This window comes from Nisaea sp. (genome assembly GCF_034670185.1).
GTDB lineage: Bacteria > Pseudomonadota > Alphaproteobacteria > Thalassobaculales > Thalassobaculaceae > Nisaea.
Genome location: NZ_JAXMNY010000001.1, coordinates 1,252,667 through 1,310,337 on the forward strand (window position 1 = coordinate 1,252,667; position 57,671 = coordinate 1,310,337).

The window sequence follows — 57,671 nt, forward strand, 5'->3', positions numbered from 1 at the left end:
AACCGTCTACCGGGCGCTCGATTTCCTGATGGAACAAGGGCTTGTGCACAAGGTTGAATCCCAGAACGCCTATATCGGCTGCAGCCATCCCGAGGGGAGCCATGATTGCGGGTTCCTGATCTGCCGGGAGTGCGGCTCGGCTCTTGAGATCGAGGACGACGGCCTCAGCAATCTGCTCTCCGAGCTTGCACGCCGGCATGGTTTCGAGGCCCGGCGGAGCACCGTCGAAATCGAAGGACTGTGCCCGTCCTGCAAATCCCGCGCGGCCTGAGACATGTTGAAAGCATCCCCGACCCTGCTTGAGGTTTCCGACCTCACCGTTCTCAGAAACGGTCGCCCTGTGCTCGACAAGATCAGTTTCAGCCTCGGCAGCGGCGAGATCATGAGCGTGATTGGCCCGAACGGCGGCGGCAAGACGACCCTGCTCCGGGTGATCCTTGGACTGCTTACCCCCGACAGCGGAACGGCGCAGCTCGCCCTTGGCACCAGCGTTGGCTACGTGCCGCAGAAGCTCGCTCTCGACAATTCCATGCCGCTGACGCCCCGGCGCTTCCTCTCACTCGGCATGAAATCGGCGCGCGGCCGGGTCGCGGAGACAGCGGAACGAACCGGCATCACCCATCTTCTGGATCAGCAACTGACCAGTCTCTCCGGTGGCGAAACACAGCGCGTGCTGCTCGCCCGGGCAATCATGAAACAACCGGACTTCCTGGTGCTGGACGAACCGACCCAGGGCATGGATGTCGCCGCACAGTCCGAACTGTTCCGGCTGATCGGGGCGATCCGGGAGGAAACCGGTGCCGCGATTATCATGGTCTCGCACGACCTGCACCTGGTGATGCGCGGAACGGACCGGGTGCTCTGCCTGAACGGTCATGTCTGCTGCACCGGTCATCCCGCCGAGGTCGAGCGCAATCCGAGTTTCCGCGCCCTGTTCGGACGCTTGGACGAAGCCGCCGTCGTGCCCTATCGTCATGACCACGATCATACCCATGATCATGAACACGGCCCCGATTGCGGGCATCATCACTGACCCGACCACACTGACACCGACCCACGAGTATTAAAATGACAAGCACGACAAGCGAGCCGGACCGGCTTCCGGTCTCCATCCTCACCGGGTTCCTGGGCAGCGGTAAAACCACCCTGCTGGCGAAGCTGATGCATCACCCGGAGATGGACCGGATCGCCGTCATCGTGAACGAGTTCGGCGAGGTCGGGCTCGATGATGCGCTGGTCATGGAGTCGAACGAGGATGTGGTGCTGCTGAACAGCGGCTGCCTCTGCTGCACAGTCCGCGGCGATCTGGTTGATACGCTGAAGCGCCTGTTCAAGGACCGAGCCAAGGGCAATATCCCCGATTTCGACCGCATCGTGGTCGAGACAACCGGGCTCGCCGACCCGGCGCCGATCCTGCACACCATGATGGCAGACCCGTTCCTGGTCACCCGCTTCCGGCTTGACGGCGTCATCACCGTGGTCGACGCCCATCACGCAATGCAGCAGTTCGACACACAGTTCGAAAGCGTCAAGCAGGCCGCCGTCGCCGACCGGATCGTTCTGACCAAGATAGACGTCACGGACGCTGAGACCGTTGCCGCCGTTGAAAAGCGGCTCTACGAGCTCAATCCTGCGGCTCCGGTCATCAAGGCCATCCAGGGCGATGTCGCTCCGTCAGTCCTGTTCGATGCCGGACTCTATAACCCCAAAACCAAAAGCGCGGATGTCGGCCAATGGCTGCGCGAGGAAGCCTACCGGGCGACCGAGGGCCACGTGCATCATCACGATCACGGCAATGGCCATGGGCATAGCCACGATGGAGATCACGGCCACGGTCACCACCACGATGTCAGCCGGCACGACGATCACATTCATTCCTTCGTGCTCTATTTCGACGAGCCGCTGGAATGGAACCGGATCGCCGGCGCGCTGGATATGATGGCCCAGACCCACGGCGCCAATATCCTGCGCATCAAGGGTCTGCTGAACCTGAAGGAACTCGATGACGACCAGCCGGTCGTCGTGCATGCCGTCCAGCACATGTTCCATCCACCGGCAAAGATCGAGAAATGGCCGAGCGACGATCGCCGTTCCCGCCTCGTCTTCATTGTCCGGGATCTGGAGAAGAAAACGATGGAGAGCGTGATGAACTCCTATCTCGCGCTCGAATTCGCCTGACCGCAATCAACGGGAAATTCCATGTCGATCAGCTTCAAAGCGGCCCTGTTGCGTGCGCCGGCCCCCGCACGTCCCTATTCCGAGCACAAACCGCTTAAGCTCGAGACTGTAAGCGTCCCCGAACCGGGCGCAGGCGAGGTGCTGGTGAAGATCGCAGCCGCCAGCCTGTGCCGATCGGATCTCTCCGTGATCAATGGTGTCCGCGCCTGGCCGATGCCGATAGTTCCCGGGCATGAGGCAAGCGGCACGGTGGAAGCTGTCGGCCCGGGCGTCGCATCAGTTTCAGCAGGCGATCCGGTCGTGCTCGTCTACCAGCCGCAATGCGGCGCCTGCCCGGCCTGTATCGACGGCGAAGCCCATCTCTGCGGTCCTGGTCTTGCCGCCAATCGCAAGGGCGAGCTGCTCTCCGGCGGCACACGACTTTCAGTCAACGGTGAGCCCATACACCATCACATGGGCCTGTCCGCCTTTGCCGAATACGCCCTGGTTTCCGAAAAATCGGTGGTGCCGGTCCCACGCGACCTGCCGCTGGATATAGCCGCACTGTTCGGATGTGCTGTGATGTGCGGAGCGGGAACGGTCCTCAACACCGGCGCGATCAGGGCCGGAGATACTGTCGTCATCGCTGGTGCCGGCGGCGTCGGCCTCAGCGCCCTGCTCGGTGCCCGTGCAGCAGGCGCGTCACGGATTATCGCCGTTGATCCCGATCCGGCAAAGCTCACCCATGCGACCCGGCTTGGTGCCAGCGAAACGATCTGTTCCGCCAACCGCAGCGCCGCCGAAGACGTAATATCCCTCACCAATGGAGGCGTTGATATCGCTTTCGAGACCGCAGGCAAGCTCGGCGCGTTTGAAATCGCCTATGACAGTGCGCGTCGGGGCGGCAGCGTTGTTTCGGTCGGACTGGTCGACCCCAAGACACCGTTCCAGCTCGACGTCGCGGCACTCGTCACCGGAGCCAAGACAGTCAAAGGCTCCTATGTCGGTAGCTGCAATCCGCGCACCGATATTCCGCGCTTCATCGCCATGCACCAGCGCGGGTTGCTCCCGGTCGAGGAGTTGATCACCCATCGTCTGCCGCTCTCGGAGGTCAATCAGGCTCTCGATAATATGGAAGACGGTATCGCAATCCGTCAGATCCTCACGCCGCAAGGTTGAAAAATCGGAAATATCCGATTACCGTCCTATTGAACCTCATCCTTTTGATAAGTCTGAGGCTCCTGAAAGTATCCGCTATCAGCCGGCAGTCCCGGAAAGCTGGAAAACCAGATAAAGCAGGCCCGGCATGGTCAAGAAACCGATAATCGTGGAGACGATGACGCAGCCTGCAATGGTCTCCGGCTCCCGGTTGTAGCGAACGGCGAAGAGATAGGGGAAGACCGCGACGGGCATGCTCGACATCAGGATCAGCACCCCCGTTTCCATCGCCGTGGTTCCCAACATCCAGACACCGAGAACGCCCGAGCCGAACCCGACAACCAGCCGTAACGCCGCGATCCCGAAACTTTCCATCAGGTTTGAAACCCGGAGCTTCGCAAGCGATACGCCCAGCGCGATCAAGAGCAGCGGAATGCACATGCCCCCGGCAAGGTCCGCCGTGCTGATGATCCATTTTGGCACATCAATATCCGCAAGGATGCAAACGAGCGCGGCGGTGACCGAGTAGATGATCGGATTACGGGTTAGCGAGGAGAGACCGAACTGGCCGGACGCGACCCCGACGCCGATGGTGAACATCAACACGGCCTGTACGGCGAAATAGGAAATTGCCAGCGCAAGCCCCTCCTGCCCGAAAGCAAACAGGCAAAGCGGCAGGCCGATATTGCCAACATTCGGGAACATCAGTGCCGGCAGGAAGGCGCGCACGGATTTCTTTGCCAGGAACAGGACCGGTACCACGACAGCAACTGTGACAACTGTCACCAGTGCGCTCCCGGCCCCGAGACGGAACAGGGACTCCATCGACAGATCAAGGCCGACCAGCGTGCCGAACACCAGGCAGGGCGTGCCGACCAGTGTCACAAGCGACGTGATGGTCTCGTTATCGAACTGCAGCTTCAGGCGCGCCCAGACATAACCGATGCCGGCGCAAATGAAGACAGGCACGATGATCGTGAATAACTGATAGAGCATGCGGGCGGTTCCATGGGTGGCGGGGCGCGACGGTGATAGACCAGCACTCAGGAACGGTCCAGAAATCCTTTGCGCTGCAAAACGGAAGGCACAGGCCGGCCGAAATCGTGCGCATAAGCATAGAAGTCCAGATTGTCCGTCTGCATGGCCGGGTCTGCGAGCAACATCTGCTCGTAGTTCTGGCCGAGGGTCCGGAACAACGTCAGAAGATCGACGTCCCCAGCGGACTTCGCTCCCGACCGGTCCCGCTCGATCATAATTTCAGCGAGATCAGCAAGCTCCTCGGCGCTGTTCTCGCGGATCACGACTCCTTTCGCCTCGAAATCCTCTCCCTTGCCAACCGCGGGAAGCCCGAGTTCCAGGATTTCGGCATAGGACAACGGCTCGCCAGTACGGGCCGAGAGATAATGCTTGAACAGCAGCAGGTCGTCCTTCATCGGCAGTCGCAAAAGCTCATAGACCAGGTTCACGGTCGCGGCCGGCCGGCCGAAGGCCCGGACAAGCGCTTCCGGCCCGGACGCCTGGTTGAAGGCAAAGGCGCAGCGGGCAGACAGGAACACATCCATCGCCTGGCTGTAGCCAGGATGACGCGGCAAATCGACAACCTGCTCCGGATACCCTTCCAGCGGGACACCGCCACGATCCCCCAACCGGAAAACCCAATAACCCGCCTCGACAAACCGCTGGATCGCTTCCCTATAGGTATGAATGTCGGCACAACGGAAAACGTGGTGCGCCTTTTCCGGCAGGTAGCTCATGTCGCGGGCATGCAGGGTAACGAAACGCGAGCCAGCCGGCATGCCGACATTCTCCAGAAACGCCTCCCCGGTCATGCGAATGCTATCCGGCAACTCGAAGTAACGGATATCGCCGCCAGTTGTCACATGACGCCCGAAATCGCGGATGACTCGCTGTGGCGAGGCAAGGCAAAGATGAAACAGCTTCAGATCGTGCACCCCGCCATCGAGGAAGCCGAGCATCGGTAGGATCGGATCGGGTGTCGGCACATGCACGAATTCCGGCCCCGGGCATTGCAGGATGAAGGGATTATAGCCCGCCCCCTCGCCTTGCCCCGTGATCAGGATGATGCGGTCGTAGTGCGGCCCGAAAAGGCTCTTCAGGAAGAACGGCTCCATTGCCGTGTGACCTATCCGGTCGATCTGCGCCAGGATGTAGACCAGCGTTCGCTGGCCCTCTTCCAGATGCGGAATAACCGTGTGAAACAGCCTCTCCATGGTCTCCCTCTTGCCGAACTCGGCACGGAGGTTCTCCAGCAAGGCTTCATCCTCTTCCGGCGATGCGGTCATTGATCTTCCTCTCCACGCCTTGCGGTAGCACGATCCGCGACCCTAGGGAATGGCACCCGTGCGGTCCCCCAGCGTTGCACGGCTCCGGGCTTTGTGGCATTTCGCTGAGACGAAAAGTTAAGAACAGGGAAGAGGCGCATGTTTTTCGAGCCCGGCGACCACAAGAACCACGGCTTCACCTTCGATCCGTTCAAGGCGACCATATCGCCCCGGCCCATCGGCTGGATCTCGACCATCGACGAGAACGGCGTCACCAACCTCGCACCCTACAGCTTCTTCAATGCTGTTTCCTGGGCGCCGCCCTGCGTGATCTTCTCCAGCGGCTCCCGGCCCGACGGATCGCCGAAGGACAGCGCGCTGAACGCAGCAAAAACTGGCGAGTTCGTCTGCAATATCGTCGGCAAGGCGCAGGCGCAGCAGATGAACCAGACCGCCATCCATTTCCCGCACGGCACCGACGAGATGCAGCATGCGGGCCTCGAAGGAATACCGTCGCAGTTCATCAAGCCGCTCCGGGTCAAGGACGCGCCGGTGCATCTCGAGTGCAAATACCTCAAAACAATCGAGCTGCCGTCCGTCAGCGACACCGTGGTGAATCGCATGATTCTCGGCGAAGTGGTCGGCATTCATATCGACGAGAAATATGTAGCCGATGGCCGCATCGACGTGACCAAGTACCAGCCGATCGGCCGCCTCGGTTACATGGATTATTGTGCCGTCGGTGAAGTCTTCGAGATGAACCGCCCTGACTGAGACAGCCGGGACTTATTCAGACAGGTACTTCCTCAGCACTTCCGCCATCCGCTCAGGGGTCGTTCCGCGCGGAAACATGCTGAGGAAGCGCCCGTCGGTGCCCATGAGATAGGTCAGCGTGGAATGGTCGACGAGATAATCGTCGCCGGACATGCCTTCTATCTGGAACCGGCGGCGATGCACCCGGTAGACCTTCGCCGCCGCCGCTACTTCCGCCTCCGTCCCGGTCAGCCCGATCAAGCTGGGGTGAAATGCATCGGTGAACTCCCGGAGCGCCTCCGGCGTGTCCCGGCTTGGATCGACCGAGATCAGCAGCGGCTGTATCCGGTCCGCGCTCTCCCCCAAAGAGTCCAGCACCGCCGCCATGATGGTGAGATCCGTCGGACAAATGTCTGGGCAATAGCTGTAGCCGAAATAGACCAACATGAACTTGCCTGCATAGGCGTCCGGGCCGACCTGCCGTCCCTGCTCATCGGTGAGATGAAACGGTCCGCCGAACAGGTTTGGCAGCCGCGAGAGTTTCTCCCCGGCCCCGGCCCCGGCCATAGCGGAAACAGCCAGGCTCGCGAGCAACAGGAGCGTCGCGAAGACGGCGTGACATCGAGGCATCCGGTTATTCAGACGGCGGCGGCACGATATCGGGCCGGCCGACCTTGCCGAAGGTCCGGATCACATCGTTTGCCATACCGTCCCGCCGAAACCAGCGTTTCGCGTCTTCAGCATTATTGCGCTGCTTCCAGTCCTCGGCGAAAGCCGTGGCCCGCACCCATTCCGTGGCGCCGGGTTTGCGCAGACGCTGCAGCATGTAGATCACCATGGCCGGGTGGGAAATGATCAGCCCATCAACCTCAACACGCTCACCGCAATAAGGCAGAAGATCCAGTGTCGCGCCGGCGAACAGGGTGTTGCTTTTCACCGCCAGTAACAGCGTGCCGTCGTCCCGCACCAATCCGAGCTGCCGCTTGCCGCCGCCGCAGGCTTTGGGGCAATCGCCACGCAGCTCACAGAGCAGGTCGACCACCTTTGCCTCGAACTGCGCGACCATCTCGCCATCAATGCCCCATTTCTGGGCTGCGAAGGATGGAGAAGCGGCCGACAGGCAAAGCACCACGGCAACAGCAAGAGAGCGAAACCGCCCCATTCTCACATTCCCCATGGCTGGATACCGAACTTCTCGTGTGTCAGGTCGACGATACCCTTGTCGTCGGCCACCTGGGTCACAAGCAGATATTTCACCCCGTCCCGCTCGATCATATCGCCATCGACGGTGACCCGATGACTCTGGATCCGGATCATCGCCGGGTTGGAGACATTCTGGCTGTCATCCTCGACCCGCAATACGACATAGAGCGTGCCGTCATCAGCCCGGACACTGACAGGGATGCCACCGACCGCACACCAGACCGCGCATTGGAAATGCGCAGAGCCACGGGCATACATGATTTCGGTGACATAGCACCAGGTATCAATCAGCTCGCCCTCGACCCGAATCCGCTTCACGGCATCGGCGCGCGCTTCCGGCAAGAGTGTGCAGACCAGAAGCAAGACCACAAGGAAGGGGCGGACGAACCGCGGCATGATAACTCCGGAGCTTGTTTCTCCCCCGCAACGGCGGGCGGACTTTCCATCTATAGCGTTCTCACTATAGCGCCAAATCCGCCTCACCTGCGCTGACGAGGTCGTGAGACCTATTCGGCAGCCTCGGAAAGCTCCGGCGGCAGCTCCACGCCTGTCTGCGCGGTGATGTTGCCGTAGTGCTCGATACGCCGGTGTTTGGCGTAATTGAACACCGTTTCCTTGCCCATCTTGGCCAGGTCCAGATCCGCCGAATAGGTGATCAGCTCATCGTCCACGGAGGACACCTGGCTGACGATCTCACCGGACGGCTGAATGATGCAGGAGCCGCCGATCAGCATGCAGCCGTCTTCCATCCCCGCTTTCGCCACCCCGACCACGAAGGCGGAGTTCATATAGGCATTCGCCTGCATGGTCAGATGGTTGTGGAACATGCGCAGATGGTTCGGCTCGAAGGCCGATGTGTTCACGTCCGGCGTGTTGTAGCCGAGCACGATGAGCTCGGCACCCTTCAGGCTCATCACCCGATAGGTCTCCGGCCAGCGCCGGTCGTTGCAGATCGCCATGCCGATGATGCCACCATGCTGGCGCCAGACCCCGAAACCAAGATCACCCGGCTCGAAATACCGCTTCTCCAGATGCTGCCACGGCCGGTTAGGATCGTATTCCGAATGGCCCGGCAGATGCACCTTGCGGTATTTGCCGGTGATCTTGCCGGTCTCATCCACCAGGATCGCCGTGTTGTAGCGATGCCCGTCGGGCGTCAGCTCCGCATAGCCGAGATAAAACCCGATCCCTCGTTCCGCCGCCGCCTCGAACAACGGCCGCGTCTCCGGCCCCGGCATCTCGCGCTCGAAATGATGATCCATTTTCGAGATATCTTCCTCGTAATAGCGCGGGAAGAACGTGGTCAGCGCCAATTCCGGAAAGACGACAAAATTACAGCCGCGATCTCCCGCCTGCTTCAGCAGCTCGATCATACGGTTTACGGCGCTGGCGCGGGACTCATCCGGCGCAATTGGGCCGAGCTGAGCGGCGCCGATGGTAACGATGCGGGACACGGGAATTCTCCTGTTCAAATATCGTTTTTTTGAGGCTAGCAGGCACAAGCGAGAGCGTTAAGAGAGGAATGCAGAAAACTCTCGTGCCGCCGGATGAAACATGCATTTGACTCAAATTATGCAGCTTAAAGGAAATAAAAATTGTCAATTTTACACCCTTGAGGGACATACCAAAATACGTCATCGTGAGTACATATTTTGTAAATATGGCTTTTTATCTGGGGGCAACGCATGGCGACGATCACAGGGACAAGCGGCAACGACAACATATCCGGCACCGCAGATAACGACATCCTGAATGGCGGGGCCGGCAACGATGGCCTCAATGCGGGCACCGGAAACGACACTGTCTACGGAGAAGATGGCAATGACACGATTTATGATCTGAGTGGTAACGACTATATCGATGGCGGGGCCGGCAACGATTACATCACGGCCTATAATGGCGGCGACACGATCCTCGGCGGCGACGGGGATGACAACATCAACAGCGCCCACGGCAATACCCTGATCTACGGCGGAGCCGGTAATGACAACATCATCCACGGACAGGGGGGTGATCTCATCTATGGCGGCACCGGTGACGACACATTCCGGGTCTATGACATCACAACCTCGATCTTCGAATTTTCAGGAGAAGGCACCGATCAGATCAACATAGCAACCGGCGGCTCATACACGATGCCGGGCAATGTCGAGAACCTAGATGCAGAATACACGACCGGAACCGTCAATTTTTATATCACGGGCAACAATCAGGACAACGTCATCAATGGCCAGCGCTTTGCCGATACCCTTAGTGGTGCAGAAGGCAATGACACGATCAATTCCGGCGGCGGTCACGATCTGGTTTATGGCAACGAGGGAGACGACTCGATCTATGGCGGCGCCTCCAACGATACGATCTACGGCAATATTGGCGACGACACGATCAATGGCGGCCCCGGTTTAAATATCCTCTATGGCGGAGACGGCAACGACGTCATTTACGATTACGGCAACGACACGATCTATGGCGGTGACGGAGATGACACCCTCTATACAGACGATCCGAACGACACCGCACGCTTCTTCGGTTTCGAGACGATCATCGACACCACCTTTGGCCCGGACGATGACAGCATCGTTGGCGACGCCACAAACAATGTCCTGAGCGGTGGCGTAGGCAACGACACCCTCGTCGGCCTCGACGGCAACGACACTCTTTATGGCGGTGCTGACAACGACTCTCTCGTCGGTGGAGATGGTGGAGATGTGTTGCTCGGTGAATACGGTAACGACGTCCTGGATGGCGGAGATGGCGCAGACGGGATCGACGGCGCTGCCGGCGACGACACGATTTACGGCGGCGCTTCAGGTGATGGCGTCGAAGGTGGAACCGGCAACGACCTGATCTATGGCGGAACCGGTAACGATGGCCTCAACGGGGAATCCGGAGACGACACTGTTTACGGCGAGGAAGGCAACGACACGATCCGCGATCTGAGCGGTAACGATTACATCGATGGTGGAGATGGCATCGATTACATCACGGCATATTATGGCGGCGACACCATTCTAGGCGGCGCCGGCGACGATTATATCCAAAGCGCTCATGGACACTCTCTAGTTTACGGAGGCGACGGTAACGACTCTCTAAGCGCCGGATATCAGTACGATACGACCTACGGCGGTGCCGGGGACGATACATATTATGTCTACGACACCACCCCTGAACTCTATGAATTCTTCGGTGAAGGCATTGACCAGATCAATATTTACTCGGGCGGTACGTTCTACGTGCCCGACAACATCGAAAATATTTATGGCCAGTTTACAACGGGCACCGTTCAGTACGACATCGTTGGAAATGCCAGCGACAACATTATCAATGGACAACGCTTCGCAGACACGCTCCGCGGCGGCGATGGCAACGACACGATCAATTCCGGTGATCACCACGATCTGATTTACGGCGACGGTGGAGACGACTCCATCTATGGCGGCGCCCACAACGACACAATTGATGGCGGCGACGGCAACGACACCATCATTGGCGGCCCAGGGCTGAATATCCTATATGGCGGCGCTGGGAATGACGTCATCTACGATTATGGCAACGATACCATCTATGGCGGTGAAGGCGACGACACCCTCTATACAGACGATCCAAACGACACCACTCGCTTCTTCGGTTTCGAGACCATCATCGACACCACCTTTGGCCCGGACGATGACAGCATCATTGGTGACGCGACAAACAACGTCCTGAGCGGCGGTGTTGGTAACGATACCCTCGTCGGTCTCGACGGCAATGATGCTCTTTTCGGCGGTGCAGACAACGACTCTCTCGTCGGTGGAAATGGCGCTGACGTTCTGAGCGGTGAATACGGTAACGACGTCTTGGATGGAGGGGCAGGTTACGACTCTCTCGTTGGCGGAGACGGTAACGACACTATTTACGCTGGAGATACATATGATCGCGCCTCTGGTGGTGCCGGGAACGATCTGATCTACGGCGGAGCCGGAGATGATGGCATCAACGGGGATGCTGGAAACGACACCATTTATGGGGAAGATGGCAACGACACCATCGGTGACAACAGTGGTAATGATTATATCAATGGCGGTGCGGGCAATGATCAGATCGTTGCCTACACTGGCGGCGACACCATCATTGGCGGTGACGGCGATGACAGTATTAGCAGCATCAATGGAAACACTCTCATTTATGGTGGGACTGGTAACGACTTGCTCGCCTACGGTTATTCAGGAGACACGATCTATGGCGGAACAGGTGACGATACCTTTCTCGTCTACAGTACAACTCCCGAGATCTATGAGTCCGTGGGCGAGGGCACTGACCATATCAGTATCTACACCTCCGGTGCGTTCTACATGCCGGAGAATGTCGAGAGCATAACCGCACAAGCCGGTGTGAATCTAAACGTCACCGGCAATGCCGAAGACAATTTTATCAACGGTTATCAGTACGATACAATCTTCGGAGGCGATGGAGACGACACTATCAATGGATGGGGATGGAACGACATCCTCTATGGCGGTAACGGGAACGACTCCCTGAATGGCGGTACCTCCAACGACACCCTCTATGGTGGCTCTGGAGACGATACGCTCGAAGGAGGCGCTGCCCTGGATGTTCTCTACGGCGGCGATGGAGCGGATGTCTTTTTTGATTACGGTAACGACACGATCTATGGCGGCGCCGGGATTGATATAGTCTATACAGACGGAGATACAGCGTCCGGACGTTTCCACGATATCGAGATCTTCATCGACACCACCTTCGGGCCGGACGATGACGTTATTATCGGTGATTCGACAAACAATGTCCTCAGCGGCGGTGTTGGTAACGACACCCTCGTCGGCCTTGGCGGCAACGATACTCTACTAGGTGGCAACGCCAACGACTCCCTCATCGGCGGAGACGGCGCCGATGTCCTGAGCGGTGAGTACGGTAACGACGTCCTGGACGGTGGAGAGGGCAGCGACGGGATCAACGGCGCCGACGGCGACGATACTATTTACGGTGGCGGTGCCTCTGATGGCGTCGAAGGCGGAGCCGGCGATGATCTGATCTATGGCGGGACCGGCGACGATGGCCTCAACGGTGGCTCCGGCAACGATACCGTCTATGGCGAGGACGGGAACGACACCGTCTACGATCTGAGCGGTAACGACTATATCGACGGTGGCGACGGCGACGATTACATCACCGCCTATTATGGCGGCGACACCATCATAGGAGGCGCCGGGAACGACGGCCTCAACAGTGCCCACGGCAACAGCCTGGTCTACGGCGGCTCCGGCAACGACACCATACTTCAGGGCTATTCCGGGGATACCATCTATGGCGGCTCCGGGGACGATGACTTCCATGTCTACGACACCTCAGGCCCGCTCTACGAATCTGCCGGAGAAGGCACTGATCAGATCTTGATCTATGTCGGCGGCACCTATGTCATGCCGGAGAATGTCGAGAACCTTTTCGGCCAAAACACGACCGGAACCACACATTACGACATCATCGGCAACGGCCTCAACAACATCATCGACGGAAATGTCTCGGCCGATACCCTCAGTGGCGGCGACGGCAATGACACGATCAATTCCGGCGGTGGTAACGATCTGGTTTACGGCAACGGCGGCAACGACTCGATTTATGGCGGCGCCTCCGACGATACGATCCACGGCGGTAACGGCGACGACACCATCAATGGCGGCATCGGCCTGAATGTCCTCTATGGCGGGGATGGCAATGACATCATCTACGACTACGGTAACGATACCATCTACGGCGGTGCCGGCGATGATACCCTCTATACAGACGATCCGAACGACACCGCCCGCTTCTTCGGCTTCGAGACCATCATCGACACCACCTTCGGGCCAGACGATGACAGCATCGTCGGTAGCGCGGCGAGCGAAGTCCTGACTGGCGGACTCGGCAATGACACCCTCGTCGGCCTTGGCGGCAACGATACTCTACTAGGTGGCAACGCCAACGACTCCCTCGTCGGCGGAGATGGCGCCGATGTCCTGAGCGGTGAGTACGGTAACGACGTCCTGGACGGTGGAGAGGGCAGCGACGGGATCAACGGCGCCGACGGCGACGATACTATTTACGGTGGCGGTGCCTCTGATGGCGTCGAAGGCGGAGCCGGCGATGATCTGATCTATGGCGGGACCGGCGACGATGGCCTCAACGGTGGCTCCGGCAACGATACCGTCTATGGCGAGGACGGGAACGACACCGTCTACGATCTGAGCGGTAACGACTATATCGACGGTGGCGACGGCGACGATTACATCACCGCCTATTATGGCGGCGACACCATCATAGGAGGCGCCGGGAACGACGGCCTCAACAGTGCCCACGGCAACAGCCTGGTCTACGGCGGCTCCGGCAACGACACCATACTTCAGGGCTATTCCGGGGATACCATCTATGGCGGCTCCGGGGACGATGACTTCCATGTCTACGACACCTCAGGCCCGCTCTACGAATCTGCCGGAGAAGGCACTGATCAGATCTTGATCTATGTCGGCGGCACCTATGTCATGCCGGAGAATGTCGAGAACCTTTTCGGCCAAAACACGACCGGAACCACACATTACGACATCATCGGCAACGGCCTCAACAACATCATCGACGGAAATGTCTCGGCCGATACCCTCAGTGGCGGCGACGGCAATGACACGATCAATTCCGGCGGTGGTAACGATCTGGTTTACGGCAACGGCGGCAACGACTCGATTTATGGCGGCGCCTCCGACGATACGATCCACGGCGGTAACGGCGACGACACCATCAATGGCGGCATCGGCCTGAATGTCCTCTATGGCGGGGATGGCAATGACATCATCTACGACTACGGTAACGATACCATCTACGGCGGTGCCGGCGATGATACCCTCTATACAGACGATCCGAACGACACCGCCCGCTTCTTCGGCTTCGAGACCATCATCGACACCACCTTCGGGCCAGACGATGACAGCATCGTCGGTAGCGCGGCGAGCGAAGTCCTGACTGGCGGACTCGGCAATGACACCCTCGTCGGCCTTGGCGGCAACGATACTCTACTAGGTGGCAACGCCCACGACTCTCTCGTCGGCGGAGATGGCGCCGATGTCCTGAGCGGCGAGTACGGCAACGACGTCCTGGATGGCGGTGATGGCGCAGACGGGATCAACGGCGCCGACGGCAACGATACTATTTACGGTGGTGGTGCCTCTGATGGCGTCGAAGGCGGAGCCGGCGAGGATCTGATCTATGGCGGGACCGGCAACGATGGCCTTAACGGAGGAGTCGGCAACGATACCATCTACGGAGACGAAGGGAACGACACCGTCTACGATCTGAGCGGTAACGACTATATCGATGGTGGCGACGGCGACGATTACATCACGGCCTATTATGGCGGCGACACTATCATAGGAGGCGCCGGGAACGACGGTCTCAACAGTGCCCACGGCAACAGCCTGATCTACGGCGGCTCCGGCAACGACACCATACTTCAAGGCTATTCCGGGGATACCATCTATGGCGGCTCCGGGGACGATGACTTCCATGTCTACGACACCTCGGGCCCGATCTATGAATCAGTCGGAGAAGGCACCGATCAGATCTTGATCTATGTCGGCGGCACCTACGTCATGCCGGAGAATGTCGAGAACCTTTTCTGCCAGTATACGACCGGAACCACACATCACGACATCATCGGCAACGGCCTCGATAACGTCATCCATGGTCGCGATAGCGCCGACACCCTCAGCGGCGGTGACGGCAGCGACAGTATGCATGGTGGTCGCCACGACGATCTGCTTTACGGCAACACCGGCAATGATTCTCTCATCGGTGGCGAACACAATGACACCATCTATGGAGGATCAGGCGACGACACACTTGATGGAGAGAGCGGTATCACCTTGACCAATGGGTGGTCTGCCGATGATCTCTTCTATGCAGGAATAGGTGATGACCTGCTGCTTGGCGGCAATGGCGTTGACACTCTCATTGGAGAGGCCGGAAATGACACACTTGACGGTGGCAGCGCTGCCGACAGCATGGATGGCGGCAGCGGCTCGGACTGGGTGATCTACACCTCTTCGACCGAACGTGTTCACGTCGACCTTGAACTCGGCACCGGCATCAGCGGCTATGCACAAGGCGATACATTGAGCGGCATTGAAAACGCCCTCGGCTCCGCCTTCAACGATTCCCTCACCGGCTCATCCATAGCCAATATCCTTGACGGTGCAGAAGGCAATGACACCATCACGGGTGGCGATGGAGCCGACACGCTCCTCGGTGGAGCTGGCTTCGACATCCTTGACGGTGGCACTGGTGCCGACCACCTCGATGGTGGCGCGGACGCGGATATCATGGATGGCGGTATCGGTGACGATACCCTCCTCGGCGGTGCCGGCACGGACAGCCTGACCGGTGGCGAAGGCAATGACAGTCTGGATGGCGGGACCGGAGCCGACACGCTGGTCGGCGGGCTCGGCGACGATATCTATGTCATCGACAATGTCGGCGACGTGATCACCGAAAGCTCGGGCGAAGGCACGGACACGGTGGAGGCCAGTATCGACGTGACCGTCAGCGGCAACATCGAAGTCTGGCAGCTCATCGGCAGCGGAAATATCAATGCAACCGGTAACGCGGACGCTAACACTCTGCTCGGCAACAGCGGGGACAACCTCCTGGATGGCGGCGCCGGTGCAGACAGCATGGCCGGCGGCGCGGGTGACGACCGCTATATCGTAGACGATGCGTCCGATGTGGTGAACGAGCTCTCCGGACAGGGTAACGACACCATAGAGGCCAGCGTCAGTGTGACCGCGTCCGCCAATATCGAGGCCATCACCCTCACCGGGATAGCGGATATCGACGCAACCGGTAATACCGACGCCAACATTCTGACCGGCAACACCGGAGCCAATGTTCTCTCCGGCGACGCCGGAGACGACACGCTTCTCGGCGGAGATGGAGCGGACACTCTGGCCGGCGGCGCTGGCAGTGACAGTCTCGATGGCGGGACCGGGGCCGATGTTCTGGATGGCGGTGCTAGTGCTGACACCCTCTTCGGCGGCGCCGGCGCGGACAGCCTGACCGGCGGCGAAGGCAATGACAGTCTGGACGGCGGAACCGGAGCCGATACGCTGGTCGGCGGGCTCGGCAACGATATCTATATTGTCGACGATCTCGGCGACACGGTTATCGAGGCATCGGCTGAAGGCGCTGATACGATCGAGGCTAGCGTCAGTGTGACCGCGTCCGCCAATGTCGAGGCCATCACTCTCACCGGCACGGCGGATATCGACGCAACCGGTAATGCCGATGCCAACATTCTGACCGGCAACACCGGAGCAAATACCCTCTCCGGCGGCGCCGGAGACGATACCCTCCTGAGTGGCGACGGCTCGGACAGCTTGGACGGTGGTGACGGCAGCGATCTCCTGTCTGGCGGAAGTGGTGCGGACACGCTTGCCGGAGGGTCGAACGCGGATACGCTCACCGGCGGAGCCGGTGCCGACCTGTTCGTCTTCACCGACGGTGACGGTGCCGACGTGATTTCGGATTTCGACGGTGCCTTCGACCAGATCGATCTCGACGCGTCCTTCGGCATCACCGACCAGACGACGCTCGACGCGATCAAGAGCGACGACGGCAGTGGCAACACCTTGCTCAATTTCGGGGATGGCGACACGCTGACGCTGATCGGTGTGGACGAGAGCACGGTCGTGATCGGCTACATCATCTGATCCGAAACGGTACGGACAAAACGCGGAAAGGGCGGCCTACAGGCCACCCTTTCTTATTGGGTCATCAGAAGGTGAAGCGCCCTACCCCGCCACAGGATTGAACGGTGTCGGGAAGACGCCGCGCGGCTTGATGTAGTCGTAGGGTTCACGTGCGAGGAACTTGCCGAAGCCCGGCTCGCAGAAATCCTCGCCGTCTTTCCAGACCACGGACCCGCGGGCGACCGTGGCCGCCGGCCAACCGGTGACTTCCATGCCCTCGTACGGCGTGTAGTCCGTGGCGTGGTGCAGGATGTCCTGGCTGATGGTGGTTTTCTTCTCCGCGTCCCAGACCACGATATCCGCGTCGGCACCAATCGAGACCGTGCCTTTCTGCGGGTGCAGGCCGAACAGTTTGGCGGCGTTGGTCGAGGTGATGGCGACGAATTCCTGCAGGTCGATCCGGCCTTTCACCACACCCTCGTGGAACAGGATCGGCATCCGCGTTTCCAGCCCCGGCACGCCGTTGGCGATAGAGCTGAAAGGCGCGTTGTCGCCAGCCCAGAACTTGCCGTCCGGATCGCCGATATTGTATGGCGCGTGGTCCGAGGTGACGTTGCCGATTGTGCCGGACCTCACATAGTCCCAGAGCGCCTCCTGCTCCGCCTTTGTGCGCGGTGCCGGGGAGCAGAGATATTTCGCCCCTTCCCGCGCATCGCGGTCGAGATCGTCCTCGGTCAGGACGAAATATTGCGGGCAGGTCTCGGCGAAGATCTTCAGGCCGCGCTGCTGGGCCCGGCGGATTTCCTCCGCCGCCTCGCCGCAGGTGACGTGGAAGATCTGGATCGGCTGGTCCATCAATTCGGCCAGAGCGATCATCCGGTAAGTCGCCTCGCGCTCGACCAGCGCCGGCTTGCACCAGGCGTGGTATTTGGTGCCGTTATGTCCTGCCGCCAGCAGCTTCTCGGTCATGAACATGATGGCGTCGTGGTTTTCCGCATGGACGCAGACCAGCGCCTGATTGCGCCGCGCCACTTCCAGAATGCGGAGGATCTGGCCGTCATCGACCCGGTTGCTGGCATAGGTCATGAACAGCTTGATCGAGCGGTGCCCCTCCCCGATCAGCTTCGGCAGGTCCTTGCCGACAACCTCATCATTCGGATCGTTGATGACGATGTGGAAGCTGTAATCGATGCAGGCGGACTTGGCCCGCTCGTGATAGGCGGCAACCCCCTCGGCCAGACCGACACCCTTTTGTTGCGGGGCAAAGCAGACCACGGAGGTGGTGCCACCACAGGCCGCCGACCGGGTCGCGGTCTCGAAGGTTTCGGCATTGCGGCCACCGGTGCTGGAGGGCTGGTCGATATGGCAATGGCTGTCCACACCACCCGGCATAACCAGCTTACCGGATGCATCCAGCTCCTTCGTGCCGGCGCCCAGCGTCTCACCCAGGGCAACGATGCGCCCGTTACGGATGCCGACATCGGCCTTCACCGTGTCCGAGGCGTTGACGACGGTGCCGCCGCGGATAACCAGATCAAATTCGCTCATGGGCCCGTTCCTTACTTCGCCGCTTCCGGATAACTCAATGGCGACAGCTCCTCGACCGGACGCTGCGCCCAGTCTCGCTGGCGCACACTCGACATGGTGACCTGCTGATATTCGGTCATCTTGGCCGCCGCCTCGGCAACATCGATGGTCATCACCTCGCCGTCGCGCACGACCTGGGTGCCGTCGACATAGACATGCTTTACTGCACGGTCACCGGCAGAATAAAGCAAGCTGCGTAGCGGATCGCGGACCGGCTGCATATAGGCGTGATCGAGATCCACCAGCACCAAGTCCGCCTTGCAGCCAACGTCGAGCCGGCCGATATCACTTCGGCCGAGCGTCTTCGCGGCGCCGATCGTCCCGGCATCGAAGATCTCTTCCGTCGAGGCGTTGGTATAGTCCCCTGACATGATGCGGCCGACGATCATCGCGACTTCCATCTCGTGGATGAAATTGTGCGGAAAGGTGTCAGTTCCGAGTCCGAGCGGGATACCGGCCTTCACATAGCGGCCGACATTGTTCAGGGCGATCCCGCGCCGCCAGAACACCGTCGGGCAATGGGCGACTGACGTGCCGGACTTCACCAGCAGATTGAAGTCATCCGCCTGCGGCCAGTGCAGCCAGGGATGATCGTTCAGGAAGATGCAGTGGCCGATGATGGTGTTCTCGTCGAGTACACCGATGCTGTCCAGCCACTCAAGCGGCGTCAAACCGTGGCGATGGGTCATCTCGTTGAACTCGACCACGCTCTGGGCCGCGTGGATTTGCATCTTGATGCCGCGCTTCTTTGCCTCCGCGTGGGAGGCCTGGATCAGTTCCGGCGTGCAGGTATCGATCTGGGACGGCCCCATCATGCCGGACATCCGGCCAGACGGATGGCGATCCGCTTCCTCGACGATTTCGATGGCACGCTCCATGCCGCGCTCGCCAGCCTCTGGGTCCCAGTCGTAGACGACCGAGTGGCCGTTCTTGGTAGACCAGGCGGCAGACCGGTACATCGGGCAGAGCACGCCGCGAATGCCGGTTTCGGCAACCTCGTCGACCCAGTTCTCCCGGGCGCCGGACAGATCGGCATAAGTGGTCACGCCGCTTTTCAGCATCTCATGAATGGCATAGCGGCTGGTATAGGGAGCCGCTTCCGGCATGATCCGGAACACAGGCATATACTCGTAAAGCCCGCTCTGCCCCAGTTTTGGGCTGCCCAACTCCTCGTTCAAGCCCTTGTTGCCGGGCTCCGATGTCGGGTGATTGTGAATGCTGATGAAGCCCGGCATCACCATCATGCGGCTGCCGTCGATGGTCTCGTCCGCAGTGCCTGAATAACCCGGACCGACATGGATGAGAATGCCGTCCTTGAAGGCGACGTCGGCATTGCGGAAGAAGCGGTGGCCGGCATCGCTGCCGTTCTTGTCCTTCTCCCAACCGATCACCCAGGAGGCGTTCTTGATGAGGGTGGTTTTCGACATATCCCTGTTCTCCTTCGCGGGCCTTCCCGGCCCCTTCTTTCGCGGGCCTCCCCGGCCCCTTCTTTAGTGTCAGGCGGCTTCCGACTGCCGATCAAACATGATTTCGCCGCCGACGATGGCAAGGTCCGCCGACGCGTGCAGAATTTCCTCGGGCTCAACGGCGAACAGATCGCGATCGAACACGGTCACATCGCCGAGCTGACCCTGTGCCAGCGTGCCCTTGATACCTTCCTCAAACGACCCGAATGCCCCGCAATAGCTGTAGCAATGCAGCGCCTCTTCCAGGCTCAGCGCTTCGCTGGCGCCCAGAAGGGTGTCGCGTTTGGTCTTGCGGGTAATCATCGAATAAAGATTCTGGAACGGGTTGGTGCTCGAAACCGGCGCATCTGAGCTGGCCGACGGATGAAGCCCCGCATCGAGGAAGGAGCGGAACGGATAGGCCTTGGCCGACGCCTCTTCACCCAGCACGTCAATATAAAGATCGCCGAACTCGTACATGAAGATCGATTGCGGCGCCGGCAGCACGCCGATGCGCTGCATACGGGCAAGTTGGTCGGCATTGAGGAAGCCGCAATGCTCGATACGGTGGCGGCGGTTGCTCTGCGCCTCGACATCGTTACCGATGGCCAACTCATAGGCCGTCAGGATCTGCTCGATAGCGCGGTCGCCGATGGCGTGGGCGGCAACCTGATAGCCCCGGTCGTGATAGTTCTTCACATAGTCGAAGAGCTGCTGATCCTCATAGATCATGATGCCGCGGTTTTCCGGCTCGCCGAGATAAGGATCGAACATCGCCGCCGTCTTGCCGCCAGCGCTGCCGTCGGTGAAGAGTTTCATCGGGCCGACGCGCAGCCACTCGTCCCCGTCGCCCGTCATCAGGCCCAGATCGATGGCCCGGTCCGGCCAGCCGTTGGCACCAGCCAGCATCATCAGGTGCATGCGCAGGCCGAACCCGCCTTCGCGCTTGAGCTGCTGATAGGCCAGCCATTCGTCATAGCCCTGACGCAGACCAACGCCTGGATCGGTCACGCTGGTAAAACCAAGCGAGAGATTGTGTTGTTGGCCCATGCGGACGCCCTCCGCTAGGGCATCGATACTGTAATCGCTGAGAACGGCCGTGATCTTTTCCTGTGCCCGTTCCTGCAGCAGTCCTGTGAGCTTGCCGTTCTGGCTCTCGATATGGCCGCCATCTGGCTGCGCTGTGCTCTCGTCAATCCCCGCGAGCTTCAGCGCCGCGCTGTTGGCGACGCCCATATGGCCGCAGGTGCGCTTGACGTAGACCGGGTTGTTCGGTGCAACGATGTCCAGCTCTTCACGATACGGGTGACGCTTGGCATCGAGCTCGAAATGGTCGTACCCACGACCAAAGATCCACTCACCCGGCTTGGCCTTGTCGGCGCGCGCCTTGATCTTGGCCAGCAACGCCTGGAGCTTCGTGTCAGTTTTGCAATCGACCTCCGAGAGGCCAAGCCCGACCGCCATCAGATGCTGGTGCGCGTCGTTCAGTCCGGGAGCCGCCAGACGACCGTTCAATTCGATCACCCGTGTGTCGGCCCCGACCAGCCCCTCCAGCTCGCTATTGCTGCCATGCGCAATCACACGTCCACCCCAGATCGCGACCGATTCGGTGAATCCGGCACCCAAACCGAGAAACACCTTGCCGCCACGCAATACCAGATCAGCTTTCGCCGTTGCCATATCGCTATTCCTTTTGGTACTGGCCAGCTCGAACCCTGAGGAGATACGGGGAGCCTGCCGGGAGGGATGCTCAGATTGCGGATGAAGATACGGTCTGTCAACGCCCCGGCCTTGGGTCCGTCTCAATCCTAAAACTGCAACATCATATTGGGGTTAAGTTGACACTAACGCCAAGATATTGGATATTTTTCTAGTTATTGAACCAGGGTTGACTACCCCTTTTCGGCGGCGATTTTATTGCGATGCGGCACCTGATCCGACGCTTTGTTCCTGTAATTCTGGTCGGCGCACTTTCCGCCTGCTCATTCGAAATGCCGGATCTGGATTTATTCAGCGACAGTGACACTCTTCCCGCCAAGGCTCCGCTCGCTCAGTTGCCGCCAGCTCCGCAACCGCTGTACCAGCCCGGCGACACCTATGTGTTCAATGACGACGGAAACGTGGTGCAGGAGCAGGTGGTCGGCGTCACGCCGGACCGAGTGACCTGGACCAACGATTCCGGTCTGATCTGGACCACGACGAACGAGCTGGTCACACCGCAACTGTCCTGGTCGTCCCATCCCGAACTCGGGCGCGGACGTCAGAGCATTATCGGTAATCCGGGCACCCTCTTCCCGCTACAGGAAGGCAATATCGTCGCCTACGGTATCCGTGGCAGCAGTGAGAAAGTGCCGACTGGTTGGGAAGACGAGGTGCGGTGCGTCGTAGCCGGTCAGGAAGATGTCACGGTGCCTGCCGGGACCTTCACAACCTACCGGATTGACTGCAAACGCAAAAACGTCGACACCAGCCTCTATTACGCCCCGGTGGCTCAGAATTACGTTTTGCGCGAACGGACCTTTGCGAACTCCCGCTCTCGCAAGGAGCTGATGTCCGTTTCCCTGGCCGACAACCGGACGGAAGAGATGCCTGTCACCGTCGATCAGCCGGCGAACCTGACCGATATGGTCGCCCCTGCGACGAGCACTCATGCGAGCATGGCAAAGCCGGACCCCATGATGGCGCCGCCCAAGAAGGCCGGCGAAATGCGCGAGGAGATGGAAGACAGCCGGATGCTGACGCTGATCTCCCGGCTTGAAGCCGTGGTCGGCAAGCTGGAAAGCATGTCCGAAGGCAAGATGATGGCTCCGAAGGCAGAGGAGGAAATGAAATCCGCCTCTAAAACGGACGATCAAGACGACCAGAAAACATCCATGACAACAGCAAGCCCAGACGGCAAATACGGTATCCATCTGGAATCCTACAGGACCATGCAAGGCGCCCGGCGCGGCTGGTCCGCGCTTGAGAAGCGCTATCCGAATGAGTTGAAGGATCTCAGCTTCAAGACCGTCGAGTTTGATGCCGGCGACGGACGCGGCACATTCGTCCGGCTGGTCGGTGCCGCCTTCAAGACCCGGGCCGACGCACTCAAAGCCTGCAGTGCCATGAAAGCCAAGCGCCAGTTCTGCCAGGCCGTCAGGATCGCACGCTAAACCTGTCGAACACGCCGCACCGGACTCAAACCTGGAATGGATTGCACGGACTCCCGTGACGGGATAAGCATCGTGCGCGCGGTCGGCGTCTCTCCATGCGGGTCCTCTCAATGAACACTGAAAACAGTCCCGCAGCCGTCGAGAGTGACGGGCTCAGCAACCCTGCCCGCGCCATCGGGCTGATCCTCGTCGCGGTATCCATGTTTGCGACGATGGAGGCGCTGGCGAAATACACATCCGAGACCATCCGGATCGAAATGGTCATCTGGGGGCGGTATTTCTTCCATTTTGTCGGAATGGTTCTTGTTCTCCCGCTGCTGGGTGTTCGACGCACATTCCATGTCAAGAACCCGATCATGGTCAGTATTCGGGGACTTCTCCTGCTCGGCTGCACCATCTGCTTTTTCACCGCGATATCGCTGATACCGCTGACGGACGCCAATTCCATCGCTTTCGTATCCCCGCTGATCACCGTCGCCCTTTCCGCCTTTGTCCTGCGCGAGAAAGTCGGCATCCGGCGCTGGGCCGCCGTAGGGATTGGTTTTGTCGGCGTTCTGATCGTGCTGAGGCCCGGGTTTAACGAAATCCACTGGGCTTATTTCCTGGTCCTTGGCATGGCCACGATGTTCAGCATTTTCGGCCTGATGACACGGTCGCTCAACCGTACCGAAGACCCGGTCGCCATGCAGTTCCATGCGGCACTGGTCGGTTTTATCGGAACAGGCATACTGATTTTCTTTTGTTGGGAGACACCGAGTCTCCGCGAGTGGGGTTTTCTGATCGTGATCGGCGCTATAGGCGGCGTTTCTCACCAGATCCTGATCTTCGGCTTCCGGTACGCCAGCGCCTCCTTGCTGGCACCGTTCCATTACATCGTCATCATCTGGGCGACGATATACGGGTACTTCATTTTCGACGACGTGCCTGAGGTCTGGACCTTCGCGGGCGCCGCCCTGATCGTGACCGCCGGGCTTTATGTCTGGATCCGAGAACGGCAAATCAAACCCACGCCGCCCGCACAACATTAAACGACACGCACACGGAAGACGGAAAAGACCATGTCAGGTGCTCAGCATCACCGCCCTGCTCTCGGCATCTGCCTGATAGTCGCCGGGTTCACCGTGTTTTCCTGCATGGATGCGCTGGTAAAGCAGAGCGCCGAGACATTCCCGATCGAGCACATCACGTTCGTCCGCTATGCCGCGCACCTTGCATTGCTGGTGGTTCTTATCCCGTTTTTCGGCATCCGGACCTTCCTTGGAGGTCGGCGGCTGGGATTCCTCACCATCCGCGGATGTTTCCTGTTTATCTCGACCATTCTGTTCTTCGGCGCCATCGCCAGCCTGCCACTCGCGGAAGCCGCAGCTATCAGCTTCATGGCACCAGTGCTGACTGTCGGGCTCTCCGCACTGATCCTGAAAGAAAGCGTCGGCATCCGGCGCTGGAGCGCGGTTGCAGTCGGCTTTCTGGGTGTGCTGATCATTTTGAGGCCCGGCCTGCAAGAACTGACCACGGCGCATCTCATGGTGCTCGGCACGGCATTCGGCTTTTCGGCGTTCTCGCTGATGACGCGGCACGCCGGGAAAGAGACCCCGGCCCTCGCCACGCTGTTTCTGACGGCCGTTACCGGCGTGATCGGGTCGGCCGCGTTATTGCCCTTCGCCGGCGCGTGGCCGGTCGCCTTGGGATCAAGCTGGGGAATCCTGGCCCTGATCGGCCTGCTCGCCCTTCTGGCCGAGTTATGTCTGGTGCATGGCTACCGCTGCGCTGCCGCGTCCCTGCTGGCGCCATTCCAGTATATTCAGATGCTCTGGGCCACGCTGCTGGGCTGGGTCGTGTTCAACAGCCTGCCCGACATCTGGACCAGCATCGGCGCCGCGCTGATTATCGGCGCGGGCCTCTATATCTGGCTGAGGGAAACCCGGATCAGGCAGGTTACGCCGAGCGAAGCCCCCGCCAGCGAGTTGACGTGAACACGGTGAACATCGACAGGAACATGAACCCGGCGATGGCATAGAACACCAGTGCCGGCTGATCATTGTCGAGAATGAAACCGAAGATCATCGGCGCAATGATCCCGCCGATGCTGAAGCCGGTGGTGACGAAGCCGAAAACCTTGCCGTACTGCCCGTCGGGCGTGACCGAGCGCACGATCATGTCGCGCGATGGCATGATCATGCCGTGCATAATGCCCTGCAGGGTCAGCGATGCCAGCAGCAGCGGCTCGGGCATGTCGACAAGCGCGACAATGGAAATCATCACCGCCGTCGCCAGGAAGCAAAAGGCCGCGATCACATTGTGATTGGAGGTCTTGTCCGCCAGATACCCGCCGAAGAGGATCCCGACAGTGGTGCCGACGAGATAGCCTGTCAGCGCCCCTGTCGCTATCGGAAGGGCCGTGCCGTGTAACAGGTTGAGAGCGGAAACCAGGAAGTTGTTGAGCCCGCCAGAGCCAAGCGCCGTCATGATGTAAAAACCGAGACACATCAGGATCGGGAACGAGAACAGCAGCGCCCGGCTGGAGGAATCGGCCGGTTTAGCCTGCTCTTCCGCTGGTTTCTGCTTATTGTGCAAACTGCCAGCGAACACCAACAGAACAGCGGCGGTTGCAAGACCGGCAAGGCCAACTCCGACAAGGGCCATACGCCAGCCGGCGATATCGCTCAAAAAGATGATCAGCGGCGGCGCGACAGCGAAACCGGCGAAACCGGCAAAGGTATGCAGGCTGAAGGCGCGCCCCATGCGCGGCCCTGAAACCGAGGCCGACAGGATCGCGTAATCAGCCGGGTGATAGACACCGTTGGCAACGCCAGCGATCGCCATCATGGCAAGTAAGCCCCAGAAACCGTCCCCGAACCCGATCATCATAAAGGCAAAAGATTCAGCCGCGAGGCCGCCGATCAGAATCCAGCGCGCTCCGAACTTATCCACCAGATAGCCGAACGGAAGCTGCGTGCTCGCCGTGGCGCCACTGAACACGGTCATGATCAGCCCGAGCTCAAGAAAGCTGACGCTGAACTCCTCGCGAAGCGTCAGAAACAGCGGCGGCAGAAGAAGAATGAAGAGATGACTGAAAAAATGCGCAACACCGATCAGGCCAATCACCTTGAAGTCGGCGAGTGAGCCGCCTTCCGGCGGCGCGGCGTGCGTTTCGGCGGTCATTTTAAGTTCCAGGCGGAAAGACTGATGAGTATCTGCAAACTGGAACCGACGGGACGAGAGGTCAAGCGCGCCCTCTCGTCCGAAACGGATTTACTGTTGTGCCAACCACCAGCGGGCAATCCGCTTCCCGGAATCGTCCGTGCTTTCGAACTCATTGTCTTCCAGCAAACGGACCCGCAGGCACCGCTCTTTGGCACCGCCATAGGGAGACAGACAATAGTGCTCCTTGGTCGGCCGGACCGTCCCGGTCTCGTGCACTTCAGGGAAGCCGTTCTGGGCGGGCACCTTCAACGAGTAGACCTTGCCCTTCTCCACCCTGAGGTAAAAGGCACGGTTACCGTTGCTCAACCAACCGGAAATCATGCGGCCCGATGCCAAGGCGAGAAACCCCGGTCCCGTCATGGCCCTTGGATCGTAGGCACGCGCTACATCCGAGAAAACGGAAGCACACGTGACCATCACGACAGCAGCACAAGCGATTTTAGTAAAGGGCTTCAAATGCACAGTAAAATCTCCATTTTTATTGTGCTACTTTCTTTAGAACGCAACAATACCAGAACAAAATGCAAAAGCTGAACACATTCATTCAAAATGTTGATTCTTATGCATTTTAATTAATCTGAATTTATAAAATGCCACATGCATCCGCAATATTCAGCCGATTTTCTTTCATCTGGGCGCTGGCATCCCTGATCTGGATTGTACCGCTCACCATTTTCTTCGTGAACCGATGGGATCGGGATCTGGCACCGATTGACCGCACGTATTTACTCCGTGCGCAAACATGCAAAGCCAATTATCGAGAGCAGGACGCGCAGGACCGCTGCCTTCTGATCATGGAGCTAGAGCATTTTCAGTCCCGCAGCATCATGACCGCCAACCGGGTGCTTGCCAGTGCCGGCCCGCCCTTGATCGGACTGGGTCTTCTCGTCTATCTGAGACGCCGTCGGTCTCAGGACCGGTCAGCGGGAAAGGGACGGTCTTCGTGAAATCCACTAAATCAACACCGCCCGCACGGGCATGGCAGCGCATGCTCAGCGGACGCAGGCTCGATCTTCTCGACCCGTCCCCTCTTGATGTTGAAATCGAGGACATCGCCCACGGTCTTTCCCGGGTCGCGCGCTGGAACGGACAAACAGAAGGCCGCTGGCCCTATTCCGTTGCCGAACATTCCGTCCTGGTAGAAATCCTTGTGCACCGGCTCTACCCGGATCTCGCATTGAAATGGCGTCTCGCGGCGCTGCTGCACGATGCGGCGGAGTATGTGATCGGCGACATGATCACACCGTTCAAGACAATCATTGGATCGGATTATAAAAGCGTCGAGCGACGACTTGAAGAAGCGGTGCATCTCCGCTTCGGACTGCCGGCCGCCCTTCCCGCCGACATCGTCAAGAAAATCAAACGCGCCGATAAAATCGCGGCATATCTCGAAGCTACACAGCTCGCAGGGTTTTCTCTGCCGGAAGCAAACAAGATTTTCGGAAAACCGAAAACCGGGCTTGATGTCGTGATTGAACCGATCTCGCCGACAGCCGCAAAACAATCTTATATCAAGCGTTTCCGCATTCTGGGCGGCCCGGTCACCTAGGCATCGATTGGTGAAGCGTCAGCTCATCTGACAGCGTCCGGCGCTGGATTAAGAATGCACGTTCCGGCACAATCAAAGAGAGTGGACGAAGTCGCCGAAAATTCTCGGTTCTCTCAGGAGCACGCGACGCTAATGCAGGATCAGAAAACCGATAAACCGCAGAAAAAGCGCAAGCTTTCACCGATTTTGGATCAGATCATCTATGGCCCGCCCAGCGTCACCTGGAATATCCATGAATTGACCCGGAAGCGGGAAATTGGTGATCCGTTTTTCAAAATCCCGAGCCTCAACCGGATCATTATTTTCAAGTACCCGAACTTCAAGGTTGAGGTGTCCGATGCCGCGTCGACCAGTTTTGCGAACAAAAACGCCTCGCTGTCTGATGACCGGCCTGTCGAAACCGCCCTCTACATACCGAATGACGAAGAACTGCCCCAGGAAGGCGGTTATGCGGTCTACCTTCGGCAAAAAGACGCGGCAAAGCTTCTGCAGCGCTATGTCGGCATTGCCGAGGATGGCATGACCGAAGCGATGCAGAGGGATCTCTCATTTCTGCAAATGATCGATGACCTTCCGTCCCTGGACCCATTCCTGCTGAAAACAGCATTTGAGCGCCACAAGGCAGTCTGCAATCCCGCCTATCTGGTGATGAAAGATGGTGAAGAAGACAAAATCAAATCGGTGATCCGGAACAAGGTCCGGCCGATCGTCAATAAAGCGCTCGGCGCCGATGTAAACGAAACGATGAAAACTCAGCGCTTCATTGATGCCATCTGGGATCCGACCATTCCGGAAGCTGCCCTTTTCATCGAGGCTTTCAAGATCGACAGCAAAGAGGTCGCGAATGTGTTCAGCGCCTGGAAAGGCGTTTCATTTTACCAGTATCAGTTTGAAATCAACAAACCCCTGATTGCCGACGTTATCCGGTGGCTAAAATCGGAAAACTCCACGCCCATCGACCATCGCGAGCATCGCGCCTTCCTTCCACAACAAAATATGTTCAAACAACAGGTATTGAAAAAAACGCTCAACCTACTCGCCAATATTAACCAGATATTTAAAGATTTCGACGCATGTTACGAAAAGTTTATCAATAATGGAGACCCTGTCCCCTTTCGAAACTTTCTGATTACATCGCACTATCGATACTGGCTACTCGGCTATTGCTGCACAGCGTTGATGCACACGCGGAACATCTTCGAACGGTGCCTATCTGGAGGCACTCGCGGTGCCCTCAGGTTTGAGCAACTGAACGATATGCTGACAAATATTGATTCTACGGTGAGTAGCAAGTCACAAGGGGCTAACGACTTATAGAGTCTTGGTTTTATTAACAAAACAAAGAAATTCCATTGAAAATAGTCCCTTTATCCGCCACAAGTATCAAGCGCACAATCTTGGGTGCGATCAGTGGGGCTGAGTACGGAGCCAAAAGCAGGCATGACTAACGGCTCGACAACAGCGACCCATTTCTGGCCCACCAGTTTCGCAGAGCGCGGCGTTGCCGTGCCCTTCACGACCCCCAGCGTCGCGATGGCACGGGTACGCAACGACGAGCGCGGACGGCTTGAGCTTGTGATTTCGGGACTGTCGGGCGGACGCGGCGTTTATGTTATCGGTTGGAGCGCCGTCCCTCAAACCTTCAAGCTGACGGTTTTTGACAGGGTCCTGCACGAATATATCCAGGCAATTGAAACCGTCACGCCGGATACGGTGCGGGAAGCAGTGCTGCACGCCACAGCGACTGGGCTGGCTGGAGAAGACGCCGCCGAAGCGGCTATTCAATCGAGCAGCAAAATCACGGAAGATCAGATCCGGATCAGCCTCGCCCTAACGCAGCATCTGGTGAAAACCTTTCTTGAGGCAGAATTGGAAATCGGCCTTGCTGAACTTGCCACCTCCGCTGGCCAACAGAAAGTTCAAAACCTGCTCGGCCGGATTGCCCGCAAGGAAAACATCGCCCCTGAGACACTCTCCCGCGTTCTGACTGAATGGGGCGATCTACTCGAAGCGCTCGGTGTCCTGGATCACCGACCGCGCGGCCGGTATCGACGAACCTTGGACGAAGCGTCGCACTTCCTTTCATCTTTTGCAGATTGGATGCGCACCGGAGAGATTGGCGATGATCACCCGGCCACACTCATTTCCGACGTCCTCACCGAAACTCTCCACAACTGGAAGAACGCGTTCCAGGAAGCGGATGTCTATGCACACGATCCGCGGTCCGCTCTCAAGAATTGGCAAAACGCCAAAGGCGTTCTGGAGTCATTGAGCGTGCGTATTCCCTGGCTGGAAGACGGATGGGCCGTCATCTTCGCAATGTGGGAAAATGCGTTGCGTGGAGATCACGATCAACGCCTTCAAACCGTCGCTACAATCCTTTCCGGATTACCGCTTGTACCTCGTGATGAGGTAGCGCCGGATCGCCGCCCGCAATGGATGGAGTTTGCCAAACGGCTGAGCCTGCTCGCCGCGCGGAACGAACAGAGGAGCCAAAACGATATCGGTCTCGAAAATATGCTGCGTCAGGAGCAGGTCCTGGCCCGGAGCCTTGGTTAACCACGCATGAGTACTAATTCGAACGATATCCCCCTAGGCAATCTCGAGAGCCAGCTCTTCAAGATTCCTGAAGAGGATTTGACCGAACTGGTTGCAAAGCTGGAGCGCCGTGCCCTGGATCCCAGCAAGGCGCCGGGCGTTGGGAAAATCCTGGACCAGTTGCGTCCCAGGCTTGCCATTCTGAAGCCGCAGCGGCAGGCGACGCTGGTTCGTTTCTTCACCGAACCTTTTGCCGATCTGCTCTACACAACGGGCGAGCCGCGCAAACCGGTTGGCCGAATTCCACGCACGGCCATTGTCCCCTGCTACAAACTTCTGCAGAAACATTCCGAGCCATCCCGCATCGAGCGTTACCAGCAGGATCTCGACGCGATAGAGCCGGATAACGACGAAGCCTTGATGACTCTCGGCACCGGGTTCTGGCGTTATGCATCGGGGCAGCTGCGCCGGGTGGTCGATGAGGCGGAAAAGGACAAGGCAGCCAAACAGGCACTGATCGAAAGTCTCGGCGATCCGTTCCTCTATTCCGCCCTCAAGGAGATCGTGGGCGTGCTGGAAGTCGCAGTCCCGGTCATGGAGTTGCGCAAGGCCCTGCCATCAACCGGCATGAGCCATGTCACCAACGCCAACCTCGAGGATATCTGCGTCGCATTGAACACCGTCCATCAGAAAAGGCCGGCCAACGCGGAATTCGTTGTGTTCGTCATTCTCGCCCGCCTCAGAAACCCGGCGATGATCGTGGAGATCATGCAGCGCGTTGAAGAAGCAGGCACCCTGGCCGATGTGTCCGCAGTGACCAATGTCGCGAACGAGGCGATCGTCAGCCAGACAGAAGAGAAAATCCGGACACTCGGGGAAAAGATCCAGTCGTCGACAAGCTGCAAGAGCATGGCTCTGCAGGCCGAATCCTACGTGAAAGAGGTTGTTGGTGCCGCCAGTGCTATCGGTAACACCGGGTCCCGCATGCAAAGTCGGCAGGTGGCACGAACAAAGACAGAGATGGCCGATCTTGTTCGTCGCGAAATGCTGGAAGCGCAGGACAACCTTACCTCCGCCAACATGAACAGTCTCGGCGGCAGCTCCAGCGCAAGAGATCAGATCGTCGCCCAGAAGGGCGTGGAAGACCGAATCATCTCGCTTCGGATCGCCAGCAGGTTTGCGAACGAACTGGACCTTGAACGAGACGTGAACCGGCGTCTGGCCGAACTTGAGGAAAGCGTCGCCGAACAGTCAAAGAAACTGCTCGCAGACCTCAAAAAGCGAGATTACGAAATTCTCTCCCCGGAAGAAGCCGAGCGCCAGCTGTTCACCCAGGTCCGGCTCACCGAACTGTTGCTCGGCCCGGAAATCGCGAACCGGCTCCGCCTCGAAGGTGAACAGCTGTTGCGCGATTACTAAAGCGGTATCGTCTCTACTCCGCCGGAGCCGGCGCCCGCTCAATGGCTTCTTCGCGGATAGGCCAGTGGATGAAACCGGCAAAGAGTGCGAGGCCAATCGACACATACCAGATCAGATCGTAGGATCCGGTCTTGTCGAATACGATGCCGCCCAGCCAGACCCCAAGGAACGAGCCGATCTGGTGGCTGAAGAAGACGATGCCGAACAGCATGCTCATATAGCGCATGCCGAAGATCTGGCCGACCAGTCCGGAGGTCAGCGGCACGGTGCTCAGCCAAAGCAGTCCCATTGCTGAGGCGAAGACGTAAATAACCAGCTCGCTTGGCGGCACCAGCAACAGGAACACGATCACCACGGCCCGGCCAAGGTAGAGCAGGTTCAAGAGGTACTTCTTCGAGAACTTGCCGCCCAGAACACCGGCGCTGTAGGACCCGATCACATTGAACAACCCGACCAGCGCCAGCGCACTGGCACCGACCGTGACGGGCAGTCCGAGATCAGTCACATAGGCTGGCAGGTGCACGGCAATAAAAGCGACCTGAAAACCGCAGACAAAGAACCCGCTCGTCAGCAGCCAGAAACTTTTATAGCCGAACGCCTCACGCAGCGCCTGACCAAGGCTCTGACCGGACGGAAGCGGGTTCGCCTTGGTGCCCTTCAGCGGCCAGAAAGCAATGGCAAGCGGCACCATCACCAACGAGCCAAGCCCCATGAACAACGCCGCGTCCTGCCAGCCGAAGCTGGCAACAAGACTGCCCGCGACCGGCACCAGCAAAAACTGCCCGAGCGAACCGGATGCGCCGGTGACCCCGAGCGCCCAGGACCGCCGCTCCGGCGGGAAGAGCTGACCGACCGCTCCCAGAATAATACCGAAGGAGGTACCGGCGAGACCAGCGCCGACCAGCATGCCGGCGCTCAGATGCAGCATCGACGGCGTCGCGGAAAAGGCAATCAGCACCGTGCCGGCCGCATAGACGATAGCACCGCCGCAGATCGCCCGGAACGGGCCATAGCGATCCGCAATGGCACCCGCGAAAGGCTGGGTCGCCCCCCAGATCAGGTTTTGCAACGCCAGCGAAAAGGCAAAGACCTCGCGGCCAACGCCAAGCTCCGCCGTAATCGGCGGCAGGAACACACCGAATCCGGAACGGATGCCGAAGGAAAGCGCGCCGATGATCCCGCCGCAGAGCAGCGCGATATAGGCAAGCCGCATATTGTAATCCTGGCTTTCGCTGGTACCCGACATTCGCCTATTCCCTTTTATCGGAGGAGCGGTGGGCGCTTGTGACAGCCCGAACAACGCTCTAGGCTCGAAATATGGCACCGGCCGATTACAACAACAAACGCCGGATTGTCACCAGAACAATTCACGGGGGCTGACTACCAATAGGCGTGCGGCGCCTCTTGGCAGACCCGCTTCCCGCCTCAAGTTCAAGATGGAAGGAACCGGCTATGTCGACGCCGAAATATGCTGTCATCGACGGTGAAATCGTGGCCTGGGAAAACGCGACGGTCCATGTCGCATCGGCAGCTTTCAAATTCGGCACCACGGTCTTCGAGGGACTGCGCGCCTATTGGAATGCGGAGGACGAGGATTTCTATCTGTTCCGCATGGCCGAACATATGGACCGGCTGGACTTCTCCCAGCGCTTCATGCGGTTCGAAGACGCCATCCCGGCTGATCTGGTTGCCGAGAAAACGCTGGAGCTGATCAGGGCTAACGACTTCAAGGGCACCAACCTGCACATCATGACCTCCTGCTATGTCGCCGGCATGGGCGGCCCGGGGGCCTGCGGGCCCGTTGGCCTCGCTATCACCGCGCTGGAGCGGCCCCGTTCGGCCAACGTGCTGAACGGCGTAAACGTACAGGTCAGCTCCTGGATGAGGGTGCCCGACAACGCCATGCCGATGCGGGTGAAGTGCAACGCTAACTACAATAACGGCCGGCTTGCAACCGTGCAGGCGACGGTCGACGGCTACGATACCGCGCTCTTCCTGAACAGCCGCGGCAAGGTCTCCGAAGGCCCCGGCATGTGCTTCTTCATGGTCCGGGGTAACCAGGTCATCACCCCGCATACCTCCAGCGACGTCCTGGAAAGCATTACCCGCGAGACCGCCCTGCAACTCGCCCGCGAGGCCGGCTACGAGACCGTCGAGCGGGACGTCGACCGCAGCGAACTTGCGGCCGCTGAAGAGGCCTTCTTCTGCGGGACCGCTTGGGAAGTGACCCCGATTCTTTCGATCGACCGCCTGCCCGTGGGCAACGGCGCCATCGGCCCGATCACCAAGGGGCTGCAGCAGACCTATTTCAATGTCTGCGAAGGCAAGACTGAAAGCCATCCTGAATGGCGGCTTCCGGTCTACGCCGAGCGCGCCTCCAAGGCGGCGGAGTAATCGCCTTCACCTCACCGCCGCGCCTGGAACGCCTTGGCGCGGCGGAACACTTCCTGTAAGTCAGTGCCCGCGACCTGATGCCCGCTGGCCCCGTGGCGGAACTGGTAGACGCACGCGACTTAAAATCGCGAGTCTTAGGACGTGAGGGTTCGAGTCCCTCCGGGGCCACCAGCATTTGTCGAGATGGAGTCCTGCAATCCGGAAACGGTTCCGGCTCGTTGCCTCAATTGGCGATACGCCGCAGGATGTAATGCGGCCCATCGCAACTCGTTACCAGAATATCGCCGCCGAAATAATCAAAGCCCTTGCCGTCCAGCCGGTCGCCGGCGATGCAGAAGAAGACCCCGTCTTCGTCGGCAATGACAGGCCGATTGTCCTCGGCACAACTCAGCTCCACCTGCAGCCGATCAGAATAGAAGTCCGGTGCCTTGCTAAGGCCAGTGACCTTTAGGTCATTGGAAAACAGCCAGCGCTCACCGAAATGGCCTGTTCTGTTGTCTATCAACTCCGCCTCATAGCGGTCTATCCGGCACCGATAGCCGAAGATATCGAGATGCGAATTGCCGATCTCAATACGGCGGCCGACGAAGTGTTCCGCCTCCTCGGGGCCGACAGCGCTGATGCCGGAAAAATCGACGTCCTCGATCTCCCAACTCCCCTGGATCTGACGCGGCAAGAACCCGAATTCAGGGTCGTTCTGCGCCTGGACCGTCAGGACGGCCGGCCAGAACATAAACAGGCCTGCGAGAACGAGTCTCATCAGAGCGGGCCTGAGACTCAGGCAATAAGCTGTATTCATCCGGCACATAGAGCGTTTCGTCTCCCAGAATTGTTTCGAAGAATCGTCCAGGATAAGGCCGCTCATGCTTCATGCCATCGCGCATTCCTCCCGGACATGATCGCCAGCCCTCCGGAGCACCATCCGAAAGCCGATTCCAACTTTGTCCTCGCAAAACCGCCCTGTACTGTGTCGCCATCATGACAGCACAGATCAAGAAATCAGCGATGAAACAGATTCCGTCACCCAACCTGCCACCGATTGAGCGGCTCCGGCAGGTCATGGCAAGCCTGCGCGATCCGGATGGCGGGTGTCCCTGGGATATCGAACAGAGTTTCGAGACGATAGCACCCTATACGATCGAGGAAGCCTACGAAGTGGCCGACGCAATCACCGAGGGAGACATGCCTCATCTGGAGGAAGAGCTCGGCGATCTTCTGCTTCAGGTCATGTATCACACCCAGATTGGCCAAGAGGCCGGGCATTTCGACTTCGACAGCGTGGCCCACGCCATTACGGAAAAGATGATCCGACGGCACCCGCATGTTTTCGGCTCGGACAATGTTACCGATGCCGAAACACAGACCCTGAACTGGGAGGCTCAAAAAGCCCAGGAGCGGGCGCGCAAGGCGGCGGAAAGCAACGTCAGGGAGAGCGCCCTCGACGGTGTATCATCGGCCTTCCCTGCCTTGATGCGCGCCGTGAAACTGCAGAAACGCGCTGGCCGCGTCGGGTTCGACTGGCCGGTGGTGGATCAGGTCTTCGACAAGCTGGAAGAAGAGATCGCGGAAGTCCGGGCCGAGCTCAAGGACGACGCGAACGAGCGTGATCCGGAGAGGATCGAGGACGAGATAGGCGATCTGCTATTCGTATGCGTCAATCTCGCACGCAAGCTCGACATCGACCCGGAGAGCGCGCTCCGGCGCTGCAACCGGAAATTCGAAACCCGATTTCGTGCCGTTGAGTCGATGCTTGAGGAAGAGACGGGGCGCTCCCCGGAACAGGCCAAGCTCGACGAGCTAGAAGCACTCTGGCAACGCGCGAAACGGTTCGACAAGACCTGACCAGTATCGAGTGACGGTGACGATCCGTTGAAAGCCGATGGTCATCACCGGAGCGATACGCCAGACCCCATCGCGCCTCGCGAAAGCGAATAACAACCGGATTGAAATCATGCCGGTTGCCAAGCCTTCACGCCTTTCAATATTGTACGGACGTAAGCGCGGCAACTGGGCCACGCATTGAGGAGATCCGCCATGGCGGTAAGCATTTTCATCGACGGTGAAGCCGGGACCACAGGCCTGCAGATCCGCGAACGACTGACGGGACGGGACGATGTCTCCCTGATCAGCTTGGGCGCGGAAGAACGCAAGGATACCGAAGCCCGACGCCGTGCGCTGAACGAAGCGGATCTCTCCATCCTCTGCCTGCCGGATGCGGCAGCCATTGAGGCTGTGTCTCTGATCGAAAATCCGGATGCCAAGGTCATTGACGCCTCGACAGCGCACCGCGTCGATAATGACTGGGTCTACGGGTTTCCCGAACTGAGCGCCGGACAGGAAGAGGCTGTGCGCCATGCGCGCTTTGTCAGCAATCCAGGCTGCTATCCGACCGGCGCCATCGGCCTGATCCGCCCGCTGGTGGAGAATTCCATTCTGCCGGCCGACTATCCGGTCACGGTCAATGCCATCTCAGGCTATTCCGGCGGCGGCAAAGCACTGATCCAGTCCATGGAAGACACAACCGCAGCGGATCATCTTTCCGCTAACGTGTTCGCCTACGGCCTTAACCTGCAGCACAAGCACCTGCCGGAAATGCAGCAATACTCGATGCTGGAGCACGCTCCGATATTCCAGCCGAGCGTCGGGCGCTACTACAAAGGGATGGCTGTCTACGTACCGCTGCATCTCTGGGCTCTCAAGGGCGGCGTCGGCGCGGCCCGCATCCATGAGTGCCTCAGCGATCACTATAGTGGGCATCTCTTCACGGAAGTCGCCCCGCTGGACGAGTCCGCCTCGCTTCCCCGCCTTGATCCGGAAGAGCAGAACGATACCAACACGATCCGCTTCTACGTTTTCGCAAACGAGAAGAACGGACAATGCGTGCTGGCGGCGACGCTCGACAATCTCGGCAAGGGAGCTTCAGGCGCGGCGGTTCAGAACATGAACCTGATGCTGGGTCTGGAAGAGGGTCTCGGGCTTTCCTACGGGCGCGCGGCCTGAGCCGCTCCTCCCGCTACGGCCAGAGCTTTTCCCTGAGGTCGTCCCAAGACGCTTCGTCAGGAGCCATCAGCAATCCACCATCGAGCTGGTCCGGATAATAGGGACGCTTGTTGAAGCGGGCGTGAAAACCGCCCGCTTCCTGGTGCATGAGCGAGCCTGCCACATGATCCCAGGGCATGTTCTTCGGATGCATGGCAAAATGCGCCTCGCCGGTCAGCAAGCTTAGATATTCATGACCGGCACAGCCAAAGCGGAAGTGATCGCCCACTTCGGTTTCCGCCCGCTCCTTCATCTCCTCTTTCAGAGGCGACGGCAGAAATCGGAAATTGAGGGCGCCACGCATCTTGCTGCTCGGGCGCGGGGCAAGAACCGAAAGGCGCTCTTCCTTGCCGTCATATCCGCACATCCAGGCCCCCTCACCACGAACGGCGAAAGCGCAACGCTCACCAAGCGGATCGAGGATAAACCCCAGCACCGGCTGGCGCTTGTGCACCAGGCCGACCATTACGCAAAACTTGGAGTTGCCCTTGGTGAAGTTCCTGGTCCCATCCACTGGATCTATAATCCAGGCCGGAGCGTCCGCGGTGAGGTTATCGAGGACCGCGGGATCGGCTGCTACCGCTTCTTCACCGACCACGCTTGAGCCGGGCAGAAGATCCCGAAGTATCGGCGTCATCCGCCGCTCGGACTCAATATCGGCGATGGTCACCAGGTCTTCAGGTCCGGTCTTCTCCTGAATATCTCCGGATTCGAGGGACTTGAAGCGAGGAAGGATAACGGCTTCGGCCGTTTCGCGCATAATGTCGATGACAGCAGCGGGATCTGGAAAACTGATCATACGATCCTTTGACATAGTGCATCCGAATGATGCGGGACAGGTCTACAGGGTTACCCCCGAAGACCTCTTTCTTATAGTGACTATATACACTTAAAGCATATCCTGTTTAGACACTGAACCTTGCATCGAAACGTTCCGCGTCCACGGGTGCCAGAAGTACCTTCACATGAATATCGGTTTCCCGGTCCTCGCGCTCGATTACCCGCCCGTGCTCGTATAGCCATGCAAGCGCGGCCCCATCGGCGAAATCCAGATCAAAGGTCCGGGTGACGTCATTCGCACCGATCATTTCGTCAAGCAGTGCGAGAACATTTTCGCAACCGGCGCCGGTAAGCGCCGAAACCGCAATCCGTCTGCCTTGTTCGGTAATAATATCGATGCTGGCCGGATCGTCCATCAGGTCGATCTTGTTCAGAACCTCGACCATCTGGTCTTCGAGTTTCTGCTCATCAAGCCCCAGATCCCGCAGGACAGACAGCACATCATCCTTCTGTGCGTCGCTATCCGGGTGAGAGAAATCCCGGACATGCAGCAGAATATCCGCCTCGAGAACTTCCTCGAGCGTGGCGCGGAAAGCGGCGACCAGATGTGTTGGCAGGTCTGAAATAAACCCGACCGTATCGGAGAGAATGATTGTCCGCCCCGACGGCAGCTCCACCCGGCGCATGGTCGGGTCCAGCGTGGCGAAGAGCAGATCCTTGGCAAACACTTCGGATTCGGTCAGCCGGTTGAAAAGTGTCGATTTTCCGGCGTTGGTATAGCCGACAAGCGCGACGATCGGATACGGCACCTTGCGCCGCGATTCGCGATGCAGCTCCCGCGTCCGCTTCACATCCTCCAGCTCGTTTCGAATCCGGGAGATACGCTCGAGGATCAGGCGTCTGTCGATTTCGAGCTGACTTTCGCCGGGCCCGCCGACGAAGCCAAAGCCGCCGCGCTGGCGCTCAAGGTGTGTCCAGGACCGGACCAGCCGGCTGCGCTGGAAGGTCAGAGCTGCCAGCTCAACCTGAAGACGGCCTTCATGGGTTCGAGCCCTTGCGCCGAAAATCTCGAGAATCAGAGCCGTCCGGTCGATGACCTTACATTCGAGCTCTTTTTCAAGGTTGCGCTGCTGAACCGGAGAGAGCGAAGCGTCGACGATAACGACATCGACCTCCAGCCCCTTGACCGTCCCGGCCAGCCGTTCGACAGCCCCGCCGCCGAGAAAGGTCGCTGGCCGGACTCTGGACAGCGAAACGGTCTCGGCGTGCACCACGTCGAGGTCGATGGCAGCCGTAAGCCCTACAGCTTCAGCAAGACGCCCCTCCGGGTCTCGCATGGCTGCGGGCTCACCCGCTCTCTGCTTTTCGAAAGGGTGGACGACGAGAGCCCGACCGCTGCTCGCGTCCGGCGTGCTATTCCCCATGCACGCCCCGGTCTTTCAGGATCAAGAGGCTTCTTCTTCTTCCCGCGCCGGTTCAAACAACTGAACAGGCTGAGACGGCATGATGGTCGAGATCGCGTGCTTGTAGACCAACTGCGAGTGAGCATCACGTCGCAAAAGCAGGGAGAAATTGTCAAACCACGTGACGATGCCCTGCAGTTTCACGCCGTTGATGAGAAAAATCGTAACCGCAGTCTTGTTCTTCCGGATCGCGTTAAGGAACACTTCCTGAACGTTTTGATTCTTTTCGTTGGCCATTGCACGGACCTTTTGTTCGTTTCGTTTCAGCGCGTACCAAAAAAGCCTGGGCACCGCCCTCATCTCGCAAATGCGAAATGAGCACCTCCTTTATATAACTATTTTTCCCTGTGACTCAATCGGTCAGCGTCCGCCGCATGGCATGACAATCAGCAAAATGAAATGCGGGAGGCCATTTTAGCAAATCCGCCTCGGAAATCGGGTCGTCCCCGACAAGAACAGGGACACAGCCACTGGCCAGGCCGCACTGCAAATCCACCAGTGAGTCACCGACGAACCACACCCCGTCGCCCGGCTCATGTCCCGATTCCGCGAGTACGAGATCGACCGGATCAGGGGCCGGCTTATCCTGCGGCGCATCCGTGGCACCAACAATCCGATGAAAATACTCCGCCCAGCCGAGGCTTTCCGCTTCGGCCCGGAGAAAATCCCCGTTTTTGTTACTCACCACTCCGAGCAGGATCGAATGGTCCCGAAGCTCCACGAGCAGTTCTTCCGCGCCAGGTAACGCACGCAATCCGTCAAGGTGCCGTTCCTCGAACGTGGCATAAAAAATATCGCGGGCTTTTTCCCAACCGGGGCCGAAGATCTCTGGAAAGCTCTCCCGCATGGAGCGCTTTGCCCGCGCCCGCATCTCGCTCTCGGTCCAGGCCGTCAGCTCGAACGCAGTCAGCGCCGCATTCATGGCGACCGTCACGCCCGGCCAGTTGTCGACGAGCGTGCTGTCCCAATCGAAAAGGATCGCGCCTGGTTTCAACATGCCTGTCACGCCATGGGCCTAGAAGAAGTCCAGCCGGACGGCAAACAGCTTCTCGACCTTTTTAACAACCTCGTAGGTAGCGAACAGGATCACCCGGTCCTTGGCCTGAATCACCGTGTCACCGCGCGGCACCAGCACCTTGTCCTCGCGATAAATCGCTCCGATGATGACACCCGACGGCAGCTTCGCATCGCGCAGCGGATGACCGACGAGCGACGATGTTTCCAGGGCCTCGGCTTCGATCACCTCGCCGAAATCGGCACGCAGGGAATAGACACCACGAATTCTGCCGCGGCGGACATGCTGCAAGATCGTCGAGACAGTGATAGCCCGCGGGTTGACCACGGCATCAACACCAAGGGTCGAGATCAGCGAAGCGTAGGTGCCTTTGTTGATAAGGGCCACGGTCCGGTCCGCCCCGGCCCTCTTGGCCAAAAGCGAGCCGATGATGTTCACTTCATCGTCGTTGGAGACGGCAACGAAGGTTTCCGTCTTGGAGACGTTTGCCTCCTCGAGAACTTCCGTATCCAGCGCGTCCCCGTTCAGCACCATGGTATGTTCCAGGGTCTGTGCGACGAGCTTGGCCCGCTCCCGATCATATTCGATGATCTTGACGCTGACGCCGGAATGCTTGGATTCAATCTCTTCGGCGAGCATCAGGCCGATATTGCCGCCGCCGGCAATGATAACGCTTCGGCCTTCTTCCTCTTCATGGCCGAAGGCTGCCATGGCGCGGGACAGATGATCGACATCGCAGACGAAATAGACATCGTCTCCAGGCAGCATGTGATCGTCCGGTTTCGGCACGATGCCCCGGTCATCCCGGATGATGCCGACAACGACAATGCTGAGGTCGGAAAACAGGCTGGTGAGCTGGCGCAGCGGCGTGTTGACGATCGGGCATTCCTCGTCACACCGCACGCCGACGACCCTGACCATCCCATCGGCCATTGGCAGCACATCGAACGCACCTGGCACTTGAAGCCGCCGCCCGATTGCCTTCGCAACCTCGCGCTCCGGCGAAATAATGTGGTCGATCGGCATGTTCTCGCGGCTGAACAGATCCGCCCAGATCGGCTGCAAATAGTCCTGCTGCCGTATCCGTGCGATCCGTGACGGCACATTGAAGAGCGAGTGCGCGATCTGGCAGGCCACCATATTGACCTCGTCGGAATAGGTGACCGCGATCAGCATGTCAGCGTCCCGGGTTCCCGCTCCCTCGAGAATGGACGGCAGCGATGCCAACCCGTGCACACCACGTACGTCGAGGGTTTCCGTGATTTTTCGAACCAGGGCAGCGTCCTGGTCGATGACCGTCACGTCGTTATTCTCGCCCGCGAGGTGCTGAGCGATGCTGGTACCGACTTGGCCGGCCCCGCAGATGACGACTTTCATGCCGTGATCCCGTCCTGAAGAGGGTGTTTACGCAGAGCGTTCGGCGCTGACGCCGAGCGACTTCAATTTACGATGCAGAGCAGATCGCTCCATACCGACAAAACTGGCTGTCCGGGAGATATTCCCTCCGAACCGGTTGACCTGGGCCAGCAGATATTCCCGCTCAAACATTTCGCGGGCCTCACGCAGTGGCATCCCCATGATTTCGACCCCCTTGTCGAAATTGAGGCTGATCGGCGCCGAAGACCCGATTTCCGGCGGCAACATATCAGCCTTCACCGGCTCATTCGCCGCCCCCGGCGCCATAATCAGTAACCAGTCTATCACGTTGCGGAGTTGACGCACATTGCCCGGCCAATCGTAGGACTGCAGCGCGGCGATAGCATCTTCGCCAAGAATTCGGTGCGACATGCCGGAACTGCGCGCGGAGCGCTCGATGAAATGATTGCAGAGCAGCGGGATATCTTCACGGCGCTCGGAAAGTGCCGGCACAACAATCGGCACCACGTTAAGACGGTAATAAAGATCTTCACGGAAACGGCCGGTCGAAATCTCTTGCTGGAGATCCCTGTTGGTCGAGGCAACGACTCGGACATCGACCGAAATCTCCCGCTCTCCACCAACCCGCCGGAACCGTTGCTCCTGCAGAACCCGGACAATCTTGCCCTGGGTCTCCTTCGGCATGTCCGCTACTTCGTCAAGGAATAGAGTTCCTTTGTGGGCCTGCTCCAGCATGCCCACAGTACGGCCCGTATCATCTGCGTCACCGTCCCGACGTTCCGCTCCGAAAAGCTCTATCTCAAGCCGTTCCGGGCTTAGTGTCGCGCAGTTCAGCACGGTAAACGGTCCGTTCGCACGGGTCGAATTCGTATGGATCATGCGGGCGACGACTTCCTTGCCGACACCCGCCGGTCCGGTGATCAGCACGCGGCTGTTCGTCGGAGCCACCTTCTCCACGGCCTGCGTCACCTGGGCAACCCCCGCTGACTCCCCAACCAGCCTGTCATCCGTATCAGACCGGGCCCGGAGCTCCGCGTTCTCACGCCGAAGCTGCACCGCCTCCAACCCCCTGCCGACCTGCAGCAAGAGACGCTCGGTCTCGAAAGGTTTTTCGATGAAGTCGTAGGCACCGATCTTGATTGCGGAAACCGCAGTCTCGATGGTCCCGTGACCACTGATCATGATCACCGGGACATCCGGATGTTCCGCGCTCAACCGCTCCAGAATCCGGAGACCGTCGAGCGTGCTGTTCTCCAGCCAGATATCAAGAATCACGAGGTCAGGGCGACGGGTATCGACAGCTTCCAGAGCCTCGTCGCTATTGCGTGCCTGTCGCGTGTCGTAGCCTTCATCCTCAAGGATGCCGGCGAGCAGAGACCGGATATCGGCCTCATCATCTACGATGAGAATATCATACGCCATGACGGCTCAGCCCAGAGTCATTTTCGTGCGAGTCCGATGTCGCCTCATCCAGAGGTACCTCGATGTTCGACCCGAAGACCAGACGGACCCTTGTCCCCCCACCTTCGCGATCCATTAGCGAAATCGAGCCTCCATGATCTTCCATGATTCTCTTCACAATTGCCAGACCAAGCCCTGTGCCTTTTTCCCGGGTGGTAATGTAAGGCTCCGTAAGACGTTCACGATCTACCTCCGGGAGCCCTCGCCCAGTATCCTCAACATCGATGACAATCCGTCGATCCTCACGGGTTATTGCAACCGAGATCCGTTGCCCCGATGGCCGCTTCCCGTCGGTTCCGACCGGATTGACCGCATCGATTGCGTCAATCGCGTTCTGCAGCAAGTTCGTCAGAACCTGTCTGATCTGCCGCTGATCGCATTCCAGCTCAACCGCTTCCTGATCTCCGTCGAAATCAAATTCGATGCCGGACTGCGCCGATTTCTGAAGAACCACCTGCTCGCGAATCAGCTGGATCAGGTTTTCTTTCCGCATCACCGGGGCGGGCATCCGCGCAAAGGCCGAGAATTCATCGACCATGCGCCCGATATCACCGACTTGTCGAACGATCGTGCTTGTACATTCAACAAAAGTCTCAGGATCGTCGCTTATCTGATTCAAATATTTACGTTTAAGGCGTTCCGCAGATAGCTGAATCGGGGTTAGCGGGTTTTTGATTTCGTGCGCTATCCGGCGTGCGACATCCGCCCAGGCAGCCATCCGCTGCGCCGACAGAAGCGCTGAAATATCATCGAAAGTCAGAACGTAACCCGAGACTCGGCCGTCCGCGATCTCCGCCTTGATCCGTGCCAAGAGCGTGATCTTGCCAGCTTCCCTGTCTAGCTCGATCTGCTTTTCCGATTGCCGAAAGGGGTTGTGCCGTGCCTGCTCCAGCAGTTCGGTCATTTCCGGGATCTGTTCAGACAGCATCCGTCCGACGAGGGATTCGATCGTCACGCCAAGCAGACTCGCTGCCGACTTATTCGGCAAATTGATCCGGGCATCCGCGTCTAGGCCAATCACGCCAGCAGACACCCCGCCAAGTACGGCCTCGGTGAACCGGCGCCGCGCATCAACCTGACGGTTCGCACTCATCAGCTCACTGCGCTGCATTTCCAGCTGCCGTGTCATTCGGTTAAAGGCCCTGGCAAGAAGTCCCATCTCATCGGCTTCGACCGGCCCGGTCACGCGGGCAGTCAGATCGCCTGAACTGATTCGCTCGGCGGCGCCAATCAGGTCACTGATAGGCTGCACCAGCCAGGTGGCAAGATTGAGGCCGATCCAGACAGCGGCCAGCAACAGCAGCAGTGCCACCATGGCGAAGATCATGATGAAGGAAACCTGGATATCCAGCCGGCGCCCTTCCAGTTCGGTAAACTGCTCGACGGCTTCCTTCGTCCGCTCAATATAGGTGAGGATCTCAGAATCCACGAAACGGCCAACAAACAGATAGGCGTCCACGAACCTGTCGAGCCGGACAAAAGCGCGAATCCGATCATCCGCATCGGTGGTCAGAACGACCACATCGCCGAGCCTGGCCTTGGTCATCGCCTCTTCTGGAAGCGGCTCATAATCGAAGGAAAGCGCGAGGTTCGTCCGGGCAAGGACCCTTCCCGTACTGTCAAAGGCAACCGCTTCCGTCAGATTACGAAGAGCAGCCTGCGCTCTCAGAACCTGGGAGAAGCGAGCCGAATTATTGACCAGAAACGGCGCTTCCCGATTGATATCGTTCGCCATCGCCAGAACATCGCCGCGGATCACCTGCCGGTGCTCTTCCAGATAGCGCTCCGCCACGGCGACCGAGCCCGTGACAGCCGTCGACACACGCTCACTGAACCAGGAGCGGATACCGAAATCGAACATCACCAGCGAGAAAACCGAGACCAGGATCGTCGGGGCTACTGTCAGCACGGAGAACATAGCGACGAGACGAACATGCAGCCGCGATCCGGCAAGCCCCCGACGCCGCTCTACCCAGAGGCGGGCCAACCGGTAGGCGACAAGAACGCCGAGTAACAGAAGCAGGGAAAAATCGAGATACAGGATACCCAAGACCACATCGGGGTCCGGTCCGGCCGGCCCGGCACGGGTAAAAGCAGCATATGTTCCCAGCCCGGCCATGATGGCGAGCGCCGCCAAAACATAGGCAGCCTTGCGCTCGAACCCGACCCTCTGGGCCCAGATACGGAACCGTCGCGTATAGCTTCCGAGTCGGTTTTCAGATTGCGGCGGGACCACATCTGAAGAATGGGCGTCTGTACCTGCTTCCGCCGGCATGTCTCACCTAATAAAGGACAGATCGCGAAATTACTTCTAGCCTAACCGGCCTTCGCACGCACGCTTCGGATCAGCTTACGTTAATCCACGAGCGGGACGTTAACGCGCGCCACGGACAACGGGTATTCCAAGGTCCCGGATCTTCTTGCGCAGAGTATTGCGGTTGACACCGAGCATTGAGGCGGCTTTCAGCTGGTTTCCCTTGGTTGCATCGAGAGACAGCATGATCAGAGGGCGCTCAACCTCGCGCAGGATACGGTCGTGCAGACCGACCGGCGGTAAATTGTCGCCATGAGCTGCGAAATAGGCCCGCAAGTGCCGTTCGACCGCATCGGAAAGATTCTCGCTCTTGTCGGAGGCTTCCTCGCCCGCAGCCGCAGGACTGTCCAGCAGTTCTTCGTCAATGGCCGCAGAGCCAATCACCTCTTCCGAATAGAGAGCGACCAAGCGCTTCACCAGATTTTCCAGCTCGCGAATGTTTCCCGGCCAGTTATAGGCCGTCAGGCGCTGCATGGCGGCGCCATCGATGCTTTTTTCCGGCAGCCCTTCCTTCTGGGCCAGCGCCAGGAAATGCCGGACGAGATCGGGAATATCTTCCTTGCGCTCACGCAGCGGAGGCAAGCGGATGGGAACAACGTTAAGTCTGTAAAACAGATCTTCGCGGAACATGCCCTGGCGGATGAGCTGCCGCAAATCACGGTGCGTAGCAGCCACGATGCGGACATCCACCTGGATGGCTGAGCGGCCACCAACGCTGGTGTACTCGCCTTCTTGCAGAACGCGCAAAAGACGGGTCTGCGCCTCGATCGGCATATCGCCGATTTCATCAAGGAAAAGCGTCCCGCCACGAGCCTGTTCAAACCGGCCGCTGGACCGGGCGGTCGCACCGGTAAAGGCGCCCTTCTCGTGCCCGAACAGCTCACTTTCGATCAGCTCCCGCGGGATCGCCGCCATGTTTACCGCAACGAACGGACCGTTTCGGCGCTTGCCATAGTCATGCAGTGCGCGAGCGACCAGCTCCTTGCCGGTTCCCGACTCGCCAGCGATCATTACGGTCAGGTCCGTTGCCATCAAACGGGCCAGAACCCTGTAGATTTCCTGCATCGCCGAGGAACGGCCGATGAGTGGCAATTCCTCTTCGGAAATCTCCGCCTGCTTCGGCACACGGCTCTCCGAGCGCGCCATCAATGCCTTGCGCACGACCTGCACCAGTTCGGCCAGATCGAAGGGTTTCGGCAGATATTCAAACGCCCCGCGCTCGCTCGCCTTCACCGCGGTCAGCAAGGTGTTCTGGGCGCTCATGACGATCACGCGCAAGTCCGGGCGAACCTTGCGGATCCGGGTCAGAAGATCGAGACCGTTCTCGTCCGGCATCACCACATCGGTGATCACCAGATCCCCTTCTCCACGCTCGACCCACTGCCACAACGTGGCGGCGTTGCCCGTCGAGCGGACATCCATGCCGATCCGGGTCAGGGCCTGCGTCAATACAGTACGGATCGCCTGATCATCATCGGCGATCAGGATAGAAGCATTGTCCATTGTCATGCCCGTATAGAGGCCTGTGAAGTATCGGCGATTGGAAGTGAGATCCTGAACTCAGTACGCCTCGGCACAGAATCGACCTCGATCACGCCGCCATGATCCGCGACCGCCTTGGCCACGAAGGCAAGTCCGAGCCCGGACCCGTTGCGTTTTGATGTCACAAAAGGATCGAAGATTGTCGCCTTCATATCATCGGGAATGCCGGGTCCATTGTCACGGATCGTCACCTGAAGCGGAAGATTCACCCTCTGCGAAGAGCCCGGCACGGAAATCCGCATGCCATGACGATAGGCGGTCGAAAGATGAATTTCTCCGTCCCCGTCCATGTCACCAAGGGCTTCGGAGGCATTCTTCAGCAGATTGAGGAAGATCTGAACCAGGATATCCCGGTTACCCAGAACCGGCGGCAAGGATGGATCATACCGCTCATGGTATTTCACCCGGCTGCCAAAGCCGGTTTCCGCAATACGCTGGCAGTGATCCAGCACTTCGTGAATGTTCACCGGACTGCGCTCGATCGGACGATCGTCCGAGAACACCTCCATGCGGTCGACCAGGCTGCAAATCCTGTCCGTCTCGTCGCAAATCAGCTTGGTCAACGGCAGGTCGGCCTCGACCGCGTTCTGTTCCAACAATTGCGCGGCGCCTTTGATGCCAGACAGCGGGTTCTTCACCTCATGCGCCAGCATCGCTGCCATGGCCGTCACGGAACGCGCCGCACCCTTGAAATTGAATTGCCGATAGAGCTGATTGGCGATGGAGCGCATCTGCAGTGACACGATGACAGCCCCAGCCCGGTCAGTTACCGGGGAGACCTGCACACTGACGATGTGCGAGCCGATACGTGGGCCTTCCAGGATCAGGTCATAGTCGAACAGGACCGAGGATTGCCGCCGGGATTGGCCGATCATGCTGAAAACCGGGCTATCGAATGGCAGCAGATCCGAAAGCTTCGTGCCTTGCAGAACCGACGCGCTTCCCTGCAGGAAATGCTCGGCCGCCATGTTCACATAAACGATGCGGTCGCTCTCATCGAGACCGATTACCGGCGTCGGGACCGCGTGCAGTACACTGGCTGGATCAAGCCTTACGGATGTCGACCTGGCAGCTGTTTCAGCGGTCAAGCTCATGCTGCCCGCCGCTCCTGATCGGCCCCGTCACGGAAGAAGGCCAGAATCGCATCCTCGACGATCTGACGGTCCATGGTGTTGTTGACCGTCTTCCGGAACTCGGCCGATCCGGGGATGCCGCTGGCATACCAGCCGATATGTTTCCGGGCCATCCTGAGGCCAAGCGCGGCACCATAATGCGACAACATATCATCGACATGGCGGCGCATTATCTGCCCGCGTTCCGCAAATGAAGGGTCCGCCGGAACCGATCGGCCGGCTATGTGTGCCGCCACCTGGGCGGGGAACCACGGCCGGCCATAGGCACCGCGTCCGATCATCACCCCATCCGCGCCCGATTGAGCGAGGCATGTATCGACGTCGTCCAGCGTCGCGATATCGCCATTGGCCACAACAGGCAGAGAGACCGCGCTCTTGACCTCGCGGATAAAGTCCCAGTCCGCATGTCCATTATACATCTGGCAGCGGGTCCGGCCGTGGATAGTCAAAAGCTGGATGCCGGCCTCTTCCGCGATCCGGGCAAGACGCGGCGCGTTCCGATCGCTGTCATCCCAGCCCGTGCGCATCTTCAGCGTTACCGGAACCGGCACGGCCTTGACGACCGCCTCCATGATCTGGCCCGCCAGAGTCTCGTCACGCATCAACGCGGAGCCGGCGAGCTTGTTGACCACCTTTTTTGCTGGGCATCCCATATTGATATCGATGATCTCGGCGCCGCGATCGACATTGATTTTAGCCGCTTCCGCCATGATCTCCGGATCCCAGCCCGCGAGCTGCACCGCCAGCGGGCGTTCTGCATCCATGTCATCCGGGATCTTGAACATTTCCTCGCGCACATCGCGCAGAACGGCAGCACTGGCGATCATCTCGGAGACCACAAGCCCACAGCCGAATTCCCGCACCAGGCGGCGGAACGGCCTATCCGTCACCCCGGACATTGGGGCGAGGAACACCGGGCTCTCGAGAGCCGTTGGGCCGATCTTGATGGTCATAAACTATGCACCCGCGCTTCATTGCCCATGAATTAAGCAACTGCACGCAAAATTGTCAAAACGGTATTTTTGTTTGTCGATAAAATGACGATCGACCCGGTTTTGGTTCAACTCAAGACTTCGGCCACGAACTTCACTCCGGGATAGGCCAGCGTCAGCAGAAGATAGGCAACGAGCACCAGACGCGACACTGTCCGGCCGCGCATGCCGAACCGGCTGTTTATGAGCCAGAGAACGGCCAGAATGGCCAGCGTTACAAGCGACAATACGGTCTTGTGGTCAAACTCGAGCACGTGACCTGTGAGATAGTTCTGCAGCGCGACCCCGGTTGCCAGGCCACAAAGCAGAACGATCACCGCAGCCCCGAGAAGCTGGCTTTGCAGCTTTTCGGAATCCGCAACGGAAGGCAGGGCTGGCGCGATCCCCGACGCGCTCCGCTTCAGCTTGAGAGCACGTTCCTTGACAAAAATCGCCAGCCCCGTGATCGCCGCCAGCGTCAGCAGGGCATAGGTGGCCAATGCCACGGCGATATGGGCCGAAAACCAGGTGCCCGGCAGCCCTTCGTTCAGCACGACATGCGGCGCCGCACCGGCGATTGTCGCGATAAGCGTCAGCAGGAAAAGATACGGCACCAGCAGAACGGTCAGCCCGCGCGCTTCCTGCCGGAGCCAGCAGAGCGGCAGATAGATCAGCAGGCTGGCGCAAACAGCCAGCCAGAGCGCCATGGCAAGATCCGAACGCCACGCCGTGCCGACCGACACGACCACGAATAGCAACGGTCCGGCGGCAGCCACGAAAAGCAGGCACCAGAAAAGACCGCCTGTCCGCTGCCGCGAGCGAAGCGAGAACAGACCGACCGGAACCAGGGCCAGCAAGGCTGACATATTCAAGAGCAAAGACATTGGCATAACCTCACTATATCATGCGCGGCGCTCCGAAGTGCCAGAGCAAATTGAGGTGATTTGTGCCCCGGTCAAAGACCGCTCTCCTGATCGTCGCCGCCGGGCGTGGTACCCGGCTCGGCAGCGAAACTCCCAAGCAGTACCTGAAGGTCGGCGGAATGCCTGTCCTGCGCCATGCGGTGCTGCGCTTCCGCGCGCATCCGGCGATCGGGACCATCCGCGTGGTCATCGATCCGGATCATCGTGATCTCTACGAGCAGGCCGTCGCCGGGATCGACCTGCCGCCGCCGGTCGAGGGCGGAGCAGAGCGGAGCCAGTCCGTCCTGAACGGTCTCCGCGCGTTGACCGATGAGGCACCGGACCTGGTGCTTATCCACGATGCCGCCCGGCCATTCGTTCAGACTGCCGTGATCGACAGGGTTCTGTCAGCGCTGGAGCAGGCGCCCGGCGCCATCCCCGCCCTGCCCGTGGCTGACACACTGAAACAGGCGACCGGGCTCAATTCAGCGATTACCGGCACGGTGGACCGAAGCAGCCTCTTCCGCGCGCAGACACCACAGGGTTTCCATTACCAGCCCCTGCTCCATGCCCACGAGGAAGCGTCATCCCATACAACGGATGATGCCGCGCTCCTTGAAGCGCGCTGCCTGGAAGTCCGCCTTGTTGAAGGTGCCGAATCCCTTTTTAAGATAACCACGGAGGCCGACCTGATGCGGGCCGAAAGCATGATGGCGTCACAAATGGAGCCGCGTGTTGGCACGGGGTTCGACGTTCACCGGCTCGGCCCCGGCGAGGCAATCACACTCTGCGGCATCGAAATCGCACATGACCGCACGCTGATCGGCCATTCCGACGCGGATGTCGGTCTGCATGCCATCACAGATGCCCTACTCGGCGCCATTGCCGATGGCGATATCGGCAGCCATTTCCCGCCAAGCGATCCGCAATGGAAAGGCGCTGCATCGGACCAGTTCCTCATGCATGCCCGCGATCTCGTCCTGAAACGCGGCGGGCGTATCACCCATATCGACGTCACTTTGATCTGCGAGCAGCCCAAAATCGGCCCGCATCGTTCGGCCATGCGCCGGAGGATCGCGGAAATCATGGAGCTGCCGGAAAGCAGGATCAGCGTTAAAGCCACGACGTCGGAGAGGCTCGGCTTTACCGGGCGTGGCGAAGGTATCGCCGCACAGGCTGCAGCTACGGTGCTGCTGCCGGCGGAGACCGACGAATGACCGTGGCTGGGCCGCTCCCCCTATTTCACCCGGTACGGCTTGCCGCGACTTTCTTCTGGAGCGGGCATGCGCCTTTCGCGCCGGGCACCTGGGGCTCCCTCGCGGCCCTGCCCTTCGCCTGGCTCTTCCTCTGGCTCGGCGGCTGGCAGCTGCTACTGGTGGCTGTCGTTGTCGCAACGCTCGTCGGCTTTTGGTCCGCCGGCCGCTATGCCGAGTCCCTTGGATCTGAAGATCCCGGTGCCGTCGTCATCGACGAAGTGGCCGGTCAGTGGCTTGCGCTGCTGCCAGCCGCCCTCGACCCGGTCAGTTTCGTCATCGGATTCGCAGCCTTTCGGCTCTTCGATATCACGAAGCCTTTTCCCGCCGGCTGGGCTGACAAGAAGCTGACCGGCGCACCCGGCATCATGTTGGACGACTTGTTCGCCGGGGTTTACGCGGCACTGGTCATTCTCGCCGCCCAGCATTTCCTCTGATTGGGGCCTGAATATGGATAATTTCGACGAAGAGATCCGCAACCTGTCGACATCTGTTCTGGAACGCTGCCGGGCTCTCGGCTGGAAAGCGGGAACGGCGGAAAGCTGCACAGGAGGCTTGATCGCCGGGGCACTGACCGAGATCGCTGGATCGTCAGATGTCGTGGACAGGGGCTTCGTCACTTACTCGAACGAAGCAAAAATGCAGATGCTCGGCGTTCCCGCTGAAACCCTAGCGGCCCATGGCGCCGTTTCGGAACAGACCGCTCGCGCTATGGCATTGGGCGCACTCGCCAATTCGGAAGCAACTGTGACCGTCGCCGTCACCGGCGTTGCCGGCCCCGGTGGCGGATCGGCCGAAAAACCGGTCGGCCTCGTTCATTTCGCCGCCGCAACACCCACAGGCATCGTAGCCGATCACCGGATCTTCGACGGCGACAGAGGGGCAGTCCGTCACCAAACGGTGCTGCACGCCCTCAAAATGATGCTCTCCCGCACGGAAGCGGCCAGCTAGGCCAGCACGGACAGAAACGCCTCGATGTCGGAATCCAGTTCTTCCGGAGCTTCCAGACCGACGCTGAAGCGCAGGAACAGATCCTCTCCGGCAACCTTCCCGACACTGCGGCTGTGCCCGATGGACATCGGGGCAACCAGGCTGCGCGTTCCGCCCCAGGATGCGCCGATGGCGAAGGTCTTCAATACTCCGAGCGCGTCGTCGAGTTTTGCCGAAGCACCATCGGCCAAAATCACAGTGAACACACCGGCGGCTCCGGCGAAATCCCGCAACCAGATGGCATGCCCCGGACTGCTTTCCAGCGGAGGCCAGAGAATACCGACCACGGCCGGATGGCTTTGCAGGCGATTGATGAGCCGCTTCGCACCTTCGGCTGCATGATTGAAACGCAGTGACATGGTTTCCATGCCGCGCATGACCAGAGCCGCATCATCCGGCGAGACACCAATCCCAATGCGCCCCATGTAGTCCCGCACATCCAGCGCGACCTCATCGCTGGCGAAGGACATCGCCCCCATCAGCAGATCCGAATGGCCCGACGCATATTTCGTCAGCGCCTCGGTCACGATATCCACGCCGAGAGCGATCGGCTTGCAGCCCAAGGACGTTGCCCAGGTATTGTCGCACCCAACCAGTGCCCCGGCTTTGTGAGCTATCTCGGCAATCGCCGGAAGATCCTGCACCTCCAGCGTCGTGGAGCCGGGCGACTCGCACCAGACCAACCGCGTTTCAGGCCGGATACGCCCGGCCAAATCGTCAAGCGAGGTTGGATCGAAATACTCGGGCTCGATCCCTGATCGCGTCATATCCATGTCCGCAAGGGAGCGCATGGCGGGATATGAGGTATCCGCAATCAGCACATGATCGCCCGCCGAAAGCAGGGCCATCGCCGCAACCGCGTTCGCAGCCTGCCCCGACGGCACCAGAAGCGTTCTCGCCGCCCCGGCAAGCCCGTTCAGCTTCGCCTCAAGCTGCCGCGTGGTCGGAGTACCATAGAGACCGTAGGAATACCCGTCCGGGCCACGCTCGCTACGCGCCGCATAGTCAGCCGCGTCCTTGAAAACGATTGTCGAGGCACGATGGACCGCTGGGGCCAGGGATCGGTACCCGGCCTCGTTGACATCGGGTGTCACAACGCATCTTGTCTGGTCTTTCATCGGAAACTCCATCTGCCGCTAACCAGACGGTAGACGGAGTCTATCTATCAAAAAAATACATATTTAAGGCGAGTTAATATACTTTGGTTATGCAATGCTGAAAAATCCTTTGAATTTAAGGCAGGTGGAGATCTTTCACGCTGTCATGGTCAACGGAACGACCCAACGCGCCGCCGAGGTGCTGCATATCTCACAGCCCGGTATCAGCAAGGCGATCCAGGAGCTGGAACGGCAGCTCGGCTTCGCGCTTTTTCACCGGACCCGGCGGCGTCTGGTGCCCACAGCGGAAGCCCACTTCTATTTCCGCGAGGTCGAGGAATCCTTTGCCGCCCTCTCCCGCTTGCGGAGCGCCGCCGCCCGCATCCGCGATTTCGGCTCCGGGGAAATCCGCATTGCGACGCTTTCGGCCCTCAGTACCAATATCGTGCCCCGCGCGCTGGTCCGGTTTCGCAAACGCCATCCGGACGTGTCGATCACGCTGCAGACGCACATGTCCTCGACCGTGAAGGAGCTCGTGGCCGCCGGTCAGTTCGATCTGGGGCTAGCCGCCGATGAGATCGACGTTTCCGGCGTTGAAGCACAAACACTCTCCACCTTTCGCGGGGCCATTGCCCTGCCCGACGGTCACCCCCTGTGCCGCAAGGCGAACCTCGAGGCACTGGACCTGAACGACCAGGACTTTATCGCTTTGTCGCCTGAAGATACGACGCGTCAGGATCTGGAGCGGGTGCTGGACAGCGCCGGAAGCCGGGTCAAGACCGTGCTTGAAACGCCCTTTGCCAATACCATCTGCGCCATGGTCCAGGCGGGGATGGGTATCGGCTTCATCAACCCGATCTGTGCCGAGCCGTTTCTGGGCAAAGGCGTTTTCTTGCGGCCCTTCGTGCCATCACTGGAATTCCGCACTCTGCTCGTGCGGCCTCCGGCCATTCCGCCGTCACAGATCGTCCGGGACTGTATCGACGCCTTCAGGGAAGAGATTCTCGCGACCAGTGAAAACAGCGCGCTTGATGAAGGTTCCTGAGCGCGCAGCACTAGGTCATAACGGAATCAGAACAAGAAACCCGTTTTTCAGTTAAATAACTATAATTTTAGTTTAATTATACTTTTCAAACGACTGCATGCTCACCCTCACTTGGGCCCATACAGCTCATGCGCCCGAGCTTCGAACGCGCCGACCATCCGACGGACAGCTTCGTTGAAGAAAACCTCGATGATCTTCTGCAGCATTTTCGAGCGGAATTCGAAATCCACATAGAAATCGATCATGCAGCCTTCGGGGTGCGGCTCGAAGACCCAGTGGTTGTTGAGATACTTGAACGGACCGTCGGTATATTCGACATCAATCCGGTTCTGCTCAGGACTGAGGGTCACCGTCGAGGTGAAACGCTCCCGGATCAGCTTGTAGCCGATCACCAGATCCGCGACGATACGGTTACCGTCGCGTTTGCGTATCCGCGCGCCAACGCACCACGGAAGAAACTCCGGGTAACGCTGAATATCCGCGATGAGGTCGAAAAGCTGCTCCGGGGTAAAAGGAACAACCCGCTGTTCTGCATGGGTAGGCATCAATCGGCTTATATCACGTCATTTGGACGCGGATACTGCCATTTCAGCAAGATCTGTCAGCGACAAATCGGCACGCACCCTCCCCCGGTCGCCGATAAGGCGCCGGTCACGCTCCGCACGCATCCGGGCGAAATCCTCATCCGCATGATAGGAGGAGCGCGTGAGCGGAGATGAAGCAACCATCAGAAAGCCCTTGCCGTAGGCCGTTTTCTTGTAGGCCTCGAACTCGTCCGGCGTGGCGAAACGGTCAATCACCGCGTGTTTCGGGGTCGGCTGCAGATACTGGCCGAGAGTGATGAAGTCGACATCGGCAGAGCGCATGTCGTCCATCACCTGATACATCTCTTCTTTCGTCTCCCCCAAACCAACCATAAGGCCGGACTTGGTGAAAATCGTCGGGTCGAGCTCTTTCGCCCGATCCAGGATCTTGAGGGAATGGAAATAGCGGGCGCCGGGACGGATCGTGGGATAGAGTCGCGGCACGGTTTCCAGATTGTGATTGAACACGTCCGGTCGGGCATCGACGACGATCTCCAATGCGCCATCCTTGCGCATGAAGTCCGGCGTCAGCACCTCGATAGTGGTCTCCGGCGACATCAGGCGGATCTTGCGGATCACCTGGGCGAAATGGCCTGCCCCTCCGTCGTCCAGATCGTCCCGGTCGACCGAGGTGATGACAACATGGCGCAGGCCGAGCTTGGCAACGGCTTCCGCCACCTCGTCCGGCTCATGCGGGTCAAGCTTGTCCGGTCGCCCCGTGGCGACGTTGCAGAAGGCGCAGGCGCGGGTGCAGACCGACCCGAGGATCATCATCGTTGCGTGCTTCTTGGACCAGCACTCGCCGATATTCGGGCAGGCCGCTTCCTCGCACACGGTGACAAGCTTGTGGTCGCGCATGAGCTGCCGGGTCTCGAGATAGACCTTCGAGGTCGGCGCCTTGACCCTGATCCAGGACGGCTTCCGCTTCACCTGATTATCGGGGCGATGCGCTTTTTCCGGATGGCGTGCGGCGCCGATACGCGGCGCTTTTTCTTGGCTTTCGCTCATTGCAGCTCTCTTTCCCGCGACCAGAGCACCTGCTCGATCGTGACGCGGTCGAAATAGTCGTCGGCGGAGATGACCTCTTCGGCGGTTTCGATGACCGCGTCTGCCTTCTTCCGGTGCTTTCCGCTGTCCGGACCGTCGAGCGGAAAGTTTACCTTGATGACAAGCTCCTGCGAGATATCACCCTCGTTTTCCGCACTGCTCCGCACCAGAATGGCCGTTACGCCTTCCAGTGCCTTGATCCGTTTCAGGTCCAGATCCATCAAGTCATACCCGCATTGTGCAAGACCGATACGCGGCCGCAATCATTCTAGAAGTGGACCGCACGCCCATAAGCGTCAAGGACCGACTCGTGCATCATCTCGCTCAGGGTTGGATGCGGGAACACCGTATGCATCAGATCGACCTCTGTGGTCTCCAGCGTTTTGGCCACGCTGTAGCCCTGGATCAGCTCGGTCACTTCCGCGCCGATCATATGCGCACCGAGCAACTCCCCAGTCTTGGCGTCGAACACGGTTTTCACAAGACCTTCCGGCTCACCAAGGGCAATCGCCTTGCCGTTGCCCATGAACGGGAAACGGCCGACTTTCAGCTCATACCCAGCCGCTTTCGCGGCTGCCTCGGTCAGACCGACACTGGCGACCTGAGGCTGGCAATAGGTGCAGCCCGGAATGCGTTTCACGTCGAGCGGATGCACATCTTTCAGACCGGCGATCTTCTCGATGCAAATAACCCCTTCGTGGCTCGCCTTGTGGGCCAGCCAGGGTGCTCCGGCAATATCGCCGATGGCATAGACGCCCGGCTCACCGGTGCGGCACCACTCGTCGATCACAACATGGGTGCGGTCGACCTTCACCTTCGTGCCTTCAAGGCCGAGATCCTCGACATTGCCGACGATACCGACAGCAGAGATCACCCGATCGAACGTCTGCTCGGTGGATTTGCCGCCCTTCTCGATGGTCGCCACGACTTCCTTGGCGCCGCGCTTGAGGCCTTTCACCGTGGCCCCGGTCATGATCTTCATGCCCTTCTTCTCGAAGGCCTTGTGAGCCAAGCCTGAGATCTCGGCATCCTCGACAGGAAGCACCCGATCCATCACCTCAACGACTGTAACGTCAGCCCCGAGACTATTGAAGAAGCTGGCAAATTCAA

Annotated in this window: 49 protein-coding genes and 1 tRNA gene (2 of these 50 running past the window's edge); 21 read left to right on the top strand and 29 right to left on the bottom strand. The window is 59.3% G+C overall.

Annotated elements, in window-relative coordinates; genetic code table 11:
* The 4 genes in view from VOI22_RS05930 to VOI22_RS05945 are tightly spaced (at most 35 nt apart) and all read left to right on the top strand, a layout consistent with a single transcriptional unit that may run on beyond the window.
* Window positions 1-271, top strand: the 3' portion of a protein-coding gene (locus VOI22_RS05930; RefSeq protein WP_323795634.1) for a Fur family transcriptional regulator. The gene continues 242 nt to the left of window position 1, outside the view; only the last 271 of its 513 coding nucleotides appear in the window; its start codon lies beyond the left edge, outside the window; the stop codon is at window positions 269-271.
* Between the two features lie 3 nt (window positions 272-274).
* Window positions 275-1,033, top strand: a complete 759-nt coding sequence (locus VOI22_RS05935; protein WP_323795635.1) for a metal ABC transporter ATP-binding protein — start codon at window positions 275-277, stop codon at window positions 1,031-1,033.
* Window positions 1,034-1,068: 35 nt separating this feature from the next.
* Complete coding sequence (locus VOI22_RS05940) at window positions 1,069-2,178, top strand: GTP-binding protein (protein ID WP_323795636.1); 1,110 nt, start codon at window positions 1,069-1,071, stop codon at window positions 2,176-2,178.
* A gap of 21 nt (window positions 2,179-2,199) precedes the next feature.
* On the top strand, window positions 2,200-3,336 hold the full coding sequence (locus VOI22_RS05945; RefSeq protein ID WP_323795637.1) for an alcohol dehydrogenase catalytic domain-containing protein: 1,137 nt from the start codon (window positions 2,200-2,202) through the stop codon (window positions 3,334-3,336).
* Between the two features lie 78 nt (window positions 3,337-3,414).
* Here the strand turns inward: VOI22_RS05945 and VOI22_RS05950 are convergent, their stop codons facing one another.
* Window positions 3,415-4,311 (bottom strand): AEC family transporter, encoded by an 897-nt coding sequence (locus tag VOI22_RS05950; protein WP_323795638.1) that lies wholly within the window; start codon window positions 4,309-4,311, stop codon window positions 3,415-3,417.
* Window positions 4,312-4,358: 47 nt separating this feature from the next.
* A complete protein-coding gene (locus tag VOI22_RS05955; protein ID WP_323795639.1) occupies window positions 4,359-5,618 on the bottom strand; it encodes a TIGR04372 family glycosyltransferase in 1,260 nt (419 codons plus the stop codon).
* Between the two features lie 138 nt (window positions 5,619-5,756).
* On the opposite strand from VOI22_RS05955, the gene VOI22_RS05960 reads away from it, so the two are divergent.
* On the top strand, window positions 5,757-6,371 hold the full coding sequence (locus VOI22_RS05960; RefSeq protein ID WP_323795640.1) for a flavin reductase family protein: 615 nt from the start codon (window positions 5,757-5,759) through the stop codon (window positions 6,369-6,371).
* Between the two features lie 12 nt (window positions 6,372-6,383).
* On the opposite strand, the gene VOI22_RS05965 is transcribed toward VOI22_RS05960, so the two are convergent.
* The 4 genes from VOI22_RS05965 to VOI22_RS05980 form a co-directional block, all read right to left on the bottom strand.
* On the bottom strand, window positions 6,384-6,980 hold the full coding sequence (locus tag VOI22_RS05965; protein ID WP_323795641.1) for an SCO family protein: 597 nt from the start codon (window positions 6,978-6,980) through the stop codon (window positions 6,384-6,386).
* 4 nt (window positions 6,981-6,984) lie between these two features.
* Entirely contained in the window at window positions 6,985-7,512 is a 528-nt protein-coding gene (locus VOI22_RS05970; protein ID WP_323795642.1) for a hypothetical protein, read from the bottom strand.
* A 2-nt stretch (window positions 7,513-7,514) separates the two neighbouring features.
* Entirely contained in the window at window positions 7,515-7,949 is a 435-nt protein-coding gene (locus VOI22_RS05975; RefSeq protein ID WP_323795643.1) for a hypothetical protein, read from the bottom strand.
* Window positions 7,950-8,059: 110 nt separating this feature from the next.
* The gene (locus VOI22_RS05980) at window positions 8,060-9,007 is read right to left on the bottom strand and encodes an N-carbamoyl-D-amino-acid hydrolase (protein WP_323795644.1); all 948 of its coding nucleotides are present in this window, start codon (window positions 9,005-9,007) and stop codon (window positions 8,060-8,062) included.
* Between the two features lie 231 nt (window positions 9,008-9,238).
* Between VOI22_RS05980 and VOI22_RS05985 the strand changes: the two genes are divergently transcribed.
* Entirely contained in the window at window positions 9,239-17,281 is an 8,043-nt protein-coding gene (locus VOI22_RS05985; protein WP_323795645.1) for a calcium-binding protein, read from the top strand.
* 81 nt (window positions 17,282-17,362) lie between these two features.
* Here VOI22_RS05985 and hydA read toward each other — a convergent pair whose 3' ends face one another.
* The 3 genes from hydA to VOI22_RS06000 form a co-directional block, all read right to left on the bottom strand.
* Window positions 17,363-18,808, bottom strand: a complete 1,446-nt coding sequence (gene hydA / locus VOI22_RS05990; RefSeq protein ID WP_323795646.1) for a dihydropyrimidinase — start codon at window positions 18,806-18,808, stop codon at window positions 17,363-17,365.
* 11 nt (window positions 18,809-18,819) lie between these two features.
* Complete coding sequence (locus VOI22_RS05995) at window positions 18,820-20,274, bottom strand: amidohydrolase family protein (protein WP_323795647.1); 1,455 nt, start codon at window positions 20,272-20,274, stop codon at window positions 18,820-18,822.
* Window positions 20,275-20,343: 69 nt separating this feature from the next.
* The gene (locus VOI22_RS06000) at window positions 20,344-21,972 is read right to left on the bottom strand and encodes an amidohydrolase (RefSeq protein WP_323795648.1); all 1,629 of its coding nucleotides are present in this window, start codon (window positions 21,970-21,972) and stop codon (window positions 20,344-20,346) included.
* Between the two features lie 242 nt (window positions 21,973-22,214).
* Here VOI22_RS06000 and VOI22_RS06005 point away from each other — a divergent pair, with 242 nt between their 5' ends.
* From VOI22_RS06005 to VOI22_RS06015, 3 genes are all read left to right on the top strand, one after another.
* Complete coding sequence (locus tag VOI22_RS06005) at window positions 22,215-23,444, top strand: SPOR domain-containing protein (protein ID WP_323795649.1); 1,230 nt, start codon at window positions 22,215-22,217, stop codon at window positions 23,442-23,444.
* A gap of 110 nt (window positions 23,445-23,554) precedes the next feature.
* Entirely contained in the window at window positions 23,555-24,472 is a 918-nt protein-coding gene (locus tag VOI22_RS06010; RefSeq protein WP_323795650.1) for a DMT family transporter, read from the top strand.
* A 30-nt stretch (window positions 24,473-24,502) separates the two neighbouring features.
* Window positions 24,503-25,417: a DMT family transporter gene (locus VOI22_RS06015; RefSeq protein WP_323795651.1), complete on the top strand. Its 915-nt coding sequence runs from the start codon at window positions 24,503-24,505 to the stop codon at window positions 25,415-25,417.
* Here the strand turns inward: VOI22_RS06015 and VOI22_RS06020 are convergent.
* Together VOI22_RS06020 and VOI22_RS06025 are read right to left on the bottom strand one after the other, a co-directional pair.
* Window positions 25,380-26,606, bottom strand: a complete 1,227-nt coding sequence (locus VOI22_RS06020) for an MFS transporter (RefSeq protein ID WP_323795652.1) — start codon at window positions 26,604-26,606, stop codon at window positions 25,380-25,382. The genes VOI22_RS06015 and VOI22_RS06020 overlap by 38 nt on opposite strands.
* Before the next feature lie 90 nt (window positions 26,607-26,696).
* Window positions 26,697-27,110 (bottom strand): hypothetical protein, encoded by a 414-nt coding sequence (locus VOI22_RS06025; protein ID WP_323795653.1) that lies wholly within the window; start codon window positions 27,108-27,110, stop codon window positions 26,697-26,699.
* Between the two features lie 280 nt (window positions 27,111-27,390).
* Here VOI22_RS06025 and VOI22_RS06030 point away from each other — a divergent pair, with 280 nt between their 5' ends.
* The 4 genes from VOI22_RS06030 (at window position 27,391) to VOI22_RS06045 (ending at window position 32,154) form a co-directional block, all read left to right on the top strand.
* Window positions 27,391-28,197, top strand: a complete 807-nt coding sequence (locus VOI22_RS06030; protein ID WP_323795654.1) for an HD family hydrolase — start codon at window positions 27,391-27,393, stop codon at window positions 28,195-28,197.
* Between the two features lie 81 nt (window positions 28,198-28,278).
* Window positions 28,279-29,514: a hypothetical protein gene (locus VOI22_RS06035; protein WP_323795655.1), complete on the top strand. Its 1,236-nt coding sequence runs from the start codon at window positions 28,279-28,281 to the stop codon at window positions 29,512-29,514.
* Between the two features lie 123 nt (window positions 29,515-29,637).
* Complete coding sequence (locus VOI22_RS06040; protein ID WP_323795656.1) at window positions 29,638-30,756, top strand: hypothetical protein; 1,119 nt, start codon at window positions 29,638-29,640, stop codon at window positions 30,754-30,756.
* Window positions 30,757-30,762: 6 nt separating this feature from the next.
* Window positions 30,763-32,154, top strand: a complete 1,392-nt coding sequence (locus VOI22_RS06045) for a hypothetical protein (RefSeq protein ID WP_323795657.1) — start codon at window positions 30,763-30,765, stop codon at window positions 32,152-32,154.
* A gap of 13 nt (window positions 32,155-32,167) precedes the next feature.
* Here the strand turns inward: VOI22_RS06045 and VOI22_RS06050 are convergent, their stop codons facing one another.
* A complete protein-coding gene (locus VOI22_RS06050; protein ID WP_323795658.1) occupies window positions 32,168-33,400 on the bottom strand; it encodes an MFS transporter in 1,233 nt (410 codons plus the stop codon).
* Window positions 33,401-33,606: 206 nt separating this feature from the next.
* On the opposite strand from VOI22_RS06050, the gene VOI22_RS06055 reads away from it, so the two are divergent.
* Together VOI22_RS06055 and VOI22_RS06060 are read left to right on the top strand one after the other, a co-directional pair.
* Window positions 33,607-34,548 carry a branched-chain amino acid transaminase gene (locus VOI22_RS06055; protein ID WP_323795659.1) on the top strand — a complete coding sequence of 314 codons (942 nt, stop codon included), beginning with the start codon at window positions 33,607-33,609 and terminating at the stop codon, window positions 34,546-34,548.
* Window positions 34,549-34,634: 86 nt separating this feature from the next.
* Window positions 34,635-34,719: transfer RNA gene (locus VOI22_RS06060), tRNA-Leu, on the top strand.
* 52 nt (window positions 34,720-34,771) lie between these two features.
* Here VOI22_RS06060 and VOI22_RS06065 read toward each other — a convergent pair.
* Complete coding sequence (locus VOI22_RS06065) at window positions 34,772-35,308, bottom strand: hypothetical protein (protein WP_323795660.1); 537 nt, start codon at window positions 35,306-35,308, stop codon at window positions 34,772-34,774.
* A gap of 245 nt (window positions 35,309-35,553) precedes the next feature.
* Here VOI22_RS06065 and mazG point away from each other — a divergent pair, with 245 nt between their 5' ends.
* Both mazG and argC read left to right on the top strand, forming a co-directional pair.
* Window positions 35,554-36,390, top strand: coding sequence for a nucleoside triphosphate pyrophosphohydrolase (gene mazG, locus VOI22_RS06070; RefSeq protein ID WP_323795661.1), 837 nt, complete (start codon window positions 35,554-35,556; stop codon window positions 36,388-36,390).
* Window positions 36,391-36,582: 192 nt separating this feature from the next.
* Complete coding sequence (argC, locus tag VOI22_RS06075; protein ID WP_323795662.1) at window positions 36,583-37,548, top strand: N-acetyl-gamma-glutamyl-phosphate reductase; 966 nt, start codon at window positions 36,583-36,585, stop codon at window positions 37,546-37,548.
* 13 nt (window positions 37,549-37,561) lie between these two features.
* Here the strand turns inward: argC and VOI22_RS06080 are convergent, their stop codons facing one another.
* From VOI22_RS06080 to VOI22_RS06130, 11 genes are all read right to left on the bottom strand, one after another.
* Window positions 37,562-38,401 carry an inositol monophosphatase gene (locus tag VOI22_RS06080; protein ID WP_323795663.1) on the bottom strand — a complete coding sequence of 280 codons (840 nt, stop codon included), beginning with the start codon at window positions 38,399-38,401 and terminating at the stop codon, window positions 37,562-37,564.
* A gap of 91 nt (window positions 38,402-38,492) precedes the next feature.
* Window positions 38,493-39,791 carry a GTPase HflX gene (gene hflX, locus VOI22_RS06085; protein WP_323795664.1) on the bottom strand — a complete coding sequence of 433 codons (1,299 nt, stop codon included), beginning with the start codon at window positions 39,789-39,791 and terminating at the stop codon, window positions 38,493-38,495.
* Window positions 39,792-39,812: 21 nt separating this feature from the next.
* Entirely contained in the window at window positions 39,813-40,067 is a 255-nt protein-coding gene (gene hfq, locus VOI22_RS06090; protein ID WP_323795665.1) for an RNA chaperone Hfq, read from the bottom strand.
* Between the two features lie 115 nt (window positions 40,068-40,182).
* The gene (locus tag VOI22_RS06095; protein WP_323795666.1) at window positions 40,183-40,827 is read right to left on the bottom strand and encodes an HAD family hydrolase; all 645 of its coding nucleotides are present in this window, start codon (window positions 40,825-40,827) and stop codon (window positions 40,183-40,185) included.
* Between the two features lie 18 nt (window positions 40,828-40,845).
* A complete protein-coding gene (gene trkA / locus VOI22_RS06100) occupies window positions 40,846-42,222 on the bottom strand; it encodes a Trk system potassium transporter TrkA (RefSeq protein ID WP_323795667.1) in 1,377 nt (458 codons plus the stop codon).
* A 27-nt stretch (window positions 42,223-42,249) separates the two neighbouring features.
* Window positions 42,250-43,644, bottom strand: coding sequence for a sigma-54 dependent transcriptional regulator (locus VOI22_RS06105; protein WP_323795668.1), 1,395 nt, complete (start codon window positions 43,642-43,644; stop codon window positions 42,250-42,252).
* Window positions 43,634-45,958, bottom strand: coding sequence for a PAS domain-containing sensor histidine kinase (locus VOI22_RS06110; RefSeq protein ID WP_323795669.1), 2,325 nt, complete (start codon window positions 45,956-45,958; stop codon window positions 43,634-43,636). Before VOI22_RS06110 ends, VOI22_RS06105 begins: the two co-directional genes overlap by 11 nt.
* Window positions 45,959-46,057: 99 nt before the next feature.
* The gene (gene ntrC, locus VOI22_RS06115) at window positions 46,058-47,500 is read right to left on the bottom strand and encodes a nitrogen regulation protein NR(I) (protein ID WP_323795670.1); all 1,443 of its coding nucleotides are present in this window, start codon (window positions 47,498-47,500) and stop codon (window positions 46,058-46,060) included.
* Window positions 47,501-47,502: 2 nt separating this feature from the next.
* Window positions 47,503-48,633 (bottom strand): two-component system sensor histidine kinase NtrB, encoded by a 1,131-nt coding sequence (locus VOI22_RS06120; protein ID WP_323795671.1) that lies wholly within the window; start codon window positions 48,631-48,633, stop codon window positions 47,503-47,505.
* Window positions 48,630-49,625 (bottom strand): tRNA dihydrouridine synthase DusB, encoded by a 996-nt coding sequence (gene dusB, locus VOI22_RS06125; RefSeq protein WP_323795672.1) that lies wholly within the window; start codon window positions 49,623-49,625, stop codon window positions 48,630-48,632. Before dusB ends, VOI22_RS06120 begins: the two co-directional genes overlap by 4 nt.
* A gap of 107 nt (window positions 49,626-49,732) precedes the next feature.
* Window positions 49,733-50,527 carry a cytochrome C assembly family protein gene (locus VOI22_RS06130; RefSeq protein WP_323795673.1) on the bottom strand — a complete coding sequence of 265 codons (795 nt, stop codon included), beginning with the start codon at window positions 50,525-50,527 and terminating at the stop codon, window positions 49,733-49,735.
* A 62-nt stretch (window positions 50,528-50,589) separates the two neighbouring features.
* Between VOI22_RS06130 and VOI22_RS06135 the strand changes: the two genes are divergently transcribed.
* From VOI22_RS06135 to VOI22_RS06145, 3 genes are read left to right on the top strand one after another with little or no spacing between them, the layout of a single operon-like run.
* On the top strand, window positions 50,590-51,762 hold the full coding sequence (locus VOI22_RS06135) for a bifunctional 2-C-methyl-D-erythritol 4-phosphate cytidylyltransferase/2-C-methyl-D-erythritol 2,4-cyclodiphosphate synthase (protein ID WP_323795674.1): 1,173 nt from the start codon (window positions 50,590-50,592) through the stop codon (window positions 51,760-51,762).
* Entirely contained in the window at window positions 51,759-52,235 is a 477-nt protein-coding gene (locus VOI22_RS06140; RefSeq protein ID WP_323795675.1) for a phosphatidylglycerophosphatase A, read from the top strand. The genes VOI22_RS06135 and VOI22_RS06140 overlap by 4 nt, the downstream gene beginning before the upstream one ends.
* Window positions 52,236-52,248: 13 nt before the next feature.
* On the top strand, window positions 52,249-52,749 hold the full coding sequence (locus VOI22_RS06145) for a CinA family protein (RefSeq protein ID WP_323795676.1): 501 nt from the start codon (window positions 52,249-52,251) through the stop codon (window positions 52,747-52,749).
* Here the strand turns inward: VOI22_RS06145 and VOI22_RS06150 are convergent.
* Window positions 52,746-53,906: a trans-sulfuration enzyme family protein gene (locus VOI22_RS06150; protein WP_323795677.1), complete on the bottom strand. Its 1,161-nt coding sequence runs from the start codon at window positions 53,904-53,906 to the stop codon at window positions 52,746-52,748. The two genes, VOI22_RS06145 and VOI22_RS06150, sit on opposite strands and share 4 nt — an antisense overlap.
* Window positions 53,907-54,000: 94 nt before the next feature.
* Between VOI22_RS06150 and VOI22_RS06155 the strand changes: the two genes are divergently transcribed.
* Entirely contained in the window at window positions 54,001-54,930 is a 930-nt protein-coding gene (locus VOI22_RS06155; RefSeq protein ID WP_323795678.1) for a LysR substrate-binding domain-containing protein, read from the top strand.
* 107 nt (window positions 54,931-55,037) lie between these two features.
* Here the strand turns inward: VOI22_RS06155 and VOI22_RS06160 are convergent, their stop codons facing one another.
* The 4 genes in view from VOI22_RS06160 to lpdA are tightly spaced (at most 47 nt apart) and all read right to left on the bottom strand, a layout consistent with a single transcriptional unit that may run on beyond the window.
* Window positions 55,038-55,475, bottom strand: coding sequence for a type II toxin-antitoxin system RatA family toxin (locus VOI22_RS06160; protein WP_323795679.1), 438 nt, complete (start codon window positions 55,473-55,475; stop codon window positions 55,038-55,040).
* Between the two features lie 18 nt (window positions 55,476-55,493).
* Window positions 55,494-56,522, bottom strand: coding sequence for a lipoyl synthase (lipA, locus tag VOI22_RS06165; protein ID WP_323795680.1), 1,029 nt, complete (start codon window positions 56,520-56,522; stop codon window positions 55,494-55,496).
* Window positions 56,519-56,782, bottom strand: coding sequence for a hypothetical protein (locus VOI22_RS06170; protein ID WP_323795681.1), 264 nt, complete (start codon window positions 56,780-56,782; stop codon window positions 56,519-56,521). The genes lipA and VOI22_RS06170 overlap by 4 nt, the downstream gene beginning before the upstream one ends.
* 47 nt (window positions 56,783-56,829) lie before the next feature.
* Window positions 56,830-57,671, bottom strand: partial view of a dihydrolipoyl dehydrogenase gene (gene lpdA / locus VOI22_RS06175; protein ID WP_323795682.1) — the 3' portion only. It continues 556 nt past the right edge of the window; the window shows 842 of its 1,398 coding nt (coding positions 557-1,398); its start codon lies beyond the right edge, outside the window; the stop codon is at window positions 56,830-56,832.

Excerpts from the sequence above, each read along its gene's own strand:
- VOI22_RS05935 (WP_323795635.1), top strand. The coding sequence starts at position 275 with ATGTTGAAAGCATCCCCGACCCTGCTTGAGGTTTCCGACCTCACCGTT.
- VOI22_RS05940 (WP_323795636.1), top strand. The coding sequence starts at position 1,069 with ATGACAAGCACGACAAGCGAGCCGGACCGGCTTCCGGTCTCCATCCTC.
- VOI22_RS05945 (WP_323795637.1), top strand. The coding sequence starts at position 2,200 with ATGTCGATCAGCTTCAAAGCGGCCCTGTTGCGTGCGCCGGCCCCCGCA.
- VOI22_RS05950 (WP_323795638.1), bottom strand. The coding sequence starts at position 4,311 with ATGCTCTATCAGTTATTCACGATCATCGTGCCTGTCTTCATTTGCGCC.
- VOI22_RS05955 (WP_323795639.1), bottom strand. The coding sequence starts at position 5,618 with ATGACCGCATCGCCGGAAGAGGATGAAGCCTTGCTGGAGAACCTCCGT.
- VOI22_RS05960 (WP_323795640.1), top strand. The coding sequence starts at position 5,757 with ATGTTTTTCGAGCCCGGCGACCACAAGAACCACGGCTTCACCTTCGAT.
- VOI22_RS05965 (WP_323795641.1), bottom strand. The coding sequence starts at position 6,980 with ATGCCTCGATGTCACGCCGTCTTCGCGACGCTCCTGTTGCTCGCGAGC.
- VOI22_RS05970 (WP_323795642.1), bottom strand. The coding sequence starts at position 7,512 with ATGGGGCGGTTTCGCTCTCTTGCTGTTGCCGTGGTGCTTTGCCTGTCG.
- VOI22_RS05975 (WP_323795643.1), bottom strand. The coding sequence starts at position 7,949 with ATGCCGCGGTTCGTCCGCCCCTTCCTTGTGGTCTTGCTTCTGGTCTGC.
- VOI22_RS05985 (WP_323795645.1), top strand. The coding sequence starts at position 9,239 with ATGGCGACGATCACAGGGACAAGCGGCAACGACAACATATCCGGCACC.
- hydA (WP_323795646.1), bottom strand. The coding sequence starts at position 18,808 with ATGAGCGAATTTGATCTGGTTATCCGCGGCGGCACCGTCGTCAACGCC.
- VOI22_RS05995 (WP_323795647.1), bottom strand. The coding sequence starts at position 20,274 with ATGTCGAAAACCACCCTCATCAAGAACGCCTCCTGGGTGATCGGTTGG.
- VOI22_RS06000 (WP_323795648.1), bottom strand. The coding sequence starts at position 21,972 with ATGGCAACGGCGAAAGCTGATCTGGTATTGCGTGGCGGCAAGGTGTTT.
- VOI22_RS06005 (WP_323795649.1), top strand. The coding sequence starts at position 22,215 with ATGCGGCACCTGATCCGACGCTTTGTTCCTGTAATTCTGGTCGGCGCA.
- VOI22_RS06010 (WP_323795650.1), top strand. The coding sequence starts at position 23,555 with ATGAACACTGAAAACAGTCCCGCAGCCGTCGAGAGTGACGGGCTCAGC.
- VOI22_RS06015 (WP_323795651.1), top strand. The coding sequence starts at position 24,503 with ATGTCAGGTGCTCAGCATCACCGCCCTGCTCTCGGCATCTGCCTGATA.
- VOI22_RS06020 (WP_323795652.1), bottom strand. The coding sequence starts at position 26,606 with ATGACCGCCGAAACGCACGCCGCGCCGCCGGAAGGCGGCTCACTCGCC.
- VOI22_RS06030 (WP_323795654.1), top strand. The coding sequence starts at position 27,391 with ATGCAAAGCCAATTATCGAGAGCAGGACGCGCAGGACCGCTGCCTTCT.
- VOI22_RS06040 (WP_323795656.1), top strand. The coding sequence starts at position 29,638 with ATGACTAACGGCTCGACAACAGCGACCCATTTCTGGCCCACCAGTTTC.
- VOI22_RS06045 (WP_323795657.1), top strand. The coding sequence starts at position 30,763 with ATGAGTACTAATTCGAACGATATCCCCCTAGGCAATCTCGAGAGCCAG.
- VOI22_RS06050 (WP_323795658.1), bottom strand. The coding sequence starts at position 33,400 with ATGTCGGGTACCAGCGAAAGCCAGGATTACAATATGCGGCTTGCCTAT.
- VOI22_RS06055 (WP_323795659.1), top strand. The coding sequence starts at position 33,607 with ATGTCGACGCCGAAATATGCTGTCATCGACGGTGAAATCGTGGCCTGG.
- VOI22_RS06065 (WP_323795660.1), bottom strand. The coding sequence starts at position 35,308 with ATGAGACTCGTTCTCGCAGGCCTGTTTATGTTCTGGCCGGCCGTCCTG.
- mazG (WP_323795661.1), top strand. The coding sequence starts at position 35,554 with ATGAAACAGATTCCGTCACCCAACCTGCCACCGATTGAGCGGCTCCGG.
- argC (WP_323795662.1), top strand. The coding sequence starts at position 36,583 with ATGGCGGTAAGCATTTTCATCGACGGTGAAGCCGGGACCACAGGCCTG.
- VOI22_RS06080 (WP_323795663.1), bottom strand. The coding sequence starts at position 38,401 with ATGTCAAAGGATCGTATGATCAGTTTTCCAGATCCCGCTGCTGTCATC.
- hflX (WP_323795664.1), bottom strand. The coding sequence starts at position 39,791 with ATGGGGAATAGCACGCCGGACGCGAGCAGCGGTCGGGCTCTCGTCGTC.
- hfq (WP_323795665.1), bottom strand. The coding sequence starts at position 40,067 with ATGGCCAACGAAAAGAATCAAAACGTTCAGGAAGTGTTCCTTAACGCG.
- VOI22_RS06095 (WP_323795666.1), bottom strand. The coding sequence starts at position 40,827 with ATGTTGAAACCAGGCGCGATCCTTTTCGATTGGGACAGCACGCTCGTC.
- trkA (WP_323795667.1), bottom strand. The coding sequence starts at position 42,222 with ATGAAAGTCGTCATCTGCGGGGCCGGCCAAGTCGGTACCAGCATCGCT.
- VOI22_RS06105 (WP_323795668.1), bottom strand. The coding sequence starts at position 43,644 with ATGGCGTATGATATTCTCATCGTAGATGATGAGGCCGATATCCGGTCT.
- VOI22_RS06110 (WP_323795669.1), bottom strand. The coding sequence starts at position 45,958 with ATGCCGGCGGAAGCAGGTACAGACGCCCATTCTTCAGATGTGGTCCCG.
- ntrC (WP_323795670.1), bottom strand. The coding sequence starts at position 47,500 with ATGGACAATGCTTCTATCCTGATCGCCGATGATGATCAGGCGATCCGT.
- VOI22_RS06120 (WP_323795671.1), bottom strand. The coding sequence starts at position 48,633 with ATGAGCTTGACCGCTGAAACAGCTGCCAGGTCGACATCCGTAAGGCTT.
- dusB (WP_323795672.1), bottom strand. The coding sequence starts at position 49,625 with ATGACCATCAAGATCGGCCCAACGGCTCTCGAGAGCCCGGTGTTCCTC.
- VOI22_RS06130 (WP_323795673.1), bottom strand. The coding sequence starts at position 50,527 with ATGTCTTTGCTCTTGAATATGTCAGCCTTGCTGGCCCTGGTTCCGGTC.
- VOI22_RS06140 (WP_323795675.1), top strand. The coding sequence starts at position 51,759 with ATGACCGTGGCTGGGCCGCTCCCCCTATTTCACCCGGTACGGCTTGCC.
- VOI22_RS06145 (WP_323795676.1), top strand. The coding sequence starts at position 52,249 with ATGGATAATTTCGACGAAGAGATCCGCAACCTGTCGACATCTGTTCTG.
- VOI22_RS06150 (WP_323795677.1), bottom strand. The coding sequence starts at position 53,906 with ATGAAAGACCAGACAAGATGCGTTGTGACACCCGATGTCAACGAGGCC.
- VOI22_RS06155 (WP_323795678.1), top strand. The coding sequence starts at position 54,001 with ATGCTGAAAAATCCTTTGAATTTAAGGCAGGTGGAGATCTTTCACGCT.
- VOI22_RS06160 (WP_323795679.1), bottom strand. The coding sequence starts at position 55,475 with ATGCCTACCCATGCAGAACAGCGGGTTGTTCCTTTTACCCCGGAGCAG.
- lipA (WP_323795680.1), bottom strand. The coding sequence starts at position 56,522 with ATGAGCGAAAGCCAAGAAAAAGCGCCGCGTATCGGCGCCGCACGCCAT.
- VOI22_RS06170 (WP_323795681.1), bottom strand. The coding sequence starts at position 56,782 with ATGGATCTGGACCTGAAACGGATCAAGGCACTGGAAGGCGTAACGGCC.